52 protein-coding genes (2 of these 52 only partly in view) are annotated in these 56,431 nt (G+C 65.6%); 30 read left to right on the top strand and 22 right to left on the bottom strand.

Annotated elements, in window-relative coordinates; all coding sequences use genetic code 11:
* Positions 1-590, top strand: partial view of an alpha/beta hydrolase gene (locus NDK18_RS19140; RefSeq protein WP_250628723.1) — the 3' portion only. It extends 319 nt beyond the left edge of the window; only the last 590 of its 909 coding nucleotides appear in the window; the start codon falls outside the window, past its left edge; the stop codon is at positions 588-590.
* Positions 591-622: 32 nt separating this feature from the next.
* Here the strand turns inward: NDK18_RS19140 and NDK18_RS19135 are convergent, their stop codons facing one another.
* Positions 623-841 carry a twin transmembrane helix small protein gene (locus tag NDK18_RS19135; protein WP_250626580.1) on the bottom strand — a complete coding sequence of 73 codons (219 nt, stop codon included), beginning with the start codon at positions 839-841 and terminating at the stop codon, positions 623-625.
* Between the two features lie 62 nt (positions 842-903).
* Here NDK18_RS19135 and NDK18_RS19130 point away from each other — a divergent pair, with 62 nt between their 5' ends.
* The 4 genes from NDK18_RS19130 to cyoE are packed head-to-tail and all read left to right on the top strand — an operon-like array spanning position 904 to position 4,274.
* Positions 904-1,635 (top strand): SURF1 family protein, encoded by a 732-nt coding sequence (locus NDK18_RS19130; protein ID WP_284691676.1) that lies wholly within the window; start codon positions 904-906, stop codon positions 1,633-1,635.
* On the top strand, positions 1,632-2,201 hold the full coding sequence (locus tag NDK18_RS19125; RefSeq protein ID WP_250626582.1) for a hypothetical protein: 570 nt from the start codon (positions 1,632-1,634) through the stop codon (positions 2,199-2,201). Before NDK18_RS19130 ends, NDK18_RS19125 begins: the two co-directional genes overlap by 4 nt.
* Positions 2,201-3,349, top strand: coding sequence for a COX15/CtaA family protein (locus NDK18_RS19120; RefSeq protein ID WP_250628722.1), 1,149 nt, complete (start codon positions 2,201-2,203; stop codon positions 3,347-3,349). Before NDK18_RS19125 ends, NDK18_RS19120 begins: the two co-directional genes overlap by 1 nt.
* Before the next feature lies 1 nt (position 3,350).
* Positions 3,351-4,274, top strand: coding sequence for a heme o synthase (gene cyoE, locus NDK18_RS19115; protein ID WP_250626584.1), 924 nt, complete (start codon positions 3,351-3,353; stop codon positions 4,272-4,274).
* Between the two features lie 53 nt (positions 4,275-4,327).
* On the opposite strand, the gene NDK18_RS19110 is transcribed toward cyoE, so the two are convergent.
* Complete coding sequence (locus NDK18_RS19110) at positions 4,328-5,164, bottom strand: alpha/beta fold hydrolase (RefSeq protein ID WP_250628721.1); 837 nt, start codon at positions 5,162-5,164, stop codon at positions 4,328-4,330.
* Positions 5,161-6,207 (bottom strand): ferrochelatase, encoded by a 1,047-nt coding sequence (hemH, locus tag NDK18_RS19105; protein WP_250628720.1) that lies wholly within the window; start codon positions 6,205-6,207, stop codon positions 5,161-5,163. Before hemH ends, NDK18_RS19110 begins: the two co-directional genes overlap by 4 nt.
* Positions 6,208-6,318: 111 nt before the next feature.
* Between hemH and NDK18_RS19100 the strand changes: the two genes are divergently transcribed.
* From NDK18_RS19100 to tatC, 4 genes are all read left to right on the top strand, one after another.
* A complete protein-coding gene (locus NDK18_RS19100) occupies positions 6,319-7,005 on the top strand; it encodes a lipid-binding SYLF domain-containing protein (RefSeq protein ID WP_250626587.1) in 687 nt (228 codons plus the stop codon).
* Positions 7,006-7,068: 63 nt separating this feature from the next.
* Positions 7,069-7,326, top strand: a complete 258-nt coding sequence (gene tatA, locus NDK18_RS19095) for a twin-arginine translocase TatA/TatE family subunit (protein ID WP_250626588.1) — start codon at positions 7,069-7,071, stop codon at positions 7,324-7,326.
* Positions 7,327-7,341: 15 nt separating this feature from the next.
* Complete coding sequence (tatB, locus tag NDK18_RS19090; RefSeq protein WP_250626589.1) at positions 7,342-7,794, top strand: Sec-independent protein translocase protein TatB; 453 nt, start codon at positions 7,342-7,344, stop codon at positions 7,792-7,794.
* Positions 7,781-8,551, top strand: coding sequence for a twin-arginine translocase subunit TatC (tatC, locus tag NDK18_RS19085; protein ID WP_250628719.1), 771 nt, complete (start codon positions 7,781-7,783; stop codon positions 8,549-8,551). The genes tatB and tatC overlap by 14 nt, the downstream gene beginning before the upstream one ends.
* Positions 8,552-8,591: 40 nt before the next feature.
* Here tatC and NDK18_RS19080 read toward each other — a convergent pair whose 3' ends face one another.
* Both NDK18_RS19080 and NDK18_RS19075 read right to left on the bottom strand, forming a co-directional pair.
* Positions 8,592-9,962, bottom strand: a complete 1,371-nt coding sequence (locus tag NDK18_RS19080) for a S41 family peptidase (RefSeq protein ID WP_250626591.1) — start codon at positions 9,960-9,962, stop codon at positions 8,592-8,594.
* A 53-nt stretch (positions 9,963-10,015) separates the two neighbouring features.
* A complete protein-coding gene (locus NDK18_RS19075) occupies positions 10,016-11,173 on the bottom strand; it encodes a murein hydrolase activator EnvC family protein (RefSeq protein WP_250628718.1) in 1,158 nt (385 codons plus the stop codon).
* A 263-nt stretch (positions 11,174-11,436) separates the two neighbouring features.
* Here NDK18_RS19075 and gltB point away from each other — a divergent pair, with 263 nt between their 5' ends.
* Genes gltB through NDK18_RS19060 form a run of 3 tightly spaced genes read left to right on the top strand, consistent with a single transcriptional unit; the run spans position 11,437 to position 18,140 of the window.
* Complete coding sequence (gltB, locus tag NDK18_RS19070) at positions 11,437-15,888, top strand: glutamate synthase large subunit (protein WP_250628717.1); 4,452 nt, start codon at positions 11,437-11,439, stop codon at positions 15,886-15,888.
* Positions 15,885-17,327 (top strand): FAD-dependent oxidoreductase, encoded by a 1,443-nt coding sequence (locus NDK18_RS19065; RefSeq protein ID WP_250628716.1) that lies wholly within the window; start codon positions 15,885-15,887, stop codon positions 17,325-17,327. Before gltB ends, NDK18_RS19065 begins: the two co-directional genes overlap by 4 nt.
* A 45-nt stretch (positions 17,328-17,372) precedes the next feature.
* Positions 17,373-18,140, top strand: coding sequence for an NRDE family protein (locus NDK18_RS19060; protein ID WP_250626595.1), 768 nt, complete (start codon positions 17,373-17,375; stop codon positions 18,138-18,140).
* A 48-nt stretch (positions 18,141-18,188) separates the two neighbouring features.
* Here the strand turns inward: NDK18_RS19060 and NDK18_RS19055 are convergent, their stop codons facing one another.
* Positions 18,189-18,932 (bottom strand): pteridine reductase, encoded by a 744-nt coding sequence (locus NDK18_RS19055; protein WP_250628715.1) that lies wholly within the window; start codon positions 18,930-18,932, stop codon positions 18,189-18,191.
* A gap of 32 nt (positions 18,933-18,964) precedes the next feature.
* Entirely contained in the window at positions 18,965-19,756 is a 792-nt protein-coding gene (locus NDK18_RS19050; protein ID WP_250628714.1) for an EcsC family protein, read from the bottom strand.
* 216 nt (positions 19,757-19,972) lie between these two features.
* On the opposite strand from NDK18_RS19050, the gene NDK18_RS19045 reads away from it, so the two are divergent.
* The 3 genes from NDK18_RS19045 to NDK18_RS19035 are packed head-to-tail and all read left to right on the top strand — an operon-like array spanning position 19,973 to position 24,613.
* On the top strand, positions 19,973-22,111 hold the full coding sequence (locus tag NDK18_RS19045; RefSeq protein ID WP_250626598.1) for a TonB-dependent receptor: 2,139 nt from the start codon (positions 19,973-19,975) through the stop codon (positions 22,109-22,111).
* Between the two features lie 36 nt (positions 22,112-22,147).
* Positions 22,148-23,335 (top strand): class I SAM-dependent methyltransferase, encoded by a 1,188-nt coding sequence (locus NDK18_RS19040; RefSeq protein ID WP_250628713.1) that lies wholly within the window; start codon positions 22,148-22,150, stop codon positions 23,333-23,335.
* On the top strand, positions 23,336-24,613 hold the full coding sequence (locus NDK18_RS19035) for an MFS transporter (RefSeq protein ID WP_250628712.1): 1,278 nt from the start codon (positions 23,336-23,338) through the stop codon (positions 24,611-24,613).
* A gap of 582 nt (positions 24,614-25,195) precedes the next feature.
* Here NDK18_RS19035 and NDK18_RS19030 read toward each other — a convergent pair.
* The 3 genes from NDK18_RS19030 to NDK18_RS19020 are packed head-to-tail and all read right to left on the bottom strand — an operon-like array spanning position 25,196 to position 29,544.
* A complete protein-coding gene (locus NDK18_RS19030) occupies positions 25,196-26,422 on the bottom strand; it encodes a multifunctional CCA addition/repair protein (protein ID WP_250628711.1) in 1,227 nt (408 codons plus the stop codon).
* On the bottom strand, positions 26,422-27,357 hold the full coding sequence (locus NDK18_RS19025) for a complex I NDUFA9 subunit family protein (RefSeq protein WP_250628710.1): 936 nt from the start codon (positions 27,355-27,357) through the stop codon (positions 26,422-26,424). The genes NDK18_RS19030 and NDK18_RS19025 overlap by 1 nt, the downstream gene beginning before the upstream one ends.
* Before the next feature lie 51 nt (positions 27,358-27,408).
* A complete protein-coding gene (locus tag NDK18_RS19020; protein WP_250628709.1) occupies positions 27,409-29,544 on the bottom strand; it encodes a transglycosylase SLT domain-containing protein in 2,136 nt (711 codons plus the stop codon).
* A 110-nt stretch (positions 29,545-29,654) separates the two neighbouring features.
* On the opposite strand from NDK18_RS19020, the gene NDK18_RS19015 reads away from it, so the two are divergent.
* The gene (locus tag NDK18_RS19015; RefSeq protein WP_250628708.1) at positions 29,655-31,274 is read left to right on the top strand and encodes a glycoside hydrolase family 17 protein; all 1,620 of its coding nucleotides are present in this window, start codon (positions 29,655-29,657) and stop codon (positions 31,272-31,274) included.
* On the opposite strand, the gene NDK18_RS19010 is transcribed toward NDK18_RS19015, so the two are convergent.
* From NDK18_RS19010 to NDK18_RS18990, 5 genes are all read right to left on the bottom strand, one after another.
* Complete coding sequence (locus NDK18_RS19010; protein WP_250628707.1) at positions 31,161-31,577, bottom strand: hypothetical protein; 417 nt, start codon at positions 31,575-31,577, stop codon at positions 31,161-31,163. The genes NDK18_RS19015 and NDK18_RS19010 overlap by 114 nt on opposite strands.
* Positions 31,578-31,583: 6 nt before the next feature.
* Entirely contained in the window at positions 31,584-32,393 is an 810-nt protein-coding gene (locus tag NDK18_RS19005) for an endonuclease/exonuclease/phosphatase family protein (RefSeq protein WP_250628706.1), read from the bottom strand.
* 85 nt (positions 32,394-32,478) lie between these two features.
* Entirely contained in the window at positions 32,479-33,117 is a 639-nt protein-coding gene (locus NDK18_RS19000) for a thiol:disulfide interchange protein DsbA/DsbL (RefSeq protein ID WP_250626611.1), read from the bottom strand.
* Between the two features lie 31 nt (positions 33,118-33,148).
* Entirely contained in the window at positions 33,149-34,030 is an 882-nt protein-coding gene (locus NDK18_RS18995; RefSeq protein ID WP_250626612.1) for a thiol:disulfide interchange protein DsbA/DsbL, read from the bottom strand.
* Positions 34,031-34,070: 40 nt separating this feature from the next.
* The gene (locus NDK18_RS18990) at positions 34,071-34,889 is read right to left on the bottom strand and encodes a c-type cytochrome (RefSeq protein WP_250628705.1); all 819 of its coding nucleotides are present in this window, start codon (positions 34,887-34,889) and stop codon (positions 34,071-34,073) included.
* 145 nt (positions 34,890-35,034) lie between these two features.
* Between NDK18_RS18990 and yihA the strand changes: the two genes are divergently transcribed.
* The gene (gene yihA / locus NDK18_RS18985) at positions 35,035-35,679 is read left to right on the top strand and encodes a ribosome biogenesis GTP-binding protein YihA/YsxC (protein ID WP_250626614.1); all 645 of its coding nucleotides are present in this window, start codon (positions 35,035-35,037) and stop codon (positions 35,677-35,679) included.
* Here the strand turns inward: yihA and NDK18_RS18980 are convergent.
* A complete protein-coding gene (locus NDK18_RS18980) occupies positions 35,676-36,167 on the bottom strand; it encodes a GAF domain-containing protein (protein ID WP_250628704.1) in 492 nt (163 codons plus the stop codon). The genes yihA and NDK18_RS18980 overlap by 4 nt on opposite strands.
* Positions 36,168-36,225: 58 nt before the next feature.
* Between NDK18_RS18980 and bioD the strand changes: the two genes are divergently transcribed.
* From bioD to NDK18_RS18960, 4 genes are all read left to right on the top strand, one after another.
* Entirely contained in the window at positions 36,226-36,936 is a 711-nt protein-coding gene (bioD, locus tag NDK18_RS18975; protein WP_250628703.1) for a dethiobiotin synthase, read from the top strand.
* The gene (locus tag NDK18_RS18970) at positions 36,933-37,277 is read left to right on the top strand and encodes a hypothetical protein (RefSeq protein ID WP_250628702.1); all 345 of its coding nucleotides are present in this window, start codon (positions 36,933-36,935) and stop codon (positions 37,275-37,277) included. The genes bioD and NDK18_RS18970 overlap by 4 nt, the downstream gene beginning before the upstream one ends.
* Positions 37,278-37,362: 85 nt before the next feature.
* Positions 37,363-39,549: a peptidyl-dipeptidase Dcp gene (dcp, locus tag NDK18_RS18965; RefSeq protein WP_250628701.1), complete on the top strand. Its 2,187-nt coding sequence runs from the start codon at positions 37,363-37,365 to the stop codon at positions 39,547-39,549.
* Positions 39,550-39,733: 184 nt separating this feature from the next.
* Positions 39,734-40,033, top strand: coding sequence for a carboxymuconolactone decarboxylase family protein (locus NDK18_RS18960; RefSeq protein WP_250626619.1), 300 nt, complete (start codon positions 39,734-39,736; stop codon positions 40,031-40,033).
* Between the two features lie 7 nt (positions 40,034-40,040).
* Here the strand turns inward: NDK18_RS18960 and NDK18_RS18955 are convergent, their stop codons facing one another.
* Both NDK18_RS18955 and NDK18_RS18950 read right to left on the bottom strand, forming a co-directional pair.
* Complete coding sequence (locus NDK18_RS18955) at positions 40,041-41,408, bottom strand: glutamate--cysteine ligase (protein WP_425502748.1); 1,368 nt, start codon at positions 41,406-41,408, stop codon at positions 40,041-40,043.
* 141 nt (positions 41,409-41,549) lie between these two features.
* Positions 41,550-42,470 carry a LysR family transcriptional regulator gene (locus NDK18_RS18950; RefSeq protein ID WP_250628700.1) on the bottom strand — a complete coding sequence of 307 codons (921 nt, stop codon included), beginning with the start codon at positions 42,468-42,470 and terminating at the stop codon, positions 41,550-41,552.
* A 135-nt stretch (positions 42,471-42,605) separates the two neighbouring features.
* Between NDK18_RS18950 and NDK18_RS18945 the strand changes: the two genes are divergently transcribed.
* Positions 42,606-43,613 carry a zinc-binding alcohol dehydrogenase family protein gene (locus NDK18_RS18945; protein ID WP_250628699.1) on the top strand — a complete coding sequence of 336 codons (1,008 nt, stop codon included), beginning with the start codon at positions 42,606-42,608 and terminating at the stop codon, positions 43,611-43,613.
* A gap of 23 nt (positions 43,614-43,636) precedes the next feature.
* Here NDK18_RS18945 and rsgA read toward each other — a convergent pair whose 3' ends face one another.
* Positions 43,637-44,698 (bottom strand): ribosome small subunit-dependent GTPase A, encoded by a 1,062-nt coding sequence (gene rsgA / locus NDK18_RS18940; RefSeq protein WP_250626623.1) that lies wholly within the window; start codon positions 44,696-44,698, stop codon positions 43,637-43,639.
* Between the two features lie 231 nt (positions 44,699-44,929).
* Positions 44,930-45,811 (bottom strand): DMT family transporter, encoded by an 882-nt coding sequence (locus tag NDK18_RS18935; protein ID WP_250628698.1) that lies wholly within the window; start codon positions 45,809-45,811, stop codon positions 44,930-44,932.
* 181 nt (positions 45,812-45,992) lie between these two features.
* On the opposite strand from NDK18_RS18935, the gene NDK18_RS18930 reads away from it, so the two are divergent.
* Positions 45,993-46,544, top strand: a complete 552-nt coding sequence (locus NDK18_RS18930; RefSeq protein ID WP_250628697.1) for an apolipoprotein A1/A4/E family protein — start codon at positions 45,993-45,995, stop codon at positions 46,542-46,544.
* 63 nt (positions 46,545-46,607) lie between these two features.
* Here the strand turns inward: NDK18_RS18930 and rho are convergent, their stop codons facing one another.
* Entirely contained in the window at positions 46,608-48,389 is a 1,782-nt protein-coding gene (gene rho / locus NDK18_RS18925) for a transcription termination factor Rho (protein ID WP_284691677.1), read from the bottom strand.
* Between the two features lie 298 nt (positions 48,390-48,687).
* Entirely contained in the window at positions 48,688-49,014 is a 327-nt protein-coding gene (gene trxA, locus NDK18_RS18920; protein WP_250626627.1) for a thioredoxin TrxA, read from the bottom strand.
* 342 nt (positions 49,015-49,356) lie between these two features.
* Between trxA and NDK18_RS18915 the strand changes: the two genes are divergently transcribed.
* The 7 genes from NDK18_RS18915 to NDK18_RS18885 all read left to right on the top strand — a co-directional run.
* Entirely contained in the window at positions 49,357-51,054 is a 1,698-nt protein-coding gene (locus NDK18_RS18915; RefSeq protein WP_345777092.1) for a DEAD/DEAH box helicase, read from the top strand.
* 49 nt (positions 51,055-51,103) lie between these two features.
* Positions 51,104-51,781, top strand: a complete 678-nt coding sequence (gene ftsE, locus NDK18_RS18910; protein ID WP_250626629.1) for a cell division ATP-binding protein FtsE — start codon at positions 51,104-51,106, stop codon at positions 51,779-51,781.
* Positions 51,778-52,743 (top strand): permease-like cell division protein FtsX, encoded by a 966-nt coding sequence (ftsX, locus tag NDK18_RS18905; protein WP_250628696.1) that lies wholly within the window; start codon positions 51,778-51,780, stop codon positions 52,741-52,743. Before ftsE ends, ftsX begins: the two co-directional genes overlap by 4 nt.
* A gap of 6 nt (positions 52,744-52,749) precedes the next feature.
* Positions 52,750-53,601 carry a response regulator gene (locus NDK18_RS18900; protein ID WP_250628695.1) on the top strand — a complete coding sequence of 284 codons (852 nt, stop codon included), beginning with the start codon at positions 52,750-52,752 and terminating at the stop codon, positions 53,599-53,601.
* Positions 53,598-54,305 carry a uracil-DNA glycosylase gene (ung, locus tag NDK18_RS18895; protein WP_250628694.1) on the top strand — a complete coding sequence of 236 codons (708 nt, stop codon included), beginning with the start codon at positions 53,598-53,600 and terminating at the stop codon, positions 54,303-54,305. The genes NDK18_RS18900 and ung overlap by 4 nt, the downstream gene beginning before the upstream one ends.
* A 209-nt stretch (positions 54,306-54,514) precedes the next feature.
* Complete coding sequence (gene rpoH / locus NDK18_RS18890) at positions 54,515-55,375, top strand: RNA polymerase sigma factor RpoH (RefSeq protein WP_250626632.1); 861 nt, start codon at positions 54,515-54,517, stop codon at positions 55,373-55,375.
* Between the two features lie 247 nt (positions 55,376-55,622).
* Positions 55,623-56,431 carry the 5' portion of a fibronectin type III domain-containing protein gene (locus tag NDK18_RS18885; protein WP_250628693.1) on the top strand. The gene runs 31 nt beyond the window's last position, so 809 of the gene's 840 nt are visible here — the first part of the coding sequence; the start codon lies at positions 55,623-55,625; the stop codon falls past the right edge of the window.

Raw genomic sequence — 56,431 nt, 5'->3', positions numbered from 1 at the left:
GGCTGGATGAGGATGGCGGCGGTTATCCGGGCACGTTTCGGGACATGAATGCGGCGATGAATGAATTGCGGACCGTTGCCGCGGCGCGGGGTCTGGACCTTAGGCGGCTGGTGGCGGTGGGGCATTCGGCGGGCGGGCAGTTGGTGCAGTGGCTGGCCGGTCGGGCCCGTATTCCGGCGCAGAGTTTGCTGCATGAGGCCCGGCCGGTGCCGGTGCGGCACGTGGTGAGCCTGGGTGGGTTGGCTGATCTACGGCATGAGCGTGCGCTGATCCGGCAGACCTGCGACACCAATGTGGATGATCTGACCGGGAAGCCGTCAACGGGACGGGCGGACGTATTCAGTGATACCAACGCGGCCGCGCTTACGCCCAATGGCAGCAGCACGGTGCTGATTACCGGCGAGTTGGACGATATTTCCCCGCCGCGGGTGGCCCGGGACTATGCCCGCATGGCGCAGGGCAAGGGGGACGATGCCCAGGTGGTGATCGTGCCGTGTGCCTCGCATTACGACGAGGTGTCCACGAAGTCGGCGGTATGGCCGGAGGTATGGAAGGCCGTGGCCTCGGGTCTGGGCATCCACCCAAATTGACGCAGGTCCGGGGTGGTGCCCCGGGCAAGGGGTTAGAATTGCCCCACCCCGTGCGGGTGCAGCCAGCCCATGAAGATCCCCAGGGCGATCATGGCGATCAACAGCAGCGACAACCCGATGCGGCGCGTCAGGGCCCAGACGGTGCGGCTGCCCTGGCCCTTGTCGGTCATCATGAAGTACAGGGCCTGGCCGAGATTGAACAACACCACCAGCAGCAATATCACCAGCGCGTATTTGTAGATGGTTTCCACGTGATCGGCCCGAACCCTTTCGACCACCGCAGTATAGCCCCCACCACGCGGTACCCCGCGTGATGCGCCTGCGCCGTCCGTCGTGGTTCGCGGTGCTCCTGACCGTTGCCGGAACCTTGCTTTTCATACGCTTGGGCGTGTGGCAGCTCGACCGCGCGGCGGAGAAGGACGAACTTCTGCGACGGTATGCCGCATCGGCCACCGCGGCGCAGGAAGACTTCGCAGGCGTGGCATCCAATCCGCCGGGTGACCGCTATCCGCGTGTAGGAGTCACCGGGCAGTTCGTGCCGGGCCGGGAGTACTACCTCGACGACCAGACGCATGCCAGCCAGCAGGGCATCCATGTGTACGCGCCGTTCAAGGTGGATGGCATCGCTGACCTCCTGCTGGTGGACCTGGGCTTCGTGCCGCGCGAGGCAGGGCATATCCCACAGGTGCCGCCGTTGCCGACGGGCGCGCAGTCCCTGCATGGCTTGTACGTGCCCACGCCGGGGATCGGCATACGCATGGGCGGCAATGCGCTGCCCACGCAGAATGCCTGGCCTAAGACGACGATCTACCTGGACACCACCGAGATCGGCATGGACCTGAAGCAACGCATGTTCCCGCGCGTGTTGCTGCTCGATGCCGATCCGCATGCGGCCTACGTGCGCGACTGGACACCGGGCTTCATGCCGCCGGCGCGGCACCGCGCCTACGCCTTCCAGTGGTTTACCTTCGCCTTGGCGGCGGTGGTCATTTTCTTCATCCTGCACCGTAAGCCACGGCGCAGGGCTAAAGGACGATCCGAATGAATCCTCCCGTGCAAGACAAGCCGCGCCCGACCGGCCGCGGCAAACTGGTCCTGGTATTGCTGGTGTTCGTGGCACCCTTTGCCGCGGCGGCCCTGCTTACCATCACCGGCTGGCAGCCCACGGCCAAGGGAAATGGTCTCCCTATCGAGCCACAGCGGAGCTTCGCTGACGTGCGCATCGACCTGGCCAAGGGCGGCAGTTACGTGTGGCGCGATCCGTCCGAGCCTCGCCTGACATTGATCGCCCTGCCGGGTCCCGGCTGCGCCGCACGGTGCGTGGATACGCTGCTGAAGATGCGCAACGCGCGCATCACGCTCAATCGCAACAGCGACCGCTTGCGCCTGCTTTACCTGGGCGAACCCCCGACAGACAAAGCCGCCGATGCCTTCATGGGCGATTACGTCGTGGGCAGGGACGTGGACGGCAAGCTGGAGTCGTTCCGGCCGACCGAGCCTGATTCCGTGTCGGCTGTTTTCGTGGAGTCCAATACCACCGCGCTGGCCCAGTATCCTGCCGGTTTCGATCCCTCGGGCCTGCGGAAGGATTTGCAGAAGGTGATCAAATAATGGTGTCGCGTCGCCTGCGCATCCTGCGCGCCATTGCTGTGGTCGCAGCCATCTTTGCCTTTTGCGTGGTGATGTTCGGCGCCTTCGTGCGCCTGTCCAACGCGGGACTGTCCTGCCCTGATTGGCCCACCTGCTATGGCGAGGTGACGTGGCCCGGCCATGCGCACGAGATCGCCCAGGCCAACGAAGCTTTTCCCGACCGTCCCTATGAAACCCACAAGGCATGGCGCGAGCAGGTGCACCGTTTCCTGGCGGGGTCGCTGGGCGTGATGGTGCTGGCGATCGCGCTGATGTCGGCTTGGCGGCGCAAGTTTGCCATCGCCGCCTTGCTGGCGTCGGCGGTGTTCGCCGCGGTGGGCGTGGGCATGTACATGCACGGCGAGCACGTGGTGTCGTCGGTGCTGTCGGCGCTCGCCATCGCCTTGCCCTTGCTGGTGGCCTGGCGGCTGGATCGTCCCGATGCGTGGCGGGTGGGCGTGCTGGTGCTGGGTGTGATCATCTTCCAGGCGATGCTTGGGATGTGGACGGTCACGCTGTTGCTCAAACCGATCGTGGTCATGGGGCACCTCTTGGGCGGCATCGCCACCTTCGGCTTGCTGGCCTATGCGGCGCTGCGTTTCTGCGGCGTGGGCTCGGACGACGACCGCCATGCGGCACTGCGCAAGCTGGTGGTACTGGGCATGGTGTTGCTGGTGTGCCAGATCGCCCTGGGCGGCTGGACCAGTTCCAACTATGCAGCGCTCGCGTGCGGCACCGACTTCCCGACCTGCCAGGGCCAGTGGTGGCCGGCGACGGATTTCCGCGAAGGTTTCGTGCTGTGGCGCGGCGTGGGTGTGAACTACGAAGGCGGCGTGCTGGACATGGCCGCGCGCAGCGCGATCCAGATCGCGCACCGCATCGGCGCGCTGGTGGTGTTCTGTTACCTTGCCTGGCTGTCGCACAGGCTCGCCCGCGCGGGGCTGCGCGGCGCCGGCATCGCGGTGGGCGTGGTGCTGTTGGCGCAGGTGGCGCTGGGCATCGGCAATGTGCACCTGGGACTGCCGCTCCCCGTCGCAACCGCGCACAATGGCGTGGCGGCGCTGCTGCTATTTACCCTGCTGGTGTCGCTCTCGCGCACGCAGCTGCGATCGATTGAACCGGGAACCTGACGTGGCCAAGTCGACCTTCGGCGAATACCTCGAGCTCACCAAGCCGCGCGTCGTGGCATTGCTGGTGTTCTGCGCCGTCATCGGCATGTTCCTGGTGCCGGGCATCGCGCCGGGCTTCCCCATGGGCCTTCCGCCCTGGCGCGCGCTGGTGTTCGGCACGCTGGGCATCTGGCTGGCCTCGGCATCGGCGGCAGCCTTCAACCACCTGATCGACCAGCGCATCGACAAGGTGATGGCGCGCACCGCGCACCGGCCGCTGGCGACGGGGCATCTTTCCCCGCGGCAGGTGTTTGTCTTTGCCCTGGGGCTGGGCGTGTTGTCGATGCTGGTGCTGGTGCTGCTGGTGAACACGCTCACCGCGGTGCTCACCTTCGGCGGCCTGATCGGCTACGCCGTGGTCTACACCGCCTACCTGAAGCGCGCCACGCCGCAGAACATCGTGATCGGCGGGCTGGCCGGTGCGATTCCGCCGGTGCTGGGCTGGACGTCGGTCACGGGCGAACTGCATCCGTTCGCGCTGCAGTTGTGTTTGATCATCTTCGTGTGGACGCCGCCGCATTTCTGGGCGCTGGCGATTTTCCGCCGCGAGGATTATTCCCGGGCCCAGGTGCCGATGTTGCCGGTGACGCACGGGGTGGTGTACACGCGTTGGCACGTGCTTTTCTACACCATCCTGTTGTTCCTGGTGACGATGCTGCCGTACCTGATGCACTACAGCGGGCTGTTGTACCTGGGCGGCGCGGTGGTGCTGGGGGCGGGGTTCCTGTATTACGCGGTGCGCCTGTTGAACCCGCCGGATGAGCTGTTCTCGATGAAGGTATTCAACTTCTCCATCGTCTACCTGATGGCGTTGTTCGCCTTCCTGCTGGTGGACCACTACCTGGTGGCGCCGCGGACCGTCATGGAAATCACGGTCGGGTCCTGAAGTGGCTGATTGGGGGTCAGAGTCATTGACTCTGACCCCGGCCAACGCGCGGGCTAATTCTTTTGCAGGAAGAAGGCCGCCACTTCGGCGGGTTTCTCCAGATGCAGGTGGTGCCCTCCGGACATCCGCTCCACGGTGATATCCGCCACGCAATCGATGCGGGCCTGGATGGTTTCCGTTTCCATGTACGGCATGGCGGGGTCGGCCAGCAGCAGGCGGGTGGGGGCCTCGATGCCCAGCAGCAGGGACATCACCTGGGTTTCGGCCAGGCGGATCGGGGTGGATGAGGCAAGGCGCGGGTCGCTGCGCCAGCTGTATCCGCCAGGGACTTTGGCCAGGCTCCGGGTCACCATCCCCTGCACCAGTTCCGCCGGCGTCTTGCTCACGGCCACCCGTGCCGCGATGGCGTCGTCCATGTCGCTGAAGACGCGCAGGCTGCGCGGGCGTTCCTGCAGCGCAGTCAGGCCCTCGCGGAAACGCTCAAGCGTCCGCGAGCCGTCGTCGGCCATCGCTCCCAGGCCTTCCACCAGCAACAGTTCCCGCACACGCGTGGGCACGGCCGCGGCCGCGAGGCTGGCGATGCCCGCACCCAGCGAGTGGCCGAGCAGGCTGAAGCGATCCAGGCGCAGCGCATCGGCGGCGGCGATGGCGGCGCGGACATAATCCACATAGTGGTAGGGCAGGCCCGGTGGCAGGTGGGCCGAGGCGCCATGGCCGGGCAGGTCCAGCGCGATCAGGCGGTAGCGTTGCGACAGCAACGGCGCTAGCCGCTCGAAGCTGGCGCTGTTGTCCAGCCAGCCATGCAGGGCCAGCAGCGGCGGAAGGTTTTCGTCGCCCCAGGCCTGCGCTGCAAGCTGCAACCCCGGGATGTCGATGGTCAGTTCGCTCATGCGTTCGCTTCCGGCCAGCCTTGCAGGTGCTGCACCACCAGCTCCGAAAGCATCGTGGCGTGGGCATCGCCGTCGTTGAGGCAGGGGATGTAGCTGAGCGTGCCGCCGCCTGCCTCGCGGAAGAACTCCGCGTTCTGCATGGCGATTTCCTCCAGCGTTTCCAGGCAATCCACGGCAAATCCGGGGCTGATCACATCCAAGCGCTTGACGCCCCGGCGGCCGAGTTCGCGCACGGTTTCGTCGGTATAGGGGTGCAGCCAGCGCTCACGACCCACGCGCGACTGGAAGCTGATGATGGCATCAACGTCGCCCAGGCCCAGCGCCTGGCGCAGGAGGCGCGCGGTGACCATGCACTGGTCGTAGTAGGGATCGCCGTTGTTGACGTAACGTTCGGGAATGCCGTGGAAACTCAGCAATAGCATTTCGCCGCGGCCATGCTGAGCCCAATGTGCGCGCACGCTGTCGGCTAGTGCGGTGATGTAGCCCGAGCGGTCGTGATAATCGTTGATCGTGCGCAGTTCTGGCGGCCAGCGCAGGCGTTTGACGCTGTCGGCGATGGCATCGAGCACGGACCCTGTGGAGGTGGCCGAGTACTGCGGGTACAGCGGCAGCACCAGCAGCCGGCGCACGCCCTCGCGCTGCATCCGCACGATGGTCTGGAAAACTTCGGGCGCACCGTAGCGCATGGCCAGTTCCACCCGAACCGGACCAGGCCGCATGCTGGCCAGCCGCGCCGCCACGCGCGCGGCCAAGGCTTCGCTCAGCACGCGCAGGGGCGAGCCCTGCGCCGTCCAGATGCGGCTGTAGGCATGCGCCGCACGCCGAGGCCGAATACGGAGGATCACCCCGTGCAGGATGGCCAGCCAAAGCAGCCGGGGGTATTCGATCACCCGCCGATCGCCGAGGAACTGGGCCAGGTAGGGACGCACCGCCGCCGCCGTGGGCGCGGCAGGTGTACCAAGATTAACCAGCAGCACGCCGATCGCCGGCGCGGTGGCGTAGGAATCGGCGGCAAGGCCGGTATAGTTATTGCTGCCTGGCATGAGGCTCGGGCCTGCTTTGGGACAGTGCAGTCTGCCATAGCGACTTGGTGCAGACCGTGCAGCCCGATGCCGCACCCGCCTCACGCCGCCCCGCAAAGGAGTTCCATCCCCATGGTCAAGCCGTTCGCCCGTTTCCTTGTCGTCCTAGCACTCGTCGCGGCGCCCTTCGCCGCCGTACATGCCGAAGACCCACCGGACGTCCGTGCACGCAATGCCGTACGCGTGCTGAAGGAAATCATGGAGGCGCCCGACAAGGGCATTCCCACCGACCTGCTTCGCGACGCCCACGCGATTGCCGTCATCCCTGACATGGTCAAGGCGGGCCTGGTCTTCGGTGGCCGCCGTGGCGAAGGCCTGATCTCGGTCAAGGGTGCGGACGGCACCTGGTCGAACCCCAGCTTCGTGACTCTCACCGGTGGCAGCGTGGGTTTCCAGGCAGGCATTTCCTCCACCGACGTGATCCTGGTCTTCCGTACCCAGCGCGGCGTGGATTCCATTGTCAACGGCAAGTTCACTCTGGGCGCGGACGCCTCGGCGGCCGCCGGGCCGGTCGGCCGTACCGCCACCGCGGCCACGGACAGCCAGATGAAGGCCGAGATCTATTCTTACTCGCGTTCGCGCGGCCTGTTCGCCGGCGTCGCCCTGGACGGCTCCGCGCTGCGCATCGATTACGATGCAAATACAGCTATTTACGGCAGCGGCGTGACGCCACGTAGGATTTTCGAAGGCGGAGTTCAGAATGTGCCTACACCGATTGTCGATTTCCGCGACAGGCTGGAAGAGTACACTCAGCGCTAATCGTCATACTTTCGAGCGTTGCCCGCGCCGCTTCGCGGGCCCGCCGTCATCGAGGTTTGTCCCATGAGCACCATCCATATCGTCTTGCTGGTCGTCGTCGTCGTGCTGATCTTCGGCACCAAGAAGCTGCGCAACATCGGCTCGGACCTCGGCGGCGCCGTCCGCGATTTCAAGAAAGGCCTCGATGGCGATGAAGAAGCCAAGCGCCAGGCTGCCGAGCAGCTGCGCGCCGATCCGCCGGCCGAGCACGCACCGCCGTCAGCCGACGCCGCCAAGGCCGCCGCCGATGCGGCGCGCGCCGAGCGCGACCGCCCGAACTAACCTCGTCACTCCGTCATGATCGAGATCAGCTTCGGCAAGCTGCTCCTGCTGGCCATCATCGCGCTGATCGTGCTGGGCCCGGAAAAGCTTCCCCATGCCGCCCGCACCGCGGGCGCCCTGTTGCGTCGCGTGCGTACCGGCTGGGACAGCGTGCGTGCCGAAGTGGAGCGCGAAGTCCAGGCCGAGGAAATCAAGCGCAACCTGCGCGAGGCCGCCGAACGCGCGCGCCAGCCGCACGACGACCTGCGCAGCACGGTCAGCGAGGTCAACCAGCAGGTGCGCGGTACCTTTACCGAGGCTGGCGACGTGATGCGTGGCAAGCCGCTCGGCGATGGTCGCCAAGACACGGCCCAGGCAGCGGATACGCCTGTCGACGTGCCGCATGTCGACGCACCGCGCGCCGAAACGCCGCATGTCAGCTCGCCTGCAGCACCCATGGATCCGGAAGGCCCCGATGTCAGCAAGTGAACCCGGACCGTCGACCGACGATCCTGTCGAGGAAGGCCTGTTTTCCCACCTGGTAGAACTGCGCGCCCGGTTGCTCCGGGCCATCGTCACCCTGTTCCTGGTTTTGATGGCGCTGATTCCGATCGCCAATCGCCTCTATACCGAGCTCGCCGCGCCTCTGGTGGCCCGCCTGCCCGCCGGCGCGCACCTGATCGCCACCGAAGTGGCGAGCTCGTTCTTCACGCCGTTGAAGCTGGCGCTGTGGGCGGCGCTGTTCATCTCGATGCCGATGATCCTGTACCAGCTGTGGGCATTCGTAAGCCCGGGCCTGTACCGGCACGAGAAACGCCTGGCCCGGCCGCTGCTGGTGGCCGCGCTGTTCCTGTTCTATGCCGGCTGCGCCTTCGCGTATTTCATCGTGCTCCCGGCGGCGTTCAAGTTCCTTACCGCCGTCACGCCCGATGGTGTTGAGATGATGACGGACATCACGCATTACCTCGACTTCGTCATGCTGATGTTCCTAGCCTTCGGGCTGTGCTTCGAGGTGCCGGTGGCGGTGGTGATCCTGGCCGCGGTGGGCGTGGTCGACGCCGAGAAGCTCGCCCGCTTCCGCAGCTATGCCATCGTCGGTGCGTTCGCGATCGCGGCATTCATCACGCCGCCGGACCTGCTGTCGATGGTGATGCTGGCCGTGCCCATGTGCCTGCTGTACGAAGTGGGCCTGCTGGCGGTGCGCTTCCTGCTGAAGCCTCCGACCGACCTGCAGAAGAGCGAATAGGCGGCGGTCGAAGCGACTCGCCGCCATGCGGTGGCTTGCCTTAGTGCGGCCGCCCGAGGGAAAGCCCGCGCACCACGTTCAGCGCTTGCGACAGGGCGAAGTCGGCGATGGCGAGCTTGCCATCGTCGTCGTCGGCAGCGGCCTTGGCCGCCACAGATTCATTGGCCAGGTGGTTGGGCAGGTCTGCTTCCGAGCCGATCAACTGTGGCGGCGATTCGCTCTTGTTGACGGCGAGGTCGGCCAGGGTGATGTCCGGGTTGATGCCTTCGGCCTGGATCGAAGTGCCATTGGGCGTGTAGTAGCGGGCCGTTGTGATCTTCACCGCGTGCTCCTCGTCGAGGGGCAGTACGGTTTGCACCACGCCCTTGCCGAAGGTGCGCCGGCCCATGATCAGCGCGCGATGGTGATCCTTCAGGGCGCCGGACACGATCTCCGCCGCTGACGCGGTGCCGTTGTCCACCAGCACCACCATCGGCGCGCCGTTCAGGAGGTCGCCCGGATGGGCGTCGAAATGCAGGTTCGCATCGGGGACGCGGCCGCGGGTGGTGACGATCACGCCCGAATCCAGGAAGGCGTCGCTCACGCCCACGGCGGAGGTCAGCAGGCCGCCCGGGTTTGAGCGCAAATCCAGCACCGCGCCCTTCTGCGGCCCATTCTTCTTGATCAGTTCGCCAAGCTTCCGTTCGACGTCGGTCGCGGTGTCTTCCTGGAACTGCGAGACGCGGATGTAGGCATAGCCAGGTGCCAGTTCGCGCACCTTGACGCTGGTGACGGCGATGCGCTCGCGGACCAGCGGCATGTCGATGGGCTTGTCGGATTTCTCATGCAGGATGGTGAGGACGATCTTGCTGCCCGGCGGGCCACGAAGCTTCTTGTAGGCCTCGTCGATGTTCTGCGGATCCACCGGTATGCCATCGACTTTGACGATCAGGTCGCCCGGCTTGATGCCGGCGCGCGAGGCGGGCGTGTCGTCGATCGGCGCCACGATGCGCAGTTCGCCGTCACCCTGCAGGACCTCGATCCCGAGGCCGCTGTACTGGCCGGTGGTGTCCTCGGAGAGCTCATCCAGGCCGTCCTTGTCCAGGTATTCGGCGTGGGGGTCCAGGCCGGTGACCATGCCGCCGATGGCGGCTTTCATGATGGTCTTGTCGTCCACTTTCTCGACATAGGCCTGTTTGACGATCTGGTAGACGCGGGTGAAGTTGCGGATGTCGTCCAGGGATACCTCGCCGGAGGTGGACGCCGACGCTGGCGAGCCCTTCATCGACGGCGGAGGCAGCGCGCTGGCGTCCGCCGCCGGGGCCTCGGGCTGGGGTACCTGGGCCAGCGCGGGGAGGGCGGTCAGCAACAGCACAGGCGCGGCCAGGCGCAAGAACTTGCGGACGGACTGGCCGGGCGGGGAAAGACGCATGCAAATCTCCAGGTTCAAGGTCCTGATGGTAATGGGCAGGCGTGCACGGCGCGTTACTTGCGCTTGGACAGCCAGCTGGCCGGATCCACCGGCTTGCCGCGCTGCCGTAGCTCGAAATAAACGCCGCCGTCGCTCAACGAAGGCGATGCCGCCGTGCCCACCGGTTGGCCGGCCTCTACGGTATCGCCCACACCATGCAGCAGGGTTTCGTTATTCCCATAGAGGGACATCCAGCCGTCGCCATGGTTCAGGATCACCAGCATCCCGTAGCCACGCAGGAAGCTGGCGTAGACCACGCGGCCGCGCGCCACGGCATGTACGGGGCTCCCCTGGACGGCGGCGATGGAAACCCCCGGGCCGTGCGCATGCACGGCACCGGTGGCGGGCCAGGGCAGGTCCCCACGGATGTTCGCCGAAGGCTTGCCGGGCTCCGCCGAGGGCGCCGAGACCACGGGGGCTTCCTCGATCACCTTCTGGAGGCGTTCGACCAGCGAATTCATCGATTGCTCGTCCTGCTTCAGGGCGGCAATCTTCCGGCCCTGGTCGGTGAGGCGGGCGTTGGCTTCGGCCACCAGCTTCTGCTGGTCGGTACGCTGTTTTCCCAGCGACGTGGCCTTGGCCTCGCGCTCGACGCGCTGGGCTTTAAGCGCTTCCTGTTCGCTGGCGATGGCCGATTCGATGTCCTGCAGGCGGGCGAGGTCGCCCAGCAGGGTCTTGATGCGCGCCACTCGGTCCTGCTGGAAATACTTTGAATAAGCCAGGGCGCGGGCGATGCGGTCCACGTCCTGATCGCCCATCAAGGTCTGCAAGTCCGAGCCGTGGCCGAGCGTATAGGCGGCGCGCAGCAGGTCGTCGAGCGCCGCGCGCTGGCGGTCGAGGGTTTTCTTCATCGTCGCGCGCTGCTCGCCCAGCTGGGCAAGGTCGTGTTCCTTCTCGGCCAGGGCCGCATCGGCTTCGCGCACGGCTTTCGCCGCGGCCGCCACCGCTTCGGCCTGCCGTGCGAGCGCCGCGTTGGCGCTGTCGCGCTGGTTGGCAGTTTCCCGCTGCTCGCGGGTCACCTCGTCAATACGCGAGCGCACGTCGTCGAGTTTTTTCTTCGCTTCCGCCTGCTCGGCCTTGCTGCCCACCTGGCGTTGCGCGGCGACGGGCGGCGCGGCGGTCAGGACGAGGGCGAGGGCCAGGCAGAGGGCGCCACATGTGGGCTTGCGCATGCTTGCGACGGGTCCTTCGAACGGGTCTCGCCATAGCATGACACGGCACCGCGGCCACGCCATACCGGGTATTGGCCCAGGCGTTACCGTCGATTTAACGCCACCTGACGCGTTTGGACGTCCAAACCTTTTGACGCAGCGCGTCAAATGTGCCTAAAGTGTGGCGTATGCCCGATCGTGCGTTCGCGCGGAAGCTTCATCCCGTGCGCGCCAACGTGTCCCCGAGGGGTTATCCCAGCAAATGCGCGCCTGGAGGCGGCCTGATGGTGAAGCAAGGCAAGCCGACGCTTTATGACGCGGCATTCGAACACGACAGCTGCGGCTTCGGGCTGGTGGCGCACGTGGGTGGCAAAGCCTCGGCCGCGCTCGTGGACACCGCGTTCTCGGCCCTGGCCAAGCTCTCCCATCGTGGCGGCGTGAATGCCGATGGCGTCAGTGGCGATGGCTGCGGCGTGCTGGTGCATGGCGCCACGCCGTGGCTGCGCGCGCTGGCAGATGAATCGGGCATTGCCGTGGGTGAGCGTTTCGCCGCGGGCCTGGTATTCGACAACCGCGACGGCGACGCTTCCGCGGCCGCGGTGCTGGAAACAAAATTGACCGAAGCCGGCCTTGCCGTGGCCGGCTGGCGCGACGTGCCGGTGAATGCCGATGCCTGCGGTCCGCTGGCTGCCGCCGAAATGCCGCGCGTGCGCCAGGTGTTCGTCAATGCCGGCAACGGCCAGAATGATGCAGCTTTCGAACGCGCGCTGTTCCGCGCCCGCCGCCTGGCGGAAGTGGCGCTGGCCGACAACGAAACCTTCTACGTGGTGTCGCTGTCGGTGCATGTGGTGGGCTACAAGGCCATGGCCGCGCCCGGCCGCTTGCGCGATGTCTACGCAGACCTTCGCCACCCTGCATTGAGCGCGGACGCGGTGGTCTTCCACCAGCGTTTCTCCACCAACACTTCGCCGCAGTGGCGGCTGGCGCAGCCGTTCCGCTTCCTCGCGCACAATGGCGAGATCAACACCATCCGTGCCAACCGGCGCTGGATGCTGTCGCGCTCCTCGGTGCTGCGCTCGCCGTTGGTGGACCTGGAAGGCATCGGCCCGCTGGTGCGACAGAAAGGATCGGATTCGGAAAGCCTCGACAACGCCCTGGAAGTGCTGCTGGCCGGTGGCATGGATCTTCTGAACGCGATGAAGGTGCTGGTGCCGCCGGCATACGCTGCGCGCGAGAACCTCGATGAAGACCTCGCCGCGTTCTACGAGTACTACGCGCTGCATTCCGAACCGTGGGATGGCCCCGCCGGCCTTGTGATCTGCGACGGCCAGTACGCCGCCTGCACGCTCGACCGCAACGGCCTGCGCCCGGCGCGCTGGGCGCTCTCCGACGACAACCACCTGATCGTGGCATCCGAGGCGGGCCTGTGGGATGTGCCCTCATCGCGCGTGGTGGCCAAGGGCCGTCTGGCGCCCGGCGAGATGATCGCCGTGGATTTCGCCAACAAGCGCCTGTTGCACGATGCCGACATCGACGACATCAACCGTGCGCGCGCACCGTTCCGTCAATGGCTGCGCGATGGCGTGGTGTATCTGGAATCCGACCTCATCGATCCGAACCTGGCCGCCGAGCCGCTGCCGGCGGAGGAACTCAAGCGCTACCAGAAACTCTACGGCCTCACCCGCGAAGAGACCGAATCGGTGCTCAAGGTGCTGGCCGAAACCGAAGCCGAGGCCACCGGCTCGATGGGCGACGACACGCCGATGGCGGCGATGTCATCGCATGTGCGTCCGCTGTTCGACCGCTTCCGCCAGGGCTTCGCCCAGGTTACCAATCCACCGATCGATCCGCTGCGCGAGCGCCTGGTGATGTCGCTGGTGACGCAGATCGGCCAGGAGCGAAACATCTTCGAACTTGGTCCGGAGAACGCCCGCCAGGTGATGCTCAATTCGCCGATCCTGTCCCAGCGCAAGCTGCGGCAGATCCTGGCGATGGAGGAATACGCCAACACGCCGCGCTTCGACCTGATGTACGGCGCGGACCAGACACTCGAAGGCGCGCTGCGCCAGCTGTGCGACGACGTCGAGGCCGCCGTGCGCGGCGGCGTGCAGGTGGTATTCCTGTCCGACCGCTATCCGCGCCGGGATCTGACCCCGATCCACTCGCTGCTTGCCACCGGTGCCGTGCATGCGCGCCTGGTGGACACGGGCCTGCGATGTCAATGCAACATCATGGTGGAGACGGCAACACCGCGCGATCCACACCAGTTCGCCTGCCTCATCGGTTTCGGCGCCACCGCGATCTATCCGTGGCTGGCCTACCAGAGCCTGTTCGACTTAGGTCGCAGTGGCCACATCCGCAAGAACGACGGCGCCCCGCGCGAGATCGGCCGCGACTACCGCCGTGGCGTGCGCAAGGGCTTGTTGAAAATCCTCTCGAAGATGGGAATTTCCACCGTCGCCGGCTACCGCGGCGCGCAGCTCTTCGAGATCGTCGGCCTGGACGATGCCGTGGTGGAACTGTGCTTCCCCGGTACGCCTTCGCGCGTGGGAGGCGCCACCTTCGCCGATCTCGATGCAGAGCAGCGCACGTTGGCCGGCGAGGCCTGGAACGACATGGCCGGTCTTCGCCCCGGTGGCTTGTACAAGTACATCCACGGCGGCGAGTACCACATGTACAACCCCGACGTGATCGCCAGCCTGCAGGTGGCGGTGCGCACGGGCCTGATGAGCGACTACCGGCGCTACGCGCAGTTCGTTGATGGCCGTCCGCCCTCGGCGCTGCGCGACCTGCTGCATCCGGTGGCGGGCACCCCGGTGCCGCTGGATGAAGTGGAACCGGTGGAAGCAATCCTCAAGCGCTTCGATTCGGCCGGCATGTCGCTGGGTGCGTTGTCGCCCGAGGCGCACGAGGCACTGGCCATCGCCATGAACCGCCTGGGCGCGCGCAGCAATTCCGGCGAGGGCGGCGAAGACCCGGCCCGCTACGGCACCGAGAAGGCATCGAAGATCAAGCAGGTGGCATCGGGCCGTTTCGGCGTGACGCCGGCATATCTGGTGAATGCCGAGGTATTGCAGATCAAGATCGCCCAGGGTGCCAAACCCGGCGAAGGCGGCCAGTTGCCGGGCCACAAGGTGGACAAGACCATCGCCCGGCTGCGCTACGCCAAACCCGGCATCGGCCTGATATCTCCACCGCCGCACCACGACATTTACTCCATCGAAGACCTGGCCCAGTTGATCCACGACCTCAAGGAGGTCAACCCGCAGGCCCTGGTATCGGTGAAGCTGGTGTCGCACGCCGGCGTCGGCACCGTGGCCGCTGGTGTCGTGAAGGCGGGCGCGGACCTCATCACCGTGTCCGGTCACGATGGCGGCACCGGCGCCAGCCCGCTCACGTCGATCAAGTACGCCGGTACCCCGTGGGAACTGGGTCTGGCCGAGACGCAGCAAACGCTGCGACTGAACGACCTGCGCGACCGTGTGCGCCTGCAGACGGACGGTGGCCTGAAGACGGGCCTGGACGTGGTCAAGGCCGCGATGCTTGGCGCTGAAAGTTTCGGCTTCGGTACCGGTCCGATGGTGGCGCTGGGCTGCAAGTACCTGCGCATCTGTCATCTCAACAACTGCGCCACGGGCGTGGCAACCCAGCATCCGGTGCTGCGCGCCGCCCACTTCACCGGCCTGCCAGAAATGGTGATGAACTATTTCCGCTTCGTCGCCGAAGACGTGCGCCTGCACATGGCTGCGCTTGGCGTGCGCTCGATGGCGGAGCTCATCGGCCGCAGCGAGAAGCTCGAACAACTCAAGGGCAGCACCACCGGGCACGGCCAGCTGGATCTTTCCCGCCTGCTGGGCACCGACGGCCTCGCCAACCACGAAGCGACGCAATGCGTGCTTCCACGCAACCCGATGCGTGACCCGGCGGCGCTGGCCACGCGCATCAACCTCGACACGCGTGACGCAGTAGCGCACGGCACGGGCGGTACATTCGACTACGATATCGCCAACACCGACCGCGCCATCGGCGCGCGGCTGTCCGGTGAGGTTGCCCGACGCTGGGGCGATGCCGGCATGAGCGGCCATCCACTCGTGCTGCGCTTGCGTGGCGCGGCAGGGCAGAGCCTGGGTGCATGGAATGCCGGTGGCGTGCAGATCGAACTGGACGGCGAAGCCAACGATGGCGTGGGCAAGGGCATGGCCGGCGGCCGCCTGGTGATCCGCCCGCCGGCGGATTCGCCCTTCGCCAGCCAGGACGCCGCCATCATTGGCAATACCTGCCTGTACGGTGCCACCGGTGGCGAGCTCTTCGCCGCGGGTCGTGCCGGCGAGCGATTCGCCGTGCGCAACTCAGGCGCCCTGGCCGTGGTGGAAGGCGCCGGCGACCATTGCTGCGAGTACATGACCGGTGGCGTGGTTGCGGTGCTTGGTTCCACGGGCCTGAACTTCGGTGCCGGCATGACCGGTGGCTTCGCCTACGTGCTCGACCTCGACCGCGACTTCGTCGATTGCTACAACCACGAGCTGGTCGACATCGTGCGCATCTCGCCGGAAGGCATGGAGCACTACATGCAGCACCTGCGCAACCTTATCTCCCGTCATGCCGAGACCACGCACAGCGCATGGGGCCGCAAGGTGCATGCGGACTTCCGGGGCCTGCTGCAGCGATTCTGGCTGGTCAAACCAAAGGCGGCGAGCCTGGATGCACTGGCCGAAGAACTGCGGAGCGCCGCATGAGCGCCAAGGACTTCCGCTTCCTTGAGGTATCGCGGCAAACGCCGCGCACGGTGCCGGTGCCGGTGCGCGTGCTGGGCTATTCGGAGATATCGGGTGACTTCGCCGCATCCGAGGCGGCCACGCAATCCGAGCGCTGCATCGATTGCGGCAATCCGTATTGCGAACACGCCTGCCCGGTGCACAACTACATCCCGAACTGGCTGAAGCTGGTGCAGGACGGCCGCCTGTTCGAAGCGGCCACCCTGATGCACGAAACCAACCCCTTGCCGGAAATCTGCGGCCGGGTGTGCCCGCAGGACCGCCTGTGCGAAGGCGCCTGCACGCTTGAGCAAACCGCCTTTGGCGCCGTCACCATCGGCAGCGTCGAGAAATGGGTGACCGACGAAGCCATCCGCCAGGGCTGGCGTCCGGATCTTTCCCACGTTCGCGAAAGCGGCCGCCGCGTCGCCATCGTCGGTGCGGGTCCGGCTGGATTGTCCTGCGCTGACCGCCTACGCCGCGCCGGTATCGCCGCCGACGTCTACGATCGTTATCACGAGATCGGCGGGCTGCTCACCTTCGGCATCCCGCCGTTCAAGCTGGACAAGGCCGTGATGCGTACGCGCCGCGAAGTGCTCGAAGGCATGGGCGTGCGCTTCCGCTTAGGCATAGAGATCGGACGCGACCTCGACTTCGCCGAACTCGTCGATGGCTACGACGCGGTGTTCGTCGGCACCGGTGCCTACACCTATGTCGACGGCCGCCTGGATGGTCGTGATCTCAAGGGCGTGCACGACGCGCTGCCTTTCCTGATCGCCAACGTCCACCGGCTGCTGCGCGATGAAGTGCCTTCGGCAACTTATGACATGCGCGGAAAGCATGTGGTGGTGCTGGGCGGTGGCGACACCGGCATGGACTGCAACCGCACGGCGATCCGCCTGGGTGCGGCGTCGGTCACCTGCGTCTATCGCCGCGACGAGGCCAACATGCCCGGCTCGCGCCGCGAAGTCGGCTACAGCCGCGAGGAAGGCGTTCAATTCCTCTTCCACAAGCAGCCAGTGGCTTTGCTGGGAGAAGACGGCCGGCTCAACGCGGTACGGGTGGTGGATACAGAACTTGTCGCCGGCGCCGATGGGCGCATGCGGCCGCAGAACATCCCCGGTAGCGAGAGCGACCTGCCGGCGGACGTGGTGATCCAGGCCTTCGGCTTCCAGCCGAGCCCGCCCGACTGGTGCCAGGTGCACGGCGTGGCGCTGGACCCTTCGGGCAAGATCCTGGTGGGCGGGGCGGGGCAGTTGCCCTTCCAGACCAGCCACCCGCGCATTTTCGCCGGCGGCGACAACGTCCGCGGTGCGGACCTGGTGGTCCGTGCCGTCCATGACGGCCGGGAAGCTGCCGGATCCATCGCCCGCATGCTGGCCGATACCCCCGTCGCCCAGCCGGTGGCCGCGGTGGCCTGATAACCGGCACAATGGGGGAATGAATCACCCGGGGGTCATACCTGCATGTGCCTGATCGCGTTCGCCTGGAACGTGCACCCCCGCTGGCGCCTGCTGCTGGTGGGCAATCGCGACGAGTTCCACGAGCGCCCTTCGGCCCCCCTGGCACGCTGGGAAGACAAGCCCGGCATCGTTGCCGGGCGTGACCTGCAGGCCGGCGGTACCTGGCTCGGGGTCGCCGACGGGGGCCGGGTGTGTGCAGTCACCAATGTGCGTGATCCCCGCGACGTCCACGATGGCCTTTCACGTGGGCTGCTGCCGGTGGAATACCTGGTCGACGGCAGTGCTTCAGGCCATGCCGAAGCCCTGCGCCAGCGCGCAGCCGACTATCGCCCGTTCAACCTGCTCACCTTCGACGGCCAGTCGGCGTACTACATCGGCAATCGGCCGAAAGCCCGCGTGGAAGCGATCGTGCCTGGCGTGCATGGCCTGTCCAACGCCGACTTCAACGCGCCATGGCCGAAAACCCGGGCCGCCTGCGAAAAACTTGCGCACTGGATCGACGGCGCCGACGACGGTGATTTCGAATCGCTGTTCGAGATCCTCGCCCACGAGGGCACCTGGCCTGACGACGTGCTCCCCGATACCGGTGTAGGCATCGACCTGGAGCGCCAGCTCTCGGCCACCTTCATCCGTGGCGAGCGTTACGGCACGCGCGCCAGCACCATCGTTGCGGTGGACCACGATGGCGCGACCATCGTGGTGGAACGGCGCTTCGGGCCCAATGGCGAGAAGATGGGCGAAACCGCCGTGGCGATCGAAGCGTCGATCTAGCGTGTTGGGGGTCAGAGTAATAACTCTGACCCCGCTTCCGCGCCGCCGCTACAGGGCCAGCGAACGACCGCCATCGACGCGGATCACTTGCCCGGTGACGAACTTTGCGTCGCGAAGCAGCCACAGCACCGTGCTTGCAATGTCGTCGGGATCGCCGCAGCGCTTGAGCGGCGTCGCGGCGATCATCGTGTCCCGTTCCGTGTAGTCCTTGCCGTGCTCCGGCCAGAGGATCGCGCCCGGGGCAATGGCATTGACGCGCACCTGCGGCGCCAGCTCGATGGCCAGCGATTGCGTCATCGCTACCAGCGCGGCCTTGGCCATGCCATATACGGTGTGCTCGCGAAGCGGGCGTTCGGCATAGATGTCCACCATGTTGACGATGGCGCCCTGGTGCACGGCCAGGTGCGGTGCCGCCGCCTGTGACAGGAACAGGGGTGCACGTGCGTTGCTGGCGAAGAGATTGTCCCAGGCCGTGCCGTCGATGCTGCCGACCGGCGTGGCATGGAAGCTGGATGCGTTGTTCACCAGCGCGTCGAGGCGGCCGTGCCAGCGCGCGGCTTCCTCCACCATGGTGGCGAGCCGGGCATCGTCGGCGAGATCGGCGTCGAGGGTAAGTACGCTGTCGGCGCGCAAGGCACTGAGTTCCGCGGCCAACGCCTGGGCCTCGACCTTCGACCGGTGGTAGTGCAGCGCGATGTCGAAGCCTTCCGCGTGAAGGCGGCGCACCACCGCCGCGCCGATGCGGCGGGCGGCACCGGTGATCAGGACGACAGGGCAAGCAGGCTTCGACATGCGCGAAGGATGCCGGAAATCGCGCCCGCGCGTCAGGTCGTGGGTTTCTTGCGCACCGCCTTCTTCGTGGCGGCGGCGGTCTTGCGCACGGTCTTCTTCACCGCTTTCTTGACGGCTTTCTTGGTGGCCGAGGCCTTCTTCGCCGCCTTCGTGGCGCTCTTGCGCACGGACGATGCCGCAGCCGCCACCGGGGTGACGTCCGTCGCCTCGACGTCGATCACGCCGCTGAACAGCTCAATGGCCGTCTTGGCCACCTGGGCGGTGTCGTAATAGGCATAGGCGCCCACGCCCAGCGCTCCCACCACGGGCAGCCAGCGGCTGATGCCCTTGCCCACGGCGCGGCGGGACACGTTCACGCCGATGTTCTTGGCCACGCGCTCGAGCGCCGCCATGCCGGCCCGGCGGAACACCAGGCGGTCGCCCATGCGGATCACCACGTCGCGAAAGGCCTGGGCGGCGGTGTGGCGGAACAGGCAGTACAGCATCTGCTCGCGGCCGAGCGTGGCTTCCTTGCCGAAGGTGGACGCAATGTCGCTCACCATCTGGGCCTGGATCTTCCAGATCATCACCAGTTCCGGCAGCACCGTGAGCCAGCCCAGCGGACCCGGGGGCAGGGCCAGGGAGCCGGCGGTGAGGCCCGCCTTGCTGGCGGCGGAGTTGGCGATGCGGCGGGCTTCGTCGGCGGGGCGCTTTGAGGTGGGTTCCTTGCTGCTGGGGATTTTCGAGACGAAGTCCAGGATGGCCTGCGCGGCGCCGCCGATGTCCCGGGTGGAGGTGACGGCAATGATTTCCTTCGAGGGTGAATCTGCTTTCTTGTGCGCCATGGGGGCTCCGATCCGGGTCTTCAGGTGAATAACTACCGAACCTGCCGTGACCTGCCGATGAAGCGGAAAGCCGTAGGAAAGTGCCCGTCCACATAGTGGTCGTTCCCCGATCCGCTTTGCCGGCATGGGCCGACCCTGCCATCAGTCATGTGGATGTATCGCAGTATTGATATGTTATAACATTATCAAGCTTACCCGACGGACCCCGCCGCCCCCATGAATTTCTCCCGCCTCGCCCTCTGCATCGCCGCGGCCATCTGCGCCGCACCGGTTTTCGCCAGCGATGCGCCGCCAGCTGCCACGACTCCCGCGCCGGAGGATCCGCAGCACGCGGTGAATCTCGGTGGCGTCGACGTGGACGCCAAGCTCGATGCCGCACGCAACAGCCTGTCGCCGGACACCGGCAGCAGCCAGTACGTACTGGACAGCAAGGCCATTGCAGCATTGCCCCTGGGGCAGAGCACCCCGCTGAACCAGGTGGTGCTGCAGGCGCCTGGTGTGGTGCAGGATTCCTTCGGCCAGCTGCACGTGCGCGGCGACCACGCGAACCTTCAGTACCGCATCGACGGCGTGGTGATCCCCGAGAGCATCGGCGGTTTCGGCCAGGCGCTGGACGCGCGCATGATCGACAACCTCAAGCTTCTGGACGGCGCGCTGCCGGCCCAATACGGCCTGCGCACCGCGGCAGTGGTGGACATCAGCACCAAGAAGCTCAAGAACGACGGCAACGAAGGCGTGGTGGGTATCACCGGCGGCAGCAACGGCACGCTCAACCCGTATGCATCGCTGTTCGGTAAATCCGGCGAGTGGAGCTACTACCTCACCGCCAACTACCTGGAAAGCGACATCGGCATCGAGAACCCGACGTCCAGCAAGAAGCCGGTGCACGACCACACCAACCAGGTGAAGGCCTTCGGCGATATCTCCTACCGCATCAATGACGACGCGCGCTTGAGCTTCATGTTCGGCGTGGCCAACAACCGCTTCCAGATTCCCAACAACCCCGGGCAGACACCCACCTTCGGGTACCTGGACGTCACCAACTTCGATTCATCCAAGCTCAACGAGCAGCAGCAGGAACGCACCCGCTTCGGCGTGCTCTCGCTGCAGGGAAAAATGGGTGGAACCGCCTACCAGGTATCCCTGGGCCAGCGTTACAGCGGCCTGGACTTCACCCCCGATGCCATCGGCGACCTGATGTTCGACGGCGTGGCCTCGGACGTCCGCCGCAGCAACCGTGCCAGCACCGTGCAGGCGGATTTCTCCACCCCCGTCGGCGACAACAACACCGTGCGCTACGGCGTGTATTCCTCGTTCGAGAAAGCCGGCAGCACGAACAACGCCATGGTGTTCCCGGCCGATGGCGACGGCAACCAGACCAGTACCACGCCGATCAACATCGTCGATCAAAGTCGCCTGATCGCCCGCACGTATTCGGCCTACCTACAGGACGAATGGAGCATCGGCAGTGCCTGGACGGTGAACTACGGCGTGCGCTACGACAAGTACAACGCGTTCAAGCCGGAAAGCCAGCTCTCCCCGCGCATTGGTGCCGTGTGGCAGGCCACCGACAGCACCACGGTGCATGCCGGCTACTCGCGCTACTTCACGCCGCCGGCCACCGAGGCCATCACCACCACCTCGATCGAGAAATTCGCCGGCACCACCAATGCACTGCCAAGCGACGGCAACAACACGCCCAAGAGCGAGCGCTCGAGCTACTACGACCTTGGCATCTCGCAGCAGGTAGGCAGCGACCTTACCCTGGGGCTGGACCTCTACGACCGCCGCGCGAGCCGCCTGCAGGACGAAGGGCAGTTCGGTGCCGCGGTGGTGTACTCCACGTTCAACTACCAGTTCGGCCGCGTCCGTGGCGCCGAGTTCAGCGCCAACTGGAACCACGGCCCGGTCACCGCCTACTTCAACCTGGCCTATAGCCGTGCCATGGGCAAGCGCATCATCACCGGCCAGTACAACTTCGACCCGGATGAGCTGGCCTACATCTACGACAACTACATCCACCTGGACCACGACCAGAAGCTCACATCGAGCGGCGGCATCAGCTGGGCGATCACCGGCGACACCCAGGTGGGCGCGAACTACCTGTTCGGCTCGGGCCTGCGCAAGGACGGCGACGTGCCCAATGGGTTGTCGATGCCGTACTACTTCCAGTTGAACCTGAATGTGTCGCACGACTTCAGCTTCGAAAGCACCGGCAAGCTGCATACCCAGCTGGCGCTGATCAATGCCCTGGACCGCACGTACGAGCTTCGTGACGGCAGCGGCGTGGGCGTGGGCGCCCCGCAGTTCGGGCCCCGCCGCGGGCTGTTCCTCTCGGTCGAGAAGAACTTCTAGCGGCTCTACGCGCGAGCGGCTGCTATCCTTCGCGGGATGAAACTGCCGCTCCCTGAAGCCGCCGAACGCGCCCTTTCCGACCAGCTCCTGGCCCATGTTCGCCAGGAGATCGCCTCGAACGGCCCGATGCCGTTCTCGCGCTACATGGAGCGCTGCCTGTACGCGCCGGGGCTGGGTTACTACAGCGCCGGCAAGACCAAATTCGGCGAGGCGGGAGATTTCATCACCGCGCCGGAACTGGGCGACCTGTTTGCCCGTTGCGTGGTGCGCACGGTGCAGCCGGTGCTCAAGGCGCTCGGTCCTGCGGCCTTGTTCCTGGAGCTCGGGGGTGGCAGCGGCAGCTTCGCGGAAGCCGCACTGCTGGCCCTCTCGGCGGCCGACTCGCTGCCTGCGCGTTACCTGATCCTGGAACCCAGCGCGGACCTGCGCGAACGCCAGCGTGATCGGCTGTCCGCGTCGTTGCCGGCAGACATCTTCGGCCGCGTCGAATGGCTCGACCGACCACCGGAGGACGACTGGCACGGCGTACTGTTCGCCAACGAGGTGATCGACGCACTGCCCACCACGCGCTTCACCATGCGCGAAGGCGAGGTGTACGAAGAGCACGTGGTGCTCGACGGCGAGGGCAACCTCAAGCGCAGCGACCGCCCGGCCGATTCGCTGGTGTCCGGTGCCGTGCGCCACGTGGAGCGCGACACCGGCCGGGAATTTCCCGACGGTTACCGCTCGGAAATATTGCCGCAGCTCCCCTTCTGGATGCAGGCTGTCGCGGGTTCGCTCACATCCGGCGTCATGCTGTTCGTTGACTATGGCTATGTGCGCCAGGAGTTCTACCTGCCCGAACGAAGTGACGGCACGCTTATGGCGCACTATCGCCACCGCGCGCATGGCGATGCCTACATCCTGCCGGGGTTGCAGGACCTCACCGCTTCCGTGGATTTCACGGCATTGGCAGAAGCCGGCAACAGCGCGGGATTCAGCGTGGCGGCTTACGTGCCGCAGGCGCAGTTCCTGATCGCCTCTGGCCTGCAGGAATTATTCGAAGGCGATTTCGCCGACGCCGCCGACGAAGGCACGCGCATGAAACTGGCGCGGCAGGTGAAGCGGCTGACGTTGCCCGATGAAATGGGCGAGCGCTTCCAGGCCATGCTGTTCGCCCGCGGGCTCGATGCCGTGCCGTTGCCGGCCGACGTACTCCTTGCTGACCAGGGTGGGCGACTTTAGATGAGCGTGATCGACGTAGCACCCCTCAACAGCAAGTCGCGTGTCCTGTTCGCCAGCCTCATCGGCACCACCATCGAGTTCTTCGATTTCTACATCTACGCCACCGCCGCGGTGCTGGTGTTCCCGAAGCTGTTCTTTCCCTCGGCGGATCCGACTTCCGGGGCCCTGCAGTCGCTGGCGACCTTCGCGGTAGCCTTTTTCGCAAGGCCGGTCGGCTCGGCCCTGTTCGGCCACTTCGGTGACCGGGTAGGACGCAAGGCGACCCTGGTGGCAGCACTGCTCACGATGGGTGTATCGACAGTTGCCATCGGCTTGCTTCCCACTTACGCGAATATCGGCGTGTGGGCGCCGGCCCTGCTGGCCCTTTGCCGCTTCGGCCAGGGCCTGGGACTGGGCGGCGAGTGGGGCGGTGCGGTGCTGCTGGCCACCGAAAACGCACCGCCGGGCAAGCGCGCCTGGTATGGCATGTTCCCGCAGCTGGGCGCGCCGATCGGCTTCCTTTGTTCCAGCGGCGTGTTCCTGCTGCTCACCGAGACCATCACCGACGAAGATTTCTTCCACTGGGGCTGGCGTGTTCCCTTCATCGCCAGCGCGGTGCTGGTGATGGTGGGCCTGTGGGTGCGGTTGTCGATCGCCGAGACGCCCGCCTTCCAACGCGCGCTGGAACGCGAAGAACGCGTGCGCGTGCCGATGTGGACGGTGCTCACCAAACACTCGCGCGCGCTCGTTGCCGGCACCTTCGCCGCCATGGCCACCTTCGTGCTGTTCTACCTGATGACGGTGTTCGCGCTGAGCTGGGGCACCACTCACCTGGGCTTCGGCAGGGAGCAGTTCCTGCTGCTGCAGATGGTCGCGGTGCTGTTCTTCGCCGCCACCATCCCGTTGTCTGCATGGTTCGCCGACCGCTTTGGCCGTCGCTTCGCCATGCTGGCGGCGAGCGTCGCGGTGCTGCTGTTCGGCGTGTTCTTCGGCCCGCTGTTCCAGCTTGGCGGCGCCTGGGGCGTGTTGCTGTTCCTGGTGCTGGGTCTGGGAGTGATGGGTCTGACCTACGGCCCCTGCGGCACGATCCTAGCCGAGATGTTTCCCACGCCCGTGCGTTATACCGGAGCCTCGTTGGCTTTCAATTTGGCCGGCATCATTGGTGCGTCGCCCGCGCCGTATATCGCCACGAAGCTTGCGCAAAGTTATGGGTTGCAGGCAGTGGGCTGGTATCTGGCGGGAGCGGCGCTGCTTACCCTGCTGGCGTTGTTGCTGGTGCCGAGAGCTCGCGAGGATTGAGTCGCGCACCGGGCGGGATGCATCGCTCGGAAAAACTCGCGCACCTGTTCGTTCGGTTCTGTAGAACTCCACGGATTAGGGCGGATGAACGAGGCGGTCTTTCTACTTCCGCGCGACCGGCCGTGGGGCGTCACGTGGTAGATGGTCAGGATGTTTCGACGCATCCACTGCGTTCATCCGCCCAGCCGTGGCTCGCTGGGAGGGGGTGCCACCCGGACATCATGGGGAAGGTGGCGGGCGAGCCAGGGTGAGATCCGTCAACAGAAAAACGGTCGGACTTGCGTCCGCCTGGCCGCCCGCCAGAATGGCGCTGCGAGCCTCGAGTACCGCAGGCGAACCTGCGGTACTCGATTCCTTTTTTACAGTTGACGAGATCTCACTCCCGGTTGCCGGTGGACTGGCAACACGACAATGTTCCACGAAGCTGTCAGGCAATGCCATCGTAACGGTCGCAAAGTTGCGCGGGGATTTCGATGGAAGCATGCTCAAGTTTTAATGAGGGGGTTCGGGGTCAGAGTAATTACTCTGACCCCGCTGGCGTGGTGCATCGCGCGTACAGCCGGGAGATCTGTCGAACCGGAGTCACCCGCTCGATCTGGCCTGCTTGATCGCAGCAATCCGCGCCTTCTTCAGCATCTCCCCCACCTCAAGTCCCGTCTTACCCTCAAGCTTGAGTTCTTTCGTACTAACCGCCCGCGCGGCATCGAAGACCTTCCGTAACGTCGCCGCCTGCGGATACGCCTTCTCCTCCATCCCCAGCCGCCCGCGCGCATCGCACTCGCACGCCGTTGCCACCATGCCGACGCGCTCCGGCCGGCGAAACCCGTCGCAACGCTGGATCACCTCGTACACCGTCGAGTCCTTCAACTCGTCGATCCGGTGAATGTTGAGGTGCTCACGGCATACAGCGACCGCCAGTTCGCGATATTCCACCGGCACTTTCAGGCGCTCGCACATCGCAAGCAACGGCGCCTTGCCCCGCTGCTCATGCATCACGTGGCGCGGCAGTTCTTCTGCTGGCGTCAGCGCCTTGCCCAGGTCGTGCGTCAACGCGGCGAAGCCGATCAGGCTGTCGCCCGGCGCAAGCCGTGCCGCCATGGCCAGCACCATCTCGGTATGGATGCCGCTGTCCACTTCAGGGTGGTATTCGGCGCGCTGAGGTACACCATATAGCGCATCCACCTCGGGCAGGATGCGCGCCAGCGCGCCGGCCTCGCGCAGCACCTGCACGAAGGCTTGTGGAGCGGCCTCGCCCAAAGCACGCTTCATTTCCTGCCACACGCGCTCAGGCACCAGATGATCCACTTCACTATTGGCCACCATCTCGCGCATCAGCGCCATGGTCTCCGGTGCCACGGTGAATCCCAACGGCGCAAACCGCGCAGCGAAGCGAGCCACTCGCAACAGGCGCACGGGATCTTCAACAAACGCTTCGCTCACATGGCGAAGCACGCGCTGCTCGATGTCTCGCACGCCGCCATACGGATCAACTAGCCCGCCATCCTCATCCTCGGCAATGGCGTTGATGGTGAGGTCGCGGCGCCGCAGGTCGTCTTCCAGGGTCACCGAAGGGTCCGCATGCACGGCGAAGCCCTGGTAGCCGCGGCCAGTCTTGCGCTCGGTGCGCGCCAGCGCATATTCCTCCTGGCTTTCACCGTGCAGGAATACGGGGAAATCCTTGCCGACGGGGCGATAGCCTTCGGCCACCATCTCCTCGGGTGTAGATCCCACCACCACGTAGTCACGATCGGCCTTGTCGCGGCCCAGCAGGCGATCGCGGACGGCGCCGCCGACGAGGTAAATCTGCATCAGCGGCGCATGCCCCGCGAGTTGTCCAGCCTGCGTTGGCGCTCGTCCTTGTCCAACAGGATCGGCAGGAACGGGCTGAACGCGGCGGAGTTGATCCCCAGCGCGGCCAGGCCATCGACCTTGCCGACCGAATCGGTTTTCAGCGAAAGGAAGTTGTCGACGGTGAAAGGCTTGCCCGGCACCAGTTGCGCCACCTGCGCTTGTAGCCGTCCCAGTGCATCGGGCAACCCAAGCACCGCCCGCTTGTAACCGGCTACGTCGCGTATTTCAGAAACGATCTGCTTCAACTCCAGCACCTGCGGCCCATACAGCTCGAACACCCGCGACGAGGAAATGTCGCGGTTGTCCACGCAGCGCGCGATGGCCTCGACCACGTCGCCGATGAACACCGGCGCCATCTTCGCGTGCGGGCGTGCCAGCGGCAGCACGGGCGCCAGCCGGAGCAGTTTGGCGAAGCGCGTGACAAGCCCGTCGCCAGGGCCAAAGATCACCGACGGCTCGTAGATGGTCCAGTCCAGGCCCGAGGCTTTCACCAGGGCCTCGGCAGCACCACGGCTTTTCAGGTACTGCGATTCGCCCTGGCCGGCCTTGAGCGAACTCATCTGGTGCATGTGGCGCACGCCGGCATCCCGGCAGGCCTGGATCACCGTGGCGGTCAGGTCCACATGCACGCGCTGGAAGGTATCGCGGCCGTGCGGGGTGAGGATGCCGACCATGTTGATCACGGTGTCGGCGCTGGCGAAATGCTGTTCCAGCGCGCGACGGTCGAACACGTCGGTCGTGCGTACCTGCACACCCGGGATCACGCCGCTGTCGCGCCGCTTTTCCCGGTTGCGGGAAAGCAGGGTGACCTCATGGCCCGCACGCACCAGGCGCGGCACGAGGTGGCTGCCGACGAAACCGGTACCGCCGAGGATGACGATTGATTGGCTCATGGCGTGGCCTAGGTTACGTGTAACGGCGGGAGGTATCCACTTCAGGCGAGATCATGCGCCACTCTCCTTCACCGACGCTGGCAGGTCGGCGGCCGAGGCTGCCGACGCCGGCTTGGCGGCGGGTGCCGGCGTGGTGCTTGCAGGCGTCGGCGTGGTCGTGGGTTTGGCTGCTGCGGGCGCTGGAACGATCGGGCACGTCACTTCCTTGTGCGCGCTGCCGTCGGTGGGCAGCACGTAGTTGGTCCCGATCGGCGTAATGCGCGTTTCCATCGACACCACGCGGCTGCCGTTGAGGCGCCAGTCGTAGATCACCGCGAAGGCCATCACTCGGGCCACGTACTCCCGGGTTTCCTTGTACGGAATGCTGACGATAAACAGATCCGGCGGCAGCGAGCCACGCTGGCCCAGCCACTGGTCCACCTTGTTCGGCCCCGCGTTGTAGGCGGCGCTCGCCAGCCACGGTGCGCCGTTGTAGCGCGCGGCCATCTGCGCCAGGTACCGCGTGCCCAGCTGGATATTGGTGGGACCGTCGTAAAGGCTTTCGCCGCCCGCCCAGGGCAGGCCGTTCTTGCTGGCCACCATCGAGGCGGTGCCCGGCACCAGCTGCATCAGGCCGCGCGCATCCGCACTGGAGCGTGCATCGGACATCCACGCGCTTTCCGCACGAATGATGCCGTAGGCCCAGGCCGCTTCGATGCCAGCCTGCTGCGACTGCGTCACCACGCCATCCTGGCTGGCCAGCGGGAAACGCTGTTCGTAAAGGCGCAGCGCTTCGCCGGAGCTCAGGCCAAACACCGCGCGGTCGTACCAGCCGTTACGGTAGCCAAGATCGGCCGCCAGCCGCAGCGTCTGCGCGTCGCTGCCGGCCAGCGCCTGTGTCCATTCCCGCCGGCCTTCCTTCTGCATGCCTACGGCGTACAGTTCGAACGCGCGGCGCAGGCCGGGCATCGCCATCAGTGCGTTTTCGCGCGCGGTGTCGGTGGCCAGCTGCGATGGGCAGATCGCATACGAGGTACCGATGCGATCGGCGGAAAGGAAACCAAAGAAGGTCGGTTCCTGCGCCAGCGTACGCCAGATCGATTGCGCTTCATCGTGGCGGTTGAGCGCTTCGAGCGTACGCGCGCGGTAATACCGCCACTCACCATCCTGCTTCTGCGTAGTGCTGAGCGCGTCCAGTGCCGCCAGCGCCGCGGGCCATTCCTGTCGCGACAGCGCCACGCGCACGCGCCACTCGCGAGTGCCGTCGCTTTGCGCACCCGGGGGCAGGGCGGTCAGGCGATCAAGCGCTTGCTCGTCGAAATCCGTGGCGTGGTACAGGGCCAGCGCATTAAGTACAGCGCCTCGCTGCTGCTCGGTGAAGGCAAAGCGTGGCTGCAACGTTTGCCAGGCGGCGTCGGCTTGCGCTGATTGCCGGCGCGCCAGGCGCTGCACGGCGGTAGCGGCAGCCTGCTGGTAGCGCGGCGTCAGCGGCCAGTTCGAGGCCGCGGATGCCGCACTGCCTGGATCGCGCAGCGCTTGTGCCATCGCGTTCGCCTCCGCGCCGTCCGAGGGCGGCAGCCATCCCGCCATCAAACCAATGCTGTTCGGTTGCCCGGCATCGGCGGCGGCCTGGATCCGCGCCCACAGGCGTTCGTTAGTCAACAGGCCCTGGTCGTGCGCGGCGATCAGTACGCCGTTGCATGCCGCCGGCAGTGAAGGCTTGCTCCACAGATCCGCCAGGTCCTTCTGGAAGTCGAGCTTCTCGCCGCGGGAAAGGCGCCCCAACAGTGCATCGCAGGTAAGAGCGTCGCCCAGGCCCGGCCGGTACATGGCGGCGAAGGTGTTCCAGTCTTGCCGGCGTGCCAGCTCCAGCAGGAAATCACGGCGCAGGTCCGTGGCGGGGATCAGATCCGGATAGCGGTCCAGGTAGGACTGCACGCGCCCGGCATCGAGCTGGCGCAGGTCGTGGGTCAGGGAGGCGGCCTCCAGGTACGGGTAGATCGGGTAGCTCTCAAGCCCCGTAGCCTGCGCGCGCCAGGCATCGCCGCCCTGGCGGGCCGTGATATAGGCCTGCCGGAACTGCTGGCGCTGCCCGTCGATGGCGTCGGCATGCACCGCCAGCGGCAGCAGCAGCGCCGCCACGAACGCGGCGCGATGCGCCATGCGGGCAACCACCGAAGGACGTGAAATCGACGTGGCCGGGTGCATCCGCTCTCCTCGCACTTTTTATCTTCTCCAATACCCTGTGATTGTAGTGCATCGCGCCCGGACGCCCGGACCGCTACCATTCTGGTTTTACCGGCCTTAGACCTTCACGCATGACGGATCCGCAGCTCTCCTCACGCGCCGCGCGCGCCACCACCTGGGCCGTGCTGCTGGTCTGTGCCTGCGGCGTCCTGGCGTTCTGGTGGGCCAAGGGCCGCCCGGTGGAGCTTCCCGATGCACGGAGCCCGCGTATTTCCTGCGTGTCCTACGCGCCTTTCCGGTTCCCGGGCGAATCACCGACCAAGCCCGGTGCGATGGTCACGCCCGAGCGTATCGATGCCGACCTGAAGGCCTTGTCCACGCGGTTCGACTGCGTGCGCACCTATGCCATGGCCCAGGGCCTGGCGGCGGTGCCGGAAATCGCCGCACGCCATGGCATGAAGGTGATCATGGGCGTGTGGATCGGCCGAGATCTCGTTTCCAACGAAAGCGAGATCAAGCTCGCCATCGATGCGGCGCGCAAGTACCAGGGCACGCTTCGCGGCATCGTGGTGGGCAACGAAGTGCTGCTGCGCGGCGAGCAGAGCGAAAAGGCCCTGGCCGCCTATATCGAGCGCGTGCGCAGCGCCACCACGGTGCCGGTGACCTATGCCGACGTCTGGGAGTTCTGGCTCGCACATCCGGCGCTGGCATCGAGCGTGTCGTACGTCACGGTGCACATCCTTCCTTATTGGGAAGACGACCCGGTGCCGCCTGAGGAAGCCATCGAGCACGTGGGCCAGGTCTACCAGCGGGTGAAGAACACCTTCCCTGGCAAGCAGGTGATGATCGGCGAGACGGGCTGGCCCAGCGCAGGTTTTCCGCGCCGCAAGGCCTCGGCGTCGCTGGTGAACGAAGCGCGTTACATCCGCGAGTTCCTCAATTACGCCGCCACCGTCGACATGCCCTACAACCTGATCGAGACCTTCGACCAGCCGTGGAAGCGCGAGCTGGAAGGAACGCCCGGCGGCTACTGGGGCATCTTCACGGTGGATGACAAACCCAAGTTCCCGATGCAGGGACCGGTGGTGGAAGTCGAGCACTGGTGGGGCGGATGGTTGTCGGCGGCCGCGGGCGCGTTGCTGATGCTGGCCACCGCTGGCTGGTGGCGCGTACGTCGGCGCGCGGCGGCCTTTGGTATCTCGGCGCTTGCGGGTATCGCCACGGGCGGCGCGCTGGCGGCTCATGGGCGATTGTTGTGGGTGGCGTGCCAGAACGAAGTGGAGTGGACGGCCGGCGTATTGTTTGCCGCGTTTGGCCTGTTCACCGCCGTGTGCATCACGCGCGCCATCGCGCAGCGCATCGGTGAAGGCCGCGATGCCATCGACTCGTTCAAGCGCCAGCGCTTTGCATGGTTGTTCATGCTGTCTTTGTATGGCTTGCTGCTGGTTTTCGACGGCCGATATCGTGACTTTCCGGTGGCGCTGTTCATCCTGCCAGCGGTGGGCTTTGCCTTGCTGGCGCTCCTTCGCACATCAACTGCGATGCCGATGCTCGAAGAACGCATGATGGCGGCCTGGTTGCCGCTACTGGGCCTGGTGGTGGTGTTCCAGCAAGGCGGGGTGAACGCTACCGCGTGGCTATGGGGCGGCGTGAACGTGCTGCTGGCCGTGGCCGTTTTCATCCAGTGGCGAACCGCCCGCACGCAGGCGCGCTTCGCGCAGGACGCCCACCAGCAGGGCGAACGAGCCTAGCTCCACGCCATACAGCACCATGGAAAACACGCCAAGCGCCGCGGCGAGCACCGCCAGCCATGGGCGTCGTACCGCCAGGGAGGCGATCGCAGCGGCAACCGCCGCCCAGCCGTAGATGTGGTGCAGGAAGCCTTGCACCAGCAGCAGGCGCGGCGAACACCACCACAGCGCGACGTGCGCCTCGCAGGTCTCGCCGATCGCGGCCGGTTCGATAAAAAGAAAGCGCACCGCCGCCGCCAGGCCGCCAACGGCAGCGATCAGCAGCCACGGCGTAAGCGCGCGCAGTGTCAGGCGAATCGGCATGGGGTTTTACTTCCTGATGGCGGTGGCGGCAAGTTCCGCCGGTACGATGATTTCGGCGGCAAGCGGCAGGTGATCGGAGAACGCCTGTGGCAACGTCCAGCTTCGCTCAAGCGTAATGTCCGAGGAAGTGAGGATGTGATCGAGCGCGCGCCGCGGTTTCCAGCTGGGGAAAGTGGGCATCACGCTGGTCGGCGGCTGCAGCGCCGTGCGCGCAAAGAGCCTGCGCATCTCGGCACTGTCAGATGGCGTGTTGAGGTCGCCCATCAGCACCGCGTGCGGCGAATCGGACAACAGCTCGCCAATGAACGACAGCTGCGCATCGCGCGCGCGCGGGCTCAACGAAAGATGCGCCACCACCACTACCAAGGCCTCGCGCCCGACGCCGAAACGCGCCAGCAGCGCGCCGCGCCCCGGGATGCGGCTGGGTAGCGGGTGGTCGATCACTTCGGTGGGCTCGAGCCGGCTGATCAGGCCGTTGGCCGAATGCGCCAGGCGCGCCATGGCGCGGTTGGGCTGGTGCGACCAGAACGGCATCCCTGAGGTTTCGGCCAGGTAGCGCGTCTGGTTCAGGAATCCTGAGCGGAGCGAACCGGCATCGGCTTCCTGCAGGCCGATCACGTCGAACCCGGAAAGCAGCTCCGCCAGCGCATCCAGGTTGGCCATCTTGCTACGGCCAGGGAACACGGCATTGACGCTGCGCGTGACGTAGTCGGAATACCGCTGCACGCTGGCCCCGGCCAGGATGTTGCAGCTGAGCAGCCGAAGCCGGCGGCCCGGCGCCTGGGTGGGGGTTGGAACGGGTGCGGGGGATGTCATCGTGACGAGCGGTTACCGGCCTTGGGCCGCCTGAGGATGGCGCCGCGCATGTGAAAGCCAGGACATGCGCGGGCCATCTTCAGGTTCAGTGACCTGAGCCTGCCAGTTCGCGCTTGGCCAGCCATAGCGTCATGGCGTTGAGCTCGTTGTAATCCTTGACCTTATCCGAGCGGTACTTGCCGTTGACCACCAGCGTCGGCGTGGCGTCCACGCCCCAGCCCTGGATCAGCTTCATGTCGGCCTGCATCGCGCGGGTGGTCTGGGCGGAGTTCGCCGCGGCGAGGAACTTCGCCTTGTCCACGCCGTTGCGGGCGTAGAAATCGGCGATTTCGTCGATGGTGTTGATCGGGTAGTTGTCGACGTACTTGGCCTTGAACAGGGCGGCGTGCGTCTGCTTGAGCACACCCAGTTCGCGTGCGGCGTAGAAGGCGCGGGCGAACGGTTCCCAGGCGGTATTGAAGGCGGCGGGGATCAGCCGGAACACCACACCCGGCGGCAGCTGCTTTTGCAGGTCTTCGGCGGCGGCCTCGTAGTGGCCGCAGTGCGGACAGCCATAGGAGAACACTTCCACCACCTCCACCTTGCCGTCCTTGCCGGCGCGCTGCGGGGTGTCGACCTTCTGGTACTGCGTACCTTCCTGCCACTGGCCGTCGGCCACCTGGGCCGAGCATGCGGTGGCGAGCACGAGGCCGGCCACGAGGAGTGCAAGACGCCTGAACTTCATGAAACGATTCTCCGTCAGGCCGGCAGGCGGGTTACTTGCCGGCGGCTTCCTTGCTCACCAGGAACTGGGCGAGCTTGATGGTTTGTTCGTAGTTGCCGGCATCCTTCGGCGAGAAACGGTACTTGCCATTGATGACGATGGTCGGCGTGCTTTCGACCCCGTAAGCCTTGATCAGTTCATCGGCGCGCTTCATTTTCGTGTTGATCGAGAACGAATTGGCCGTGGCGGTGAACTCGTCGGGCTTGGCGCCGTACTGCGCATAGAACTTGGCGAAGTCGTCGATCGTGGGCCATGCGGCCTGCGGCTTGGGACGTTCGGAGCGAAGGTCCATCATGCCCAGCTCGCCCGACTTCCACACCGCGTCGTACATGGCGTCGTGGCCCTTGGCATCCACGCCCAGCGCCTGTGCGGTGTAGTACACGCGCTGCAGTGCCGGCCAATTTTCCGTCGGCACGAACGAGGCCGGCAGGTACACCACGGTGGCGGCCTTGGGCATGGCGGCGGAGAGCTTGTCCATCCAGTCGTGGAAGGCGTTGCAGGCGGGGCAGCCGTAGGAGAACACCTCCACCACTTCGATCTTGCCGGTGTTGGTGACGGTGGGCTGGGCAGGCTCGATGCGCTGGTACTGCTTGCCCTCGACGAAGGTGCCGTCGTCGACGAACTTGGCGGCAGCTTCCGCACGGTCGGCCGCGATGGTGGGATCGACGGCGGCGGGGGCGCTTGCCGCGGTGCCGGCAGCCGCGGGTGCCGCGGCGGTGACGGCCTGGGCGGGAGCGGCCACGCTCGTCGCAGCAGCGGTGGTCGACGCTGCCGTCGGCGCCGGGGCGGCCGGCGCGGCGCTGTCGCCGTTATTCGAACTGCAAGCCGATAGCATCAGCAGGGCAGCGCACACGAGCGACAGGCGCTTGAGCATGGTCGTTTCCTTCCTTGTAGTACGGGGATGTTGCTAGGGCTTAGTTCGCCACGGGTGCGGCGGAAGTCGGCTCGTTGGTGTGGAGGCCTTCGATGAAGCTGGCGAGCGCGGCGATGTCCTTTTCGTCGAGCTTCTGCGCGATCGACGGCATGATCTTGGCGTGCGCGTCGGTACCCCAGGTGGTGCCGTCGTGCCAGGCCTTCAGCGTGGCCTGCACGTAGTTGGCATGCTGGCCGGCCAGCTGCGGGTAGACCGCGCCCGGGTTGCCGTGGCCGTCGGGACCGTGGCAGGCCATGCAGGCCGGCACGCCCTTGGTGGTATCGCCCTCGTGGTACAGCTGCGCGCCGCGCTCCACCAGGGCCTGGTCGGCCACACCGGGCAGCGACTGCTTGGTGGCGAAGTAGGCGCCGATGTCGTGCATGTCCTGCGCGGTGAGCGGCGCGGCCATGCCCATCATGATCGGGTTCTGGCGGGTGCCGCCCTTGAAGTTGGCGAGCTGGCGGGCGGTGTAGGACTCCACCTGGCCAGCCAGGCGCGGGTACTGAGGATCGGTCGAGTTGCCGTCCATGCCGTGGCAGGCGCCGCAGACGGCGGCCTTGGCCTGGCCCGCGGTGGCATCGCCGGCCTTGGCGGCAACGGCATGCGCGGCGTCAGCGGGCGCGGCCGGTGCCTGGGCGGCGACTGGGCCACCGGCGGTCGCGGAGGCGCTGGTGGCCGAGGCGGGAGCGGCTTCCTGGGCTCCCGCGGGGGCCTTGGCGGCACTGGCGGCCGGAGCTGCCTTCGGCTCGGTGGCCTGCTGGGCGGCTGCCGAGCTCATGACGAGCACGGTGGCGAAGGCAACGGCGTGCCGAAAACTCATACTTTCTCTCCAAGGGGAAGCATTGAACACGCCGCGCGCACCGCGCGTCGAAACCCCAAGATTATCCCCGTGCGGCCGAAGTTGAGTCAAACCACATTAAACTGACGATCTGCCCAGCCGCGGCATCCCCCCAAGGCCCGACCCCATGTCCCCGATCCCCAACCCCCTGCAGGGCGCCGAATTCGTGCTCGCCGCCCACCGCATCGGCCAGATGCCCGCCGATCGCGGCGCGGAGGTTGCCTTTGCCGGCCGTTCCAATGCCGGCAAGTCCAGTGCCCTGAATGCGCTCACCGCCCACAAGGGCCTGGCCCGAACGTCCAAGACGCCCGGCCGCACGCAGCAGCTGGTGGTTTTCAGCCTGCCTGCCAAAGTGGACACGGCCGGAAATCCCCTGGATGCCCGGTTGATCGACCTTCCGGGCTACGGCTACGCCAAGGTGCCCGAAGACCTCCGCGAGCACTGGAAGGCCGAGATCGATCTCTACCTGCACCAGCGCGAGAGCCTGCGCGGCCTGATCCTCATCGTCGATATCCGCCATCCGCTGAAGGACTTCGACCGCATGATGCTGGGCTTCTGCGCCGGCACCCGGTTGCCCTGCCATGTACTGCTGACCAAGGCCGACAAGATCTCCCGTGGCCAGGCGGGCTCGGCGTTGCAGGCACTGCGCAACGAGTACAACCGCGAGGGCTGGCACAACGCCACCGCGCAGATCTTCTCCTCGTCTGAAAAGACCGGCGTGGACGAAGCGCGCGCACGCGTCCAGCAATTGCTGGTATCCCCGCGCGACTAACCGCCGTTGGCGCGCATGAAGGCGGCGCAGGCCAGCTCCATGCCGGCGCGGTCGGCTTGGTCGAAGCGCGCCACCGTCGGGCTGTCCACATCCCACACGCCCAGCAGGCTGCCGTCCGCGCGCACCAGCGGCACCACGATTTCCGACGCCGATGCCGCGTCGCAGGCGATGTGACCATCGAAGGCGTTGACGTCTTCCACCAGCTGGGTTTCGCGCATCGAAGCGGCCGTGCCGCAGACGCCGCGGCCCAGCGCGATACGGATGCAGGCAGGCTTGCCCTGGAAGGGGCCGACGACCAATTCCTGACCGTCGTAAAGGTAGAATCCCGCCCAGTTCACGTCCGGCAGGGCGTTGAACATCAGCGCGGCGAAGTTGGCCGCGTTGGCAATCAGGTTGGTCTCGCCGGTCATCAGTCCACCGGCCTGCTGGGCAAGTTCCGCATAGAAGGCGGTTTTGTCGGCGGTGTCGATGGTCTTGTGCTCGAACATGGCGGGACAGCCTTTTCTTAAGTATTCGTCGCGCCGTTATGGCGGCTGTGGCGCGGGCATGCAAGGGCTAAGCAAGGTGAAAGGGGCGGTTTTCATCGCCGGTACCGATACCGGCATCGGCAAGACCTGGGTGGCGTCGGGTCTGGTGGGCGCGCTGGCGGCCCTTGGCACGCGTGTGGCCGGGATGAAGCCGGTGGCCAGCGGTTGCGTGGTCACGCCCGAGGGCTTGCGCAACGACGACGCGCTGGCCCTGCAGGCGGCCAGCTACCCGCAGCCAGTCTATGACGACGTTAACCCGGTTGCCCTGGCCAACGCGGTGGCCCCGCACGTGGCCGCGCGGCGTTCCGGGGTGGACATCGACGTGAGCATTCTGCGCGCCGCGTTCGATCGTCTTGGATCCGGCCACGACCTGGTCGTGGTGGAAGGCGTGGGTGGCTGGCTGGTGCCGCTGGGTCCCGCGCTGCAGGCGTCGGACATCCCGCGCCAGTGGAAGCTGCCGGTAATCCTTGTAGTGGGCCTTCGCCTGGGTTGCATCAGCCATGCCCAGCTTTCGGCGCGAGCCATCGTGGCCGATGGCTGCGAGCTGATGGGGTGGATCGGGAACCAGGTGGACCCGGCGATGGAAGCCCTGGACGACAATATCGCCACCTTGAGCCACGTGCTGCCCGCGCCGTGCCTGGGCATCCTCGGGCACGATCAACCCGCGGTGCCGGCGCTGGCCGCGGCAGCACGACAAATTCACGAGCGCTGGCTTATCAACACGCCATGAGCAGACAACGTTATTACCTCTCGGTGGACAACCTGGCCGCGGCCAAAGCCCGTGAACCCTCGCTCGCTTTCGAGGGCATCGGCCCGGTCGCCCTGGCGGCGGCGGTCACCGACGCCATGCGCAGCGACGGGCTGTTCCAGCGCTGGAAAGCCCTGCAGGCCGAACCCGACGACGTCGATCCCTCGCTGGGTGTCACCGACGCTTCGGCGGAAGCCACGGGCAAGGAAACCAGCCGCTCGGAGATCGAGTTGGTCACTACCTTGCCAATGAGCATCGTCAAGCAGCGGCTGACTTGGCTGATCGGCTCGTCCTGGAATATTCGCGACATAAAGGCGGCCTGACCCACCTGCCGGACGTGCCTTTCTGCCATGGCGCGGGCCTGTGCGGCCCGCTACGATCCGTGGCTTGCCTGAAAGGAAAACCACCATGCTCCGGATCCGCCACCTCGTGATCGCAAGCTCCCTTGCCCTCGGCGCCTGCTCGTCGCACACCGACCAAACCGAAGCCCCGGCATCGCCCGGTACCGCGGCCAGCGCGCCTGCGACGGCCACCACCTCCGCCTCGGCGGCTTCGCAGGCCAATCCGTTCTATACGGAAAGCAACCTGCCGTTCCACGCGCCGGACTTCACCAAGATCAAGGATTCGGACTTCCAGCCGGCGTTCGAAGAAGGCATGCGCCAGAAACTGTCCGAAGTGGAGCAGATCGCCAATCAGACGGCGGAGCCCACCTTCGACAACACCTTCGTGGCGCTGGAGCGCTCCGGCGCGTTGCTCACGCGCGTGAACCGCGTGTTCGATGCCCTGACCGGCGCCAATACCAACGACGCCTTGCAGAAGATCCAGGAAGACGAAGCGCCCAAGCTTGCCGCGAACCAGGATGCGATCTACCTCAACCCGAAGCTCTTCGCCCGCATCAAGAAAGTCTACGACGACCGCCAGAAGCTGAACCTTCAGCCGGAAGACCAGCGCCTGGTGGAGTGGTACCACGATGATTTCGTGCACAACGGCGCGAACCTCAACGACGAGCAGAAAGAACAGCTGAAGAAGTACAACGGCGAGCTGTCCACGCTGTCCACGCAGTTCACCAACAAGCTCTTGGCCGCCAGCAAGGACGGCGCCGTGGTGGTGGACGACAAGAAGCAGCTGGCCGGCCTTTCCGATGCCGACATCGCTGCCGCGGCGCAGGCGGCAAAAGACCGCAACCTCGACGGCAAATGGGTGCTGGTGCTGCAAAACACCACGCAGCAGCCGTTGCTGCAGTTCCTTACCGACCGCGCAATGCGCGAGAAGCTGTTCAAGGCTTCCTGGGGCCGCGCCGAGAAGGGTGACGCCAACGATACGCGCGATCTGATCGTGCGCATCGCGCAGTTGCGCGCCCAGCGCGCGAAGCTGCTGGGTTCGCCTAATTTCGCTGCCTGGGAATTGACCGACCAGATGGCCAAGACGCCCGAGGCCGCCGAAGGCTTCATGGAAAAGCTTGCCCCCGCTGCCGTGGCCCGCGCCCACGCCGAGGGCAAGGACATCCAGGCGGTGATCGACAAGCAGCACGGCGGCTTCAAGCTGCAGCCATGGGATTGGAACATCTACGCCGAGCAGGTACGCAAGGCCAAGTACGACCTGGACGAATCGCAGGTCAAGCCGTACTTCGAACTGGATAACGTGCTGCAGAACGGCGTGTTCTATGCGGCCAACCAGCTTTACGGCCTCACCTTCAAGGAACGCAAGGACATCCCCGTCTACCAGCCGGACGTGCGTGTGTTCGAGGTGTTCGACAAGGACGGCACCTCGCTTGCGCTGTTCTATGCCGACTACTACAAGCGCGACAATAAGAACGGCGGCGCCTGGATGAGCAACTTCGTCGACCAGTCGAAGTTGCTGGGCGACAAGCCGGTGATCTACAACGTGTGCAACTTCACCAAGCCGGCCGATGGCCAGCCGGCGCTGATCAGCTTCGACGATGTGGTCACCATGTTCCACGAGTTCGGCCACGGTCTGCATGGCATCTTCGCCAATACGCAGTACCCGAGCCTGTCCGGCGCCAACACGCCGCGCGACTTCGTCGAATTCCCGTCGCAGTTCAACGAGCACTGGGCAACCGATCCGAAGATCTTCGCCAACTACGCCAAGCACTACCAGACGCACGCACCGATGCCGGCGGAGCTGGTGCAGAAGATCCAGAACGCGCGTGACTTCAACCAGGGCTATGCGATGAGCGAAGTCATCGGCGCAGCGCTATTGGACATGCAGTGGCACTCCATCGCCTCCGACGCGCCGAAGCAGGATGCCGATGCCTTCGAAGCAGCAGCGCTGAAGAAGACCGGCATGGACAATCCGCAGGTGCCGCCGCGCTACCGCTCAAGCTACTTCCAGCACATCTGGGGCAACGAGTACGCCGCCGGCTACTACGCTTACCTGTGGACCCAGATGCTCGCCGACGACGCCTTCCAGGGTTTCGTCGACAAGGGCGGCATGACACCCGAAAACGGCCAGCGCTTCCGCGAGATGGTGCTCTCGCGCGGCAACACCGTGGAGCTGGGCAAGCTCTATCGCGACTGGCGCGGCGCCGATCCGCAGATTGCACCGATGCTGAAGAACCGCGGTTTGCAGAAGTAATTGCCGGCTTTTATCCCTCGCCATGGCGGCCCGGCACGGGCGCGCCATGGCGAGGGATGCTTCACCCGGCGGAATGGCCTAGTTCGAAATGCCCTAGTTTCGTGGCGTGGGCGAGCGCCTATCATCGTCCGCTGCCGGCCGTGCAGGGGCAGCCGGTCCTCTGATGACTACAGGACTGCATGCCATGCACGACATGAAAAAGCTCGACAACTTAAAGCACCTGGACAAGGGTGCGCCCGAAGCGATGAAGGCGTTCTGGGCCTTCGACAAGGCGGCCTTCGCCGAAGGTGCTTTGTCGGGACAGGTCAAGCAACTGATCGCGATCGGCGTGGCGCTGACCACGCAATGCCCTTATTGCATCGAGATCCATACCAAGGCGGCGCGCGACGCAGGCGCCACCGATGCGATGCTGGCCGAAGCCACGCTCGTCGCCGCGGCGATCCGCGCCGGTGGCGCGGTCACGCACGGCGCGCATTGCTTCTAGCGAAGGCCTAGTAGGCGAACTCGCCGAACACAGGATCCACCGAGCCGCCCCAGGCGCCATGGAACAGCTCGAGCTTCTGCTCGGCCGGCGTCTGGTTGGCCAGCGCCACTTCGTTCAGCGGCGCCAGGAACATGCTCTCATCCGCGCCGCGCCCGTTCACCCGTGCGCGGCGCTTCAGGCCCTGCTCGGCGATCTTCAGCGCCTCCAGGGCAAGCTCCCGCACCGTGTGGCCGCGGAAGGGTAGCTTCAGAGCCTGCTTGGGTACGCCGTCGCGCAGCGCGTGGCGTTCTTCCTTCGAAAAATCCTTGACCAGGTCCCAGGCGGCATCGAGCGCGGTGTCGTCGTATAGCAGGCCCACCCAGAAGGCCGGCAGCGCACACAGGCGACCCCAGGGGCCACCATCGGCGCCGCGCATCTCCAGGTACTGCTTCAGGCGCACTTCCGGGAAGGCGGTGGTGAGGTGGTCGGCCCAGTCCTTCATGGTGGGCCGCACGCCCGGCAGTGCGTCGAGCTTGCCATCCATGAAATGCCGGAAATTCTTGCCAGAAAGATCGACGTACTTGCCGTCGCGATAGCTAAAATACATTGGCACATCGAGGATGTAGTCGACATAGCGCTCGTAGCCGAACCCGTCCTCGAAGACGAAATCGAGCATGCCGGTGCGATCGGCGTCGGTATCGGTCCAAACATGCGAGCGATAGGACAGGAAACCGTTCGGCTTGCCTTCGGTGAAGGGCGAGTCGGCGAAGAGCGCGGTGGCGATCGGCTGCAATGCCAGGCCCACGCGGAACTTCTTCACCATGTCCGCTTCAGAGGAAAAATCCAGGTTCACCTGCACCGTGCAGGTGCGCGTCATCATGTCCAGGCCGAGCGAACCGACCTTGGGCATGTACTCGCGCATGATCTTGTAGCGGCCCTTGGGCATCCAGGGCATTTCCTCGCGCTTCCACTTCGGCTGGAAGCCCATCCCCAGGAAGCCCAGGCCCATGCCGTCGGCGATGCTGCGCACTTCTTCCAGGTGCGTATGGACTTCCGAACAGGTCTCGTGGATGGTTTCCAGCGGCGCGCCGGAAAGCTCCAGCTGCCCCGCGGGCTCCAGCGTGATGTTGGCCTTGCCACGGGTGAGTGCTACCGGCGTCTCGCCCTCGCGGGCGATGTCCCAGCCGTAGCGGCTCGCGATGCCCTCGAGTAACCGGCGAATGCCGCGCTCGCCCTCGAAGGTGGGGGCATGGAGGTCGTCGGTGCGGAAGCCGAACTTCTCGTGTTCGGTGCCGATGCGCCAATCCGCGAGCGGTTTTTCGCCCTGGGCAACATAAGCGACGAGCTCGTCCCTCGAGCTGATCGGCGTGCCGGGAGCGGCGCTGGGGATGGACACGGGCATTCCTTGGAAGTGTTGGCTGGCCTTCCTTTGGGGGCGATCGCAGGCGATCAAAAGGGCAGGCGACAGCGAGAATAGCGGTCCGATGGTCCGAAGACGAGCAAGACGGCCATATGCGCACGGCGTGGCGTTGCCAGTTCAGTAATGGCCAGGACCGTCGACTGCGACGATTTCGTCGAAGCGCTCGCGCAGTGCGGCATGCAGCCGGCGGATGGCCGGCGAGAATTGCTGCCGGTGTGGGCAGATGAAATGCAGCGGCGCCAGCTCACCCAGCTGTCCGGCAAGTACTTGCGCCAGTCGTCCCGAGGCGATGTCGGCGCGCACATCGAGCCACGACTTGTAGGCAATGCCATGGCCTTCGATGGCCAGGCGCCTGACCACGTCCGCGTCGTCGCACACCAGTACCGGGCTTACCTGCACCACCTGGCAGCCGTCATCGACGGGAAAGCTCCACTTGTCGTAAGCGTTGCCCTTCATCATCCAGGACAGGCAGTCGTGGTTGGGGAGATCTTCCAGCGAAGCCGGTGCACCGCGGCGTTCCAGGTAGGAAGGGGAGGCCACCAGCACGCGGCGATTGCCCGGGACCAGCGGCAAGGCCACGAAGCTTGCATCCGACACGGCGCCCAGGCGGATGGCGACATCCACGGGGTCGCGGAACACGTCGGCAACCTGGTCGGAGAAGTGCAGGTGCAGGTCTAGATGTGGGTGCTGGCGCCTGAAATCGGAGAGCCATGGCAGTAGCACGTTGCGGCCAAGGTCCGACGGTGCCGCGATGCGCAGGCTGCCCTGCAACGCCCCTGAGTCTTCGACCAGGCGCTCGCGGCCTTCGCGCAACGCAGCCAACACCTCGCGCGCATACGGCAGATACGACTGGCCTTCGGGTGTCAGGCGCAGGCTGCGGGTGGAGCGCGCGAACAGGCGCACGCCAAGCTCCGCTTCCAGCCGCGCTACGGCTGCGCTGGCCTGGCCGGGCAGGAGATCCGCTTCGCGGGCGGCATTGGAGAAGCTGCCGAGCGCTGCCGTGCGTACGAACAGGCCAAGGTCGTCCAGGCGAATCATTTTCACTCCCGCGGTGAAAGTGCTTTCCCGCCGACGTGGTGGATAACGCGGCCGGGCAGGTGGATCATGGCTACATACGTAGGCTGGGTAATCGCCCCCACGCCTTATATTTTTCGCATCATAAGGAAAATCCCCATGAAGGCCATCGTCTATACCCAGAACGCGCTGCCCATCGACGACCCGGCGTCCCTGCACGAGATGGATCTACCCAAGCCTTCGCCTGGCCCGCGCGACCTGCTGGTGGCGATCAAGGCCATCGCGGTGAATCCAGTGGATACCAAGGTGCGCCACCGCGCGCCGGTGACCGAGCCGCGCATCCTGGGCTGGGACGCGGTGGGCACGGTAGAGGCGACGGGGAGCGAGGTCACCCTGTTCAAGCAGGGCGACGAGGTGTTCTACGCCGGCTCCATTGCCCGGCCCGGTTCGTACGCGGAATATTCCCTGGTCGATGAACGCATCGCCGGCCCCAAGCCGCGCAGTATCGACGCCGCCCAGGCGGCCGCGCTGCCGTTGACCACGCTTACCGCCTACGAGCTGTTGTTCGACCGCCTGGGCGTGGCCGAGGGCGGCGGTGAAGGGCAGGTGCTGCTGGTGATCGGCGCTGGCGGTGGCGTGGGTTCGATCCTGGTACAGCTGGCACGCAAGCTCACCCGGCTCACCGTGGTGGGCACGGCCTCGCGCAAGGAGACCATAGACTGGGTCACCGAGCTTGGCGCCCATCACGTGATCGACCATGGCAAGCCGTTCGCCGACCAGCTCAAGGCCATCGGTATCGATACGGTCGATATCGTGGCCAGCCTCACGCACACCGACGACTACTTCGCCCAGCTTCCGGACCTCATCAAGGCCCAGGGTCGTTTTGGCATCATCGACGACCCGGCTTCGCTGGATGTCACCAAGCTCAAGTCCAAGGCCATTTCCCTGCACTGGGAATCGATGTTCACCCGCTCGGTGTACGGCACCGACGACATCCAGCGCCAGCACGACATCCTCGCCCGTGCATCGGCGCTCATCGACGACGGCACGCTGAAGACCACGATGGGCGAGCATTTCGGCCGCATCAACGCTGCGAATCTGCGCAAGGCGCACAAGAAGATCGAATCGCACACGGCGCGCGGGAAGATCGTGCTGGAAGGGTTCTAGGCCGCCGAACGGCAGGGCGCTTTTCAGCGACCCTGCCGCTCCCGTTTTGCCCGCATCGCCGAGCGAGCCATGCAGCCGAACTGCCGGTTGTTCTCGTGCCTTTCGCGTGCGGTCCTGGACGCCTCCGTCACCTCGCGTTGCAGCTTCTGGTAGCTCACCCAGCGACGCTGCTCCAGCCGTCCTTCGTCCAGGGCGGCGCGTACGGCGCAACCGGCTTCGCCACCATGGCTGCAGTCCCTGAACCGGCAAGCCAGCGCCAGCGACTGGACATCGTCGAAGGCCGATTGCACGCCCTCGACGGCCGCACCCACGCGCAACTCGCGCATGCCCGGCGTATCGATCACCCAGGCGCCCGTGCAGGTGAGGAACATCTCCCGTCCCGTGGTCGTGTGCCGGCCCCGGGCATCGTCGTCGCGAATTGCCGAAGTGAGCCGCGCCTGGTTACCGACCAGCGCGTTGGTAAGCGTGGACTTGCCCACGCCCGACGAACCGACGAAGGCGACGGTACTGCCTTCGGCCAGCCATCGCGCGAGTGCGCCAAGGCCCTCGGGCCTGGTGGCATCCACAGCCACCACCGCCGCGCCCCGGGCCACGCCGTGTGCCTGCGCCACGTAGGCGCCCGCCTGACTGCACAGGTCCGCCTTGGTCAACACCACGACGGGCTCGACACCCGCCTGATGGGCGAGCGCCAGGTAGCGCTCCAGGCGCGAAGGATTGAAATCCTCGTTGCAGGAACTGACCACGAACAGCGTATCGACGTTGGCGGCGATGGACTGGCGATGCCCGTCGGTACCGGCGCCGATACGCTCGATCAACGACTGCCGCTCGACTAGTCGCGCGACACGTTCGTTGGCATCCTCGACCAGCACCCAATCGCCCACGGCGATGGAAACCTCCAGTGCGTCGACCACGCGCTGCGGCACAACCACGTGCGCCTGGCCGCGCGAGGAAAGCACGGCCAGCCCGCTGCGGTGCACGGCCATCACCCGGGCAGGGTAGGCCGATTCAAAATCATCCAGGGCCAGGTGCTGGGCATACGACGCGCGCCAGCCCAGCTGGTGCAAGGAATAAACAGGAGAAGACATGGGGAACCCTTTCAAATCGCTCATGGCGCGACCTCCCGACAGCGGGAAGGCGAACGGACGACCGGGTTCGACACGCGTGCCAGCGAGGACCGCTGGCGGGCAGATCAGTGCAGCGTGGACCCGGCGACGATGGCGGATACGACATTCATGATGTTCTCCTTCCTCGTGCGAGTGGATCAAAGGGACGCGCAGGTTAATCGCGAAATTCGCCGGGTGCAACCGTGCCGTTCGTTATGGATGCACGCGCCCCGCGCCCGTGGCGACCAGTCCGGCAGCGATCGAGAGTACGAGCCCCAGCAGGTAGATCGGATGGAACGGGGCGTGGAAGAACACGACCAGCCAGATCGTCGCCAGTACCGGGGCAAGGAACACCAGTGGCGCAATGCGCGAGGGCGGCGCCAGCTGCAGCGCCCGCAACCACCAGAAATACGAAAGGCCGTTGATGATGCAGCCATTGAGCAACAGGCCCGCCCACGCCTTGCCCGACGACGGCAACGCCAGCCCATCTCCCAGCAATACCGTGATTAGCGAAAACACTGCACCCCAGGCGAAGAACCCGAAGGTCAGCAGCATCCCTTCACCCGGCACGCTCCTGGACAACAGGGAATAAAGCGCGAAGGACGCCGCACCGAGCAGGACGATGCCGAGCGTCGGCAAGTCCTGCGCGGGCAGGGCGGTGAAGTTCCCCTTGGTGGCAACGACCGCGGAACCTGCAAAGCCCAGCAGCACTGCCGCCACGCCCACCGCTCCGATCCGTTCGCGCGTCACCAGCGGCGCCAGCAACACGATCAGCACCGGCCACAGGTACTGCACCACCAGCACGGCCATGCCATCGCCCACCGCGTAACCGTGGTACAGGCACAGGTAGAAGAGATAGCAGCCAAGGAAGCCAGGCAATGCCGTGCGCAGCAGGTTGCGGCGAGCGTCGGCGAGGAGGCCCGCGAAGGATCGTGCGCGCTTGAGCGCCACTGCCCCGCAGACGAATGCGGAAAGTACGTTGGACAGCAGCAGGAATTGCAACGGCGTGATGTCCTGCGTGGTCACCTTGGCGACCACGGGAATCAGGCTCCAGCTGGCGATGCAAAGCGCTGCGAAGAAAAAGGCCCTGGTCATCAGTTGCACTTCGTGTTGATCAAGTCAGAAGACGTTTTCTAGCACGGGAGCAACGACCCTGCTCAAATGAATCGGCCACTACCTACCGACGCAGGGTTGACGGACTACGGTCATAACGCGAAAGCCCCGTTAGACTCGTTGTTGCACAATGTTCGACATGTCTTGTTGAACATGAGCCGGCATGACTCACGACGAAAGCCAGGAAGGCAAGGAAATGAGTACGTCTCCGCTCGATGTTGAAGCGAATGGCCACGCCGACGCGATCGCGCCTGGTCAACGCTGGGCCCTTCCAGGTCCGAAATCGGATGACCTGATGACGCATCTGGTCGCGCGCATGGCCACCCTCGAGTTCGGCATGGGCAGGGTGGTCGGATCCATCGAACGCCTGGATAGGCAAATGGATGACCAGCGCACGCTCATTCAGGCCATGGGTGAGCGCCTGGATGGGCGTATCGACGAGGTGGGCGAACGCATCGATGAGATGGGCAAGCGCTTGGACGGGCGTATCGACGAGATGGGCAAGCGCCTGGACGGGCGTATCGACGAGGTGGGCAAGCGCCTGGACGGACGGATCGACAACCTTGCCGCGCAGGTCCAGAAACTCGCCGATGTCGTCGGCGATCTCGTTTCCTGGAAGCAGCGGATCTGGGGGATATGCCTCGCCGTGTCGGGATTCGCATCCATCACGGGACTGTTGTGGGCGCTGGTAAAAACGATCATCCAGCCAGCCTGAGTGATTTCGCCAAAAGAAAAGGCCGGCAGAATGCCGGCCTTTTCATGTGCAGCGTGATGAAACTCAGCGCTTCATCGAATTGAAGAACTCATCATTCGACTTGGTGTTCTTCATCTTGTCCAGCATGAACTCGATCGCCGCCAGCTCATCCATCGGGTGCAGCAGCTTGCGCAGGATCCAGATCTTCGACAGCAGGTCCGGGTCGATCAGCAGATCCTCGCGGCGGGTGCCGGAGCGGTTGATGTCGATCGCGGGGTAAACGCGCTTTTCGGAGATGCGGCGGTTCAGGTGCACTTCCATGTTGCCGGTGCCCTTGAACTCTTCGTAGATCACCTCGTCCATCTTCGAACCGGTCTCGGTGAGCGCGGTGGCGATGATGGTGAGGCTGCCGCCTTCCTCCACGTTACGCGCCGCACCGAAGAAGCGCTTGGGGCGCTGCAGGGCGTTGGCGTCGACACCACCGGTGAGCACCTTGCCGGAGCTCGGGATCACCGTGTTGTAGGCGCGGGCCAGGCGGGTGATGGAGTCAAGCAGGATGATCACATCCTTCTTGTGCTCGACCAGGCGCTTGGCGCGCTCGATCACCATTTCGGCCACCTGCACGTGGCGCACGGCCGGTTCGTCGAACGTCGACGAAATCACTTCGGCGCGCACGCTGCGGGCGATTTCCGTCACTTCTTCCGGACGCTCGTCGATCAACAGCATGATCAGGTGAGCGTCGGGATGGTTGTGCACGATGGCCTGGGCGATGTTCTGCAGCATCATCGTCTTGCCCGACTTCGGCTGCGAGACGATCAGGCCGCGCTGGCCACGGCCGATGGGGGCGACGAGGTCAAGGATACGGCCGGTGATGTCCTCGCTCGAACCGTTGCCGCGTTCGAGCTTGAACGCCTTGCGCGGGAACAGCGGGGTGAGGTTCTCGAAGAGCATCTTGTTCTTCGAGGCTTCCGGCGGATCGCCGTTGATGTCGTCCACCTTGAGCATGGCGAAGTAACGCTCGCCTTCCTTCGGGTGACGCACGCGTCCGGTGATGTAGTCGCCGGTGCGCAGGTTGAAGCGGCGGATCTGGCTGGGCGACACATAGATGTCGTCGGGGCCGGCAAGGTAGGACTCGTCCGCCGAGCGCAGGAAACCGAAGCCGTCCTGCAGGATTTCCAATACGCCCTCGGCCCAGATGCCGCCACCGGAGCGGGCATGCGCCTTGAGGATGTTGAAGATGACATCCTGCTTGCGCTGGCGGGCCACGCCTTCGCGTACACCCAGCGATTCGGCGAACTCCAGGAGCTGGATGGCGTTCTTGCGCTTGAGCTCCGTGAGGTTGATCAGGCGGTCGCTGCTGCCGGCATCGGCGTTTTCGTCTTCGTCAGCCGGGTAGCCGTTATTGTTGTTGTAGTGCTGGTTGCGCTGGTAGTTGCCGGCGTTGTTGCCGGCGTTGTTACCCGGACTGCCACCCTGCTGGGGACGTCCCTGGTTGCGCTCGTTGCGGCGACGGCGGCCGCGGCTGTCGCGACCTTCGCGCTGCTGGTTGTTTTGGCCCTGAGCCCCCTGGTTCGGGTTGGCCGGCTGACCGCCGCCCTGGCCCTGTGGCTGCTGACCCTGCGCGCCTTGCGGATCGTTGCCGCCGGGCTTGCCGCCTTCCTGGCCGCCATTGCCCTGGTTACCCTGGTTGTCGCGCGCCTCGTAGGTGGGGCGCGGCTCCCGGACATTGCCGTTGGCATTGCCCTGGCTTTCATGGCCGCCCGATGCCGTGGCCGCGGGGGCTGGCTGCGTGGGTGCCGGTGCCGGGGTGGGCGCCGGGGGTGGAGCGGGCGCGGCCCGCTCGGCGCGCGCAGGAGCCGACGGCAGCTCGCCCTGTACGGGCGCGGCAGCCTTGGCGTTCTTGCGCGGCGCGCGCTTGACCGGCTCGCTCACAGGTTTGTCATCGGCGCGCTTGGCGTCGGTGGATGCTTTGGATTCGATATCAGACACGGGCAAACCTCGGGGGCGCCGTTAAGGGAAGGGTTTTGGGAGTTGAAGCGGATGGCGCGAAGGGCGCGGGACAGCGGTGAGTCCCGGCAGGTGCGATGGAATCTAGCACTGCACGCGCCGCGGCGTAAAGCCACGGCGCGTGAATAACCGGGTCAAATACCCGGATTGGACACGATTACAGGGTTTTGTCGATCAATTGCGACAATTGGCCCTTGCTGACGGCGCCGATCTGGGTGGCCTCGACCTTGCCGTTCTTGAAGATCATCAGGGTGGGAATACCGCGGACGCCGAAGTCGCGGGGGGTCTTCTGGTTCTGGTCGATATTGATCTTGGCGATACGCAGCTTGCCCTGGTATTGGGTGGCCAGGTCGTCCAGGATCGGTGCGATGGCCTTGCAGGGGCCGCACCATTCGGCCCAGAAATCGAGCAGGACAGGTGTATCGGAATCAAGCACTTCGGCCTTGAAGGCCTCGTCGCTAACATGGGTGATCAGGTCGTTCACCGAGGATCTCCAGCTTGGGATGTTAAGGGGGTTGACGACCGCGCGGCTCGCATCAGCTACACTCATGCGCCCACGAAGCGCGGGTTGAACCAGGAATGAGGGGTGCCCCCAGGGGCTTGTTCTCATTCCAGCGCAACTCGGGGTGCGATTCAAGGGCGCTGAAGCTGGCGCCGCCGCACGGCCGCTACACGCCCAGGCCAGGGCACCCCGGGCGTTTCGTTTCTGTCACTGGAAATGGGCACGCCCGCCCCAATTTCAACCATGCCACAGGCGCACTTTCGCGCCGCGGCCCCCAAGCCGGCAGCCCATCCGGGCGCCCGCATCTGCGATGACCCCCTATCCATGTCTGAAAAAGTACTGACCGACACCTTCTTCGAGTCCTTCGACCTGCACCCACTGCTCCAGCAGGGTCTTGCCGATACCGGATTCACCCGCTGCACCCCGATCCAGGCCCTGACCCTGCCCCTGGCGCTGGAGGGCCGTGACGTCGCCGGCCAGGCCCAGACGGGCACCGGCAAGACCTGCGCCTTCCTGGTGGCGATGATGAACCGGCTTCTCACCAAGCCTGCCGCCAACGACCGCAAGGATTCCGATCCCCGGGCGCTGATCATCGCTCCCACGCGGGAACTTGCGATCCAGATCGAAAAGGACGCCCAGGCCATTGGCCGGCATACGGGCCTGCGCTTCGCCCTGATCTACGGCGGCGTCGACTACGACAAGCAGCGCCAGCTGCTGCGCGACGGCTGCGACGTGATCATCGCCACGCCCGGCCGCATGCTCGACTACTACAAGCAGAGCGTATTCGGCCTCAATTCCGTCGAAGTGATGGTGATCGACGAGGCCGACCGCATGTTCGACCTCGGCTTCATCAAGGACGTCCGCTTCATCTTCCGCCGCCTGCCGGCCCGCGAGCAGCGTCAGGTGCTGCTGTTCTCGGCCACCTTGAGCCACCGCGTGCTGGAGCTGGCCTACGAGCACATGCACAACGCCGAGAAGCTGGTGGTGGAAACAGACAACATCACCGCCGACCGCGTCCGCCAGCTGGTCTACTTCCCTTCCAAGGAAGAGAAGATGCCGCTGCTGCTGAACCTGCTCGAGCAGACCGGTGCCGAACGCAGCATCATTTTCGTCAACACCAAGGCCGCCGCCGAGCGCATCACCGACCGCCTGAAGCGCCACAACTACCGCGTGGGCGCCATCTCCGGCGACGTGCCGCAGATCAAGCGGCAGAAGCTGCTGCAGCGCTTCCAGGACGGCGTGATCGACATGCTGGTGGCCACGGACGTCGCCGCCCGCGGCCTGCACATCCCGGCCGTCAGCCACGTCTTCAACTACGACCTGCCGCAGGACGCCGAAGACTACGTCCACCGCATTGGCCGTACCGCGCGGCTGGGTGCCGACGGCGACGCGCTCAGCTTCGCCTGCGACCTTTACGCCATGGGCCTGCCCGACATCGAGCAATACATCGGGCAGAAAATCCCGGTGGCCAATGTCACGGCCGACCTCCTGATCATGCCCAAGCCGAAGCCCCGCGCCGACGGCCTGGCGGACGATCCGGATGAAGATGCCGCCGATGCGGCCGCCAGTTCCCCGGTGAACGACAAGGCCCGCGAGGCCCGCTCGCGTTCGCGCAGTGGTGGCGGTGCGCCCGATCGTGCGAAGAAGTCCAACGGCAGCAGCGGTGAGCGCCGTCCTCCGCGTGAGCGCACGCCCATGGCCCCGGTCGCCGAATTCGCGGGTGAAGCTGTTGAAGTTGCCGTGCCAGTCGTATCCGCCGGCGCCAATACTGCTGTGGCCGCCGACGGCGATCCGGCCAAGAAGCGTCGCCGCCGCCGCCGCGGTGGCAAGGCCGCTCGTGAGCGTACGGGCAACGGCGGCACCGAGCAGATCGTGGAGTCCACCGCCAAGGGGTCGGCCGAGCCTGGCCGCCGTCCTTCACGCCACGTGCCCTCGGCTCGGCCGACCACCCCGGCACCGGCGCCGGTCGCGGAAAAAGTCGGCTTCTTCAAGCGCCTCGGACGCCTCTTCGGCGCTCGATAACTTGCGGAAATCCCGTATGCTTCCTTAAGTCAAATCCAAGGGAAGCGCGGTGATTCGTTTCGACCAGGTGGGCAAGCGCTATGAAGGCGGCCACGAAGCCCTGGCCGACGTGAGTTTCGGTGTCGAAGCCGGTGAAATGGCTTTCGTCACCGGCCACTCCGGTGCCGGCAAAAGCACCTTGCTGAAGATGCTGGGCCTGATCGAGCGTCCCACCCACGGCATCGTCATGTTCGACGGCCAGAGCCTGGCGCAGGCGCGAACGGGCGATATTCCCAGGCTCCGCCGGCGCATCGGCATGGTCTTCCAGGACCATCGCCTGCTGATGGACCGCACCGCCTTCGCCAACGTCGAACTGCCGCTGGTGATCGCCGGCGTTCCCGCCGCCGACCGTGGCAAGCGCGTACGCGCGGCGCTGGAAAAGGTGGGCCTGCTGCCCAACGAAAAACACCTGCCCTCGGCGCTGTCCACCGGCGAGCAGCAACGCCTGGGGATCGCCCGCGCCATCGTGGGCAAACCCACCCTGCTGATTGCCGACGAACCCACAGGCAACCTCGATCCCCAGCTTGCCGTGGAGATCATGGGGCTTTTCGCCGAGTTCCAGTCGGTCGGCACCACGGTACTCATCGCCAGCCACGACCTGATGCTGATCAAGAAGATGCGCAAGCGCGTGGTGGTTCTCGACCACGGCCGGCTGGTCGCCGATATCCCCGCCTCGGAGATCGTATGAACGAGGCGGTGCGCGAGAACCGGAAACCGGTCACGGCCCGCGCCCGGGCCGGCGGCTTCAACGCCTGGCGCGAGCACCATGGCTGGAGCATGGCCGCAAGCTTCCGCCGCCTGGCCAGCCGGCCGCTGGGCACGGCCCTTACCGTGGCGGTGATGGGCTTTGCCATGTCGCTGCCGCTGGCGTTCTTTCTGTTGCTGGCCAACGTACAGCGCATCGGCGATTCGCTGGGCAAGGCCGACACCATCAGCGTGTTCCTGAAGGGAACCCTCGCCGCGCCCAATGCCCAGCAGCTGGCCGACATCCTGCGCGAGCGCCGGGACATCGGCGCGGTGGAAGTGGTCACGCCCAAGGAGGGCCTGGATGAGATGGCCCGGGCCCAGGGCTTTGCCGGCGCCATCGCGGATCTGGACAACAACCCGCTGCCCTTTGTGCTGAAGGTGCACCCGAAACCTGGCCTCACCGCGGACCAGGTCGGAAAGATGGTGCAGGAACTGCGCGACATGGGCGGGGTGGACATGGTCCAGGACAACGGCGGCTGGCGCGCCCGCCTGGATGCACTGGTAGGCGTGGGCACGCGCGCAGTCACGGTACTTGCGGTGCTGCTGGGCATCGCCGCCCTCCTGGTGGTGGGAAATACCATCCGGGTCGACATCCAGGGGCGGGCGGCCGAGATCGGCGTGCTGCTGCTGATCGGCGCCAGCCGGCCGTTCATCCGCCGTCCTTATCTTTACGCCGGGCTCTGGTACGGTCTGTTTGCCGGAATCCTGGCCGTGGTGCTGGCGCTGGGCCTGCAGGCGGCGCTGGCCGGCCCCGTGGCCCGGCTGGCCGACGCCTACGGCGGCAGCATGGATTTTGGCGGCTTGCCGGCGTGGCTGTTGCTCGCCGTCCCGCTACTATCGGCTTTCCTCGGCTGGCTGGGCGCGCGCCTGGTCAGCGCCCGGCAACTGCGAAAGGCACCTTAAGTCGTGATGACCGCCGCCAACGATGCGAATGCTGCCCAGGACGCCACGCCTCCGCGCGTGTTGATCGTCGACGGTTCACGCGTGGTGTGGCAGCTGATCACCCGGGTGCTTGCCGCCGAGCTTCCCGGCGTGGAGATCGTCGCCTGCGGCAGCGGCGCCGAAGCGCAGGAGCATCTTTCCCGAGGCGTGGTGGATTTCATTACCGTCGCCCTGCGCCTGCCCGACATGGACGGCCTCGAACTGGCGCGTATCGTCCGCGAGACGGCCCCGCAGATCTACGTACCCATCGTGGTGGTGTCCGGCGACGTCGAACAACGCCTGCAGCGCCGCGAGCTGGGCGAGTTCATCACCGACTACTTCGACAAGGCGCTGGGATTCAGCGCCCTGGCCGAGTTCATCAAGGGCTACGTCAAGCCTGAGGGTGGCGCCGAAGGCGAAGTGCTATACGTCGAAGACAGCCGCGTGGTGGCCCTGGCCACGCGCCGCATGATGGAGAAATACGGCCTCACCGTGCATCACGTGATCAGCGTGGAAGATGCGCTGGCCCGGCTGGACACCGCCCGCGTGCAGGGCAAGCTGGGCTGCGACATCGTGCTTACCGATGTCAGCCTGAAGGGCGAGCTCACCGGCGCGGACCTGTTAAGCCGCATCCGTGGCGAGTTCGGTTACGGCAAGGGCCAGCTGCCGGTGCTGGTGATGACGGGCGATGAAAACGCCCAGAACCAGTCCGCGCTGTTGCGCGGCGGCGCTAACGACCTGGTGGTCAAGCCGATCGAGGAAAAGCGCCTGATCACCAAGCTGCTGTTCCAGCTGCGCGTGGCCCTGCATCTGCGCGAGCGACTCACTTCCGCCGCATGAGCAACGAGCGTGTGAAGCTTGCGCCTTCCTGGAAGGCCCGCATTGGCGACTATCTTGAAAGGCCGGAGATGCAGGCGTTGTCGGCGTTCCTGCGCGCGGAGAAACAGGCCGGCAAGGTGATCTACCCACCAGGGCCGGACATCTTCGCCGCGTTCGAGCACACGCCGTTCGAGCAGGTGCGCGTGGTGATCCTCGGGCAGGATCCTTATCACGGTCCGAACCAGGCGCACGGGCTTTGTTTTTCGGTACGCCCCGGCGTGCAGGTTCCGCCGTCGCTGCAGAACATCTTCAAGGAAATCCAGCGCGACCTGGCTATTGCACCGCCCGATCACGGCTGCCTTACCCCATGGGCCGACCGCGGCGTCTTGCTGCTCAACGCGGTGCTCACCGTGGAGCGGGGCAACGCCAACTCCCACCAGGGCAAGGGTTGGGAAGGGTTCACCGATGCGGCGATCGATGCCCTGAACCGCGAACGCGAGGGCATCGTGTTCATGCTGTGGGGGTCCTATGCGCAACGCAAAGGGCAGCTGATCGACACTCACAGGCACCGGGTGCTGAAAGCGGTGCATCCCTCGCCGCTGTCGGCGCACCGGGGGTTCCTGGGCTGCGGGCATTTTTCCGCGGCCAATGCCTACCTGGAAGAGCACGGCAAGGCCCCGATCGATTGGTCCTTGCCAGCCAAGGCCCAGCTCGAGCCCCGGTAGTCCCGGCGGCCGGCCCGTCTTCGGCCCAGGTTTCATGCGGTTTCCCGACCCCTGCTGAAAGACATCCCCCTCTGGCCGGGTCTTCCACTGGACATCGGCACCCAATTTCTGTACTATTGCGTACAGATAAAGGGGCCGGGAACGAATGGCACCTTTAGCACTCCAACCCCTGGAGTGCTAAATTCGACGAATTATTTGGAGGTCAGTTCATGTCTACAGCCTTGGTCACCAGGAACTACCCGGTACCCAGCCTTACGGGCAGCCTGGATTCCTACATCTCGGCCGTACACCGCATCCCCGTCCTTACCCTGGACGAGGAGCAATCCCTTGCCCGCAAGTTCACCGACAAGGCCGACCTGGAAGCCGCCCGCCAGCTGGTGATGTCGCACCTGCGTTTCGTGGTGCACGTGGCTCGCGGCTACAACGGCTATGGCTTGCAGCTGTCCGACCTCATCCAGGAAGGCAACATCGGCCTGATGAAGGCGGTCAAGCGCTTCGATCCGGACCAGGGCGTGCGCCTGGTGAGCTTTGCCGTGCATTGGATCCGTGCCGAAATGCACGAGTTCATCCTGCGCAACTGGCGCATCGTGAAGGTGGCTACTACCAAGGCGCAGCGCAAGCTGTTCTTCAACCTGCGCAAAAGCAAGAAGCGCCTGGGCTGGATGAATGCCGAGGAAGTGCGCGTGGTGGCGAAGGACCTGGGCGTGCCCGAGGCCACCGTGCGCGAGATGGAATCGCGCCTGTCCGGCCGTGACATCGGCTTCGAGGCCCCGGCCGACGCTGACGACGACGACAAGCCGGCACCGGCCGCGTTCCTCATCGACGAGGGCGCCGATCCGTACGACAACGTCGCCGACGCCGACGCCAGCGACAACCAGATGGGTGCGCTTTCGCAGGCTTTGGCCCGCCTGGACGACCGCTCGCGCGACATCATCCAGCGTCGCTGGCTGCGTGAGGACGACAAAGCCACCTTGCAGGATCTTGCGGACGAATATGGCGTTTCCGCCGAACGCATCCGCCAGATCGAGGCCAACGCCATGAAGAAAATGCGTGGCGCGATCGCGGCCTGAGGCAATCAGATCCATGCCACAACAAGAACGGCTCCTTCGGGGGCCGTTTTTTTGTCGGCAAGACTTGGGCGCATTGCCGGTGCAGGCTGTCGGGCACGGCCGCGCCACCGTCGAAGCACGGTGCTATTTTCGGTAGCTGTAGTGCCGCGTGCACCGCTACGTCATGAGCCGTTCCCTTGGGACAATATTGCGTCGCAAACCATTTTTGGCGTGCGACTGATGGTCTCGTACCCCATAAGGAAATGCCATGAAACCCAAACATTTGCTGCTCGCCGCGCTTTGCGCCGTTGCCTTTGCAGGCACCGCTCAGGCTGCCATCCCCGAGGTCGATTGCGCTGGAGTTCCGCACTGGACCAACGCTTCGGGATATCCCCAGGGCGAGGCCTTTTTTTACCGGGGCTTCCTTTATCGGACGTCTGTCGCCATCGCTCGCGGCTACGAACCGATGTATCCAAACAGCCCGAACGATTTCGAACTGCTTGGGCGCTGTGAAGGACGCAGTCGACCTGCCATGATCTTCGATCCGATGAATGGCCTCGTTCTCTACCAGGGTGTCAGGCCAGCGGCGGGCTACGGGTTCGTCTACCCGATGTGGGGCGGGCCGATCAGGCGCGTGGGCGTCCACTTCAACGGTGAAGTGCTTTCGGAGCACAATCCGCCATTCGAGTCGTTTCACCAACTCCCCATCATTCTCCCCCAACCGACACGGCTTGGTCCTGCCCGTCTCGACATCCGCGTGGAGTACGAAGATGGATCCCAGCTCACTGAAACGGCCCAGCTAATCGTACTGCCCGGCGCAGAGCAAGATCGCGAAGCACCGGTGGCGCCGCGTGCATTGCTGGAGTCCGTCGGCGCCGATACTGCCACCATTCGCTGGGATCCCGTCAAAGATGCGCCAGGCGGTTCGGACGGCGTTCGCTATCGCGTCACATTGGCCCGACAGACCTACGTTCTCGATGAGGGCGTGACTTCAGTCAAGTTGTCGGACCTGCGCCCGAATACGCGACACTTGGTTAATGTCGAGGCCGTCGACCTGGCGGGAAATGCGAGTCCGAA

The sequence above is a fragment of the Pinirhizobacter soli genome (assembly GCF_015905305.1).
Lineage (GTDB): Bacteria > Pseudomonadota > Gammaproteobacteria > Xanthomonadales > Rhodanobacteraceae > Pinirhizobacter > Pinirhizobacter soli.
Note: the sequence above shows the minus strand (reverse complement) of the source record. Positions and strands in the feature narration are given on the sequence as shown.

Excerpts from the sequence above, each read along its gene's own strand:
- NDK18_RS18970 (WP_250628702.1), top strand. The coding sequence starts at position 36,933 with ATGAGCAGACAACGTTATTACCTCTCGGTGGACAACCTGGCCGCGGCC.
- NDK18_RS18995 (WP_250626612.1), bottom strand. The coding sequence starts at position 34,030 with ATGCTCAAGCGCCTGTCGCTCGTGTGCGCTGCCCTGCTGATGCTATCG.
- NDK18_RS19120 (WP_250628722.1), top strand. The coding sequence starts at position 2,201 with ATGGTGTCGCGTCGCCTGCGCATCCTGCGCGCCATTGCTGTGGTCGCA.
- NDK18_RS18960 (WP_250626619.1), top strand. The coding sequence starts at position 39,734 with ATGCACGACATGAAAAAGCTCGACAACTTAAAGCACCTGGACAAGGGT.
- NDK18_RS19110 (WP_250628721.1), bottom strand. The coding sequence starts at position 5,164 with ATGAGCGAACTGACCATCGACATCCCGGGGTTGCAGCTTGCAGCGCAG.
- NDK18_RS18945 (WP_250628699.1), top strand. The coding sequence starts at position 42,606 with ATGAAGGCCATCGTCTATACCCAGAACGCGCTGCCCATCGACGACCCG.
- NDK18_RS19100 (WP_250626587.1), top strand. The coding sequence starts at position 6,319 with ATGGTCAAGCCGTTCGCCCGTTTCCTTGTCGTCCTAGCACTCGTCGCG.
- NDK18_RS18930 (WP_250628697.1), top strand. The coding sequence starts at position 45,993 with ATGACTCACGACGAAAGCCAGGAAGGCAAGGAAATGAGTACGTCTCCG.
- tatA (WP_250626588.1), top strand. The coding sequence starts at position 7,069 with ATGAGCACCATCCATATCGTCTTGCTGGTCGTCGTCGTCGTGCTGATC.
- tatC (WP_250628719.1), top strand. The coding sequence starts at position 7,781 with ATGTCAGCAAGTGAACCCGGACCGTCGACCGACGATCCTGTCGAGGAA.
- NDK18_RS19000 (WP_250626611.1), bottom strand. The coding sequence starts at position 33,117 with ATGAAGTTCAGGCGTCTTGCACTCCTCGTGGCCGGCCTCGTGCTCGCC.
- NDK18_RS18900 (WP_250628695.1), top strand. The coding sequence starts at position 52,750 with ATGACCGCCGCCAACGATGCGAATGCTGCCCAGGACGCCACGCCTCCG.
- NDK18_RS19010 (WP_250628707.1), bottom strand. The coding sequence starts at position 31,577 with ATGCCGATTCGCCTGACACTGCGCGCGCTTACGCCGTGGCTGCTGATC.
- NDK18_RS19035 (WP_250628712.1), top strand. The coding sequence starts at position 23,336 with ATGAGCGTGATCGACGTAGCACCCCTCAACAGCAAGTCGCGTGTCCTG.
- tatB (WP_250626589.1), top strand. The coding sequence starts at position 7,342 with ATGATCGAGATCAGCTTCGGCAAGCTGCTCCTGCTGGCCATCATCGCG.
- NDK18_RS18980 (WP_250628704.1), bottom strand. The coding sequence starts at position 36,167 with ATGTTCGAGCACAAGACCATCGACACCGCCGACAAAACCGCCTTCTAT.
- NDK18_RS19050 (WP_250628714.1), bottom strand. The coding sequence starts at position 19,756 with ATGGCGCACAAGAAAGCAGATTCACCCTCGAAGGAAATCATTGCCGTC.
- NDK18_RS19080 (WP_250626591.1), bottom strand. The coding sequence starts at position 9,962 with ATGCGTCTTTCCCCGCCCGGCCAGTCCGTCCGCAAGTTCTTGCGCCTG.
- NDK18_RS19125 (WP_250626582.1), top strand. The coding sequence starts at position 1,632 with ATGAATCCTCCCGTGCAAGACAAGCCGCGCCCGACCGGCCGCGGCAAA.
- NDK18_RS19065 (WP_250628716.1), top strand. The coding sequence starts at position 15,885 with ATGAGCGCCAAGGACTTCCGCTTCCTTGAGGTATCGCGGCAAACGCCG.
- NDK18_RS18990 (WP_250628705.1), bottom strand. The coding sequence starts at position 34,889 with ATGAGTTTTCGGCACGCCGTTGCCTTCGCCACCGTGCTCGTCATGAGC.
- ung (WP_250628694.1), top strand. The coding sequence starts at position 53,598 with ATGAGCAACGAGCGTGTGAAGCTTGCGCCTTCCTGGAAGGCCCGCATT.
- ftsX (WP_250628696.1), top strand. The coding sequence starts at position 51,778 with ATGAACGAGGCGGTGCGCGAGAACCGGAAACCGGTCACGGCCCGCGCC.
- NDK18_RS19015 (WP_250628708.1), top strand. The coding sequence starts at position 29,655 with ATGACGGATCCGCAGCTCTCCTCACGCGCCGCGCGCGCCACCACCTGG.
- NDK18_RS19075 (WP_250628718.1), bottom strand. The coding sequence starts at position 11,173 with ATGCGCAAGCCCACATGTGGCGCCCTCTGCCTGGCCCTCGCCCTCGTC.
- NDK18_RS18915 (WP_345777092.1), top strand. The coding sequence starts at position 49,357 with ATGTCTGAAAAAGTACTGACCGACACCTTCTTCGAGTCCTTCGACCTG.
- NDK18_RS18935 (WP_250628698.1), bottom strand. The coding sequence starts at position 45,811 with ATGACCAGGGCCTTTTTCTTCGCAGCGCTTTGCATCGCCAGCTGGAGC.
- rsgA (WP_250626623.1), bottom strand. The coding sequence starts at position 44,698 with ATGTCTTCTCCTGTTTATTCCTTGCACCAGCTGGGCTGGCGCGCGTCG.
- rpoH (WP_250626632.1), top strand. The coding sequence starts at position 54,515 with ATGTCTACAGCCTTGGTCACCAGGAACTACCCGGTACCCAGCCTTACG.
- yihA (WP_250626614.1), top strand. The coding sequence starts at position 35,035 with ATGTCCCCGATCCCCAACCCCCTGCAGGGCGCCGAATTCGTGCTCGCC.
- NDK18_RS19025 (WP_250628710.1), bottom strand. The coding sequence starts at position 27,357 with ATGAGCCAATCAATCGTCATCCTCGGCGGTACCGGTTTCGTCGGCAGC.
- NDK18_RS19055 (WP_250628715.1), bottom strand. The coding sequence starts at position 18,932 with ATGTCGAAGCCTGCTTGCCCTGTCGTCCTGATCACCGGTGCCGCCCGC.
- gltB (WP_250628717.1), top strand. The coding sequence starts at position 11,437 with ATGGTGAAGCAAGGCAAGCCGACGCTTTATGACGCGGCATTCGAACAC.
- NDK18_RS19060 (WP_250626595.1), top strand. The coding sequence starts at position 17,373 with ATGTGCCTGATCGCGTTCGCCTGGAACGTGCACCCCCGCTGGCGCCTG.
- NDK18_RS19005 (WP_250628706.1), bottom strand. The coding sequence starts at position 32,393 with ATGACATCCCCCGCACCCGTTCCAACCCCCACCCAGGCGCCGGGCCGC.
- NDK18_RS19040 (WP_250628713.1), top strand. The coding sequence starts at position 22,148 with ATGAAACTGCCGCTCCCTGAAGCCGCCGAACGCGCCCTTTCCGACCAG.
- NDK18_RS19130 (WP_284691676.1), top strand. The coding sequence starts at position 904 with ATGCGCCTGCGCCGTCCGTCGTGGTTCGCGGTGCTCCTGACCGTTGCC.
- bioD (WP_250628703.1), top strand. The coding sequence starts at position 36,226 with ATGCAAGGGCTAAGCAAGGTGAAAGGGGCGGTTTTCATCGCCGGTACC.
- hemH (WP_250628720.1), bottom strand. The coding sequence starts at position 6,207 with ATGCCAGGCAGCAATAACTATACCGGCCTTGCCGCCGATTCCTACGCC.
- dcp (WP_250628701.1), top strand. The coding sequence starts at position 37,363 with ATGCTCCGGATCCGCCACCTCGTGATCGCAAGCTCCCTTGCCCTCGGC.
- NDK18_RS19020 (WP_250628709.1), bottom strand. The coding sequence starts at position 29,544 with ATGCACCCGGCCACGTCGATTTCACGTCCTTCGGTGGTTGCCCGCATG.
- NDK18_RS19030 (WP_250628711.1), bottom strand. The coding sequence starts at position 26,422 with ATGCAGATTTACCTCGTCGGCGGCGCCGTCCGCGATCGCCTGCTGGGC.
- NDK18_RS19045 (WP_250626598.1), top strand. The coding sequence starts at position 19,973 with ATGAATTTCTCCCGCCTCGCCCTCTGCATCGCCGCGGCCATCTGCGCC.
- NDK18_RS18950 (WP_250628700.1), bottom strand. The coding sequence starts at position 42,470 with ATGATTCGCCTGGACGACCTTGGCCTGTTCGTACGCACGGCAGCGCTC.